This window comes from Methanosarcina sp., assembly GCF_028693135.1.
In the GTDB taxonomy this organism is placed as follows: Archaea; Halobacteriota; Methanosarcinia; order Methanosarcinales; family Methanosarcinaceae; genus Methanosarcina.
Genome location: NZ_JAQUVZ010000018.1, coordinates 1 through 46,439 on the forward strand (window position 1 = coordinate 1; position 46,439 = coordinate 46,439).

General features: G+C 41.0%; 38 protein-coding genes and 1 pseudogene. 23 read left to right on the plus strand and 16 right to left on the minus strand.

Annotated elements, in window-relative coordinates:
- The first annotated feature begins 277 nt into the window (after positions 1-277).
- Together PHF18_RS09955 and engB are read left to right on the plus strand one after the other, a co-directional pair.
- Positions 278-1,261 (plus strand): DHH family phosphoesterase, encoded by a 984-nt coding sequence (locus PHF18_RS09955; protein ID WP_300101958.1) that lies wholly within the window; start codon positions 278-280, stop codon positions 1,259-1,261.
- 1 nt (position 1,262) lies between these two features.
- Positions 1,263-1,892, plus strand: a complete 630-nt coding sequence (gene engB / locus PHF18_RS09960; RefSeq protein WP_300101960.1) for a GTP-binding protein EngB — start codon at positions 1,263-1,265, stop codon at positions 1,890-1,892.
- A 210-nt stretch (positions 1,893-2,102) separates the two neighbouring features.
- Here the strand turns inward: engB and PHF18_RS09965 are convergent, their stop codons facing one another.
- The 4 genes from PHF18_RS09965 to PHF18_RS09980 all read right to left on the minus strand — a co-directional run bounded on the left by PHF18_RS09965 (position 2,103) and on the right by PHF18_RS09980 (position 7,359).
- Complete coding sequence (locus PHF18_RS09965; RefSeq protein WP_300101963.1) at positions 2,103-3,809, minus strand: ATP-dependent DNA ligase; 1,707 nt, start codon at positions 3,807-3,809, stop codon at positions 2,103-2,105.
- Positions 3,810-3,878: 69 nt separating this feature from the next.
- On the minus strand, positions 3,879-4,877 hold the full coding sequence (locus PHF18_RS09970) for a homoserine dehydrogenase (protein ID WP_300101964.1): 999 nt from the start codon (positions 4,875-4,877) through the stop codon (positions 3,879-3,881).
- 23 nt (positions 4,878-4,900) lie between these two features.
- On the minus strand, positions 4,901-5,404 hold the full coding sequence (locus PHF18_RS09975; protein WP_300101967.1) for an amino acid-binding protein: 504 nt from the start codon (positions 5,402-5,404) through the stop codon (positions 4,901-4,903).
- Between the two features lie 848 nt (positions 5,405-6,252).
- Complete coding sequence (locus PHF18_RS09980; RefSeq protein ID WP_300101969.1) at positions 6,253-7,359, minus strand: winged helix-turn-helix transcriptional regulator; 1,107 nt, start codon at positions 7,357-7,359, stop codon at positions 6,253-6,255.
- A gap of 215 nt (positions 7,360-7,574) precedes the next feature.
- Between PHF18_RS09980 and PHF18_RS09985 the strand changes: the two genes are divergently transcribed.
- The 4 genes from PHF18_RS09985 to PHF18_RS10000 all read left to right on the plus strand — a co-directional run bounded on the left by PHF18_RS09985 (position 7,575) and on the right by PHF18_RS10000 (position 11,112).
- Positions 7,575-8,639: a chromosome segregation ATPase gene (locus PHF18_RS09985; protein WP_300101972.1), complete on the plus strand. Its 1,065-nt coding sequence runs from the start codon at positions 7,575-7,577 to the stop codon at positions 8,637-8,639.
- 118 nt (positions 8,640-8,757) lie between these two features.
- A complete protein-coding gene (locus PHF18_RS09990) occupies positions 8,758-9,012 on the plus strand; it encodes a hypothetical protein (protein WP_300101975.1) in 255 nt (84 codons plus the stop codon).
- Positions 9,013-9,828: 816 nt separating this feature from the next.
- Entirely contained in the window at positions 9,829-10,833 is a 1,005-nt protein-coding gene (locus PHF18_RS09995) for a hypothetical protein (protein WP_300101977.1), read from the plus strand.
- 12 nt (positions 10,834-10,845) lie between these two features.
- Positions 10,846-11,112 (plus strand): hypothetical protein, encoded by a 267-nt coding sequence (locus PHF18_RS10000; RefSeq protein WP_300101979.1) that lies wholly within the window; start codon positions 10,846-10,848, stop codon positions 11,110-11,112.
- Positions 11,113-11,321: 209 nt separating this feature from the next.
- Here PHF18_RS10000 and PHF18_RS10005 read toward each other — a convergent pair whose 3' ends face one another.
- A complete protein-coding gene (locus PHF18_RS10005; protein ID WP_300101982.1) occupies positions 11,322-11,648 on the minus strand; it encodes a phasin family protein in 327 nt (108 codons plus the stop codon).
- Positions 11,649-11,837: 189 nt separating this feature from the next.
- On the opposite strand from PHF18_RS10005, the gene PHF18_RS10010 reads away from it, so the two are divergent.
- Both PHF18_RS10010 and PHF18_RS10015 read left to right on the plus strand, forming a co-directional pair.
- On the plus strand, positions 11,838-12,014 hold the full coding sequence (locus PHF18_RS10010) for a hypothetical protein (protein WP_300101984.1): 177 nt from the start codon (positions 11,838-11,840) through the stop codon (positions 12,012-12,014).
- 462 nt (positions 12,015-12,476) lie between these two features.
- Entirely contained in the window at positions 12,477-14,657 is a 2,181-nt protein-coding gene (locus PHF18_RS10015) for a CHASE4 domain-containing protein (protein ID WP_300102103.1), read from the plus strand.
- 256 nt (positions 14,658-14,913) lie between these two features.
- Here PHF18_RS10015 and PHF18_RS10020 read toward each other — a convergent pair whose 3' ends face one another.
- Positions 14,914-15,591, minus strand: coding sequence for a YkgJ family cysteine cluster protein (locus PHF18_RS10020; protein WP_300101987.1), 678 nt, complete (start codon positions 15,589-15,591; stop codon positions 14,914-14,916).
- 1,027 nt (positions 15,592-16,618) lie between these two features.
- Here PHF18_RS10020 and PHF18_RS10025 point away from each other — a divergent pair.
- Positions 16,619-18,754, plus strand: a complete 2,136-nt coding sequence (locus PHF18_RS10025) for a CHASE4 domain-containing protein (protein ID WP_300101989.1) — start codon at positions 16,619-16,621, stop codon at positions 18,752-18,754.
- 412 nt (positions 18,755-19,166) lie between these two features.
- On the opposite strand, the gene PHF18_RS10030 is transcribed toward PHF18_RS10025, so the two are convergent.
- Positions 19,167-20,336, minus strand: coding sequence for an ATP-grasp domain-containing protein (locus PHF18_RS10030; RefSeq protein WP_300101992.1), 1,170 nt, complete (start codon positions 20,334-20,336; stop codon positions 19,167-19,169).
- A 443-nt stretch (positions 20,337-20,779) separates the two neighbouring features.
- Here PHF18_RS10030 and iscB point away from each other — a divergent pair, with 443 nt between their 5' ends.
- The 4 genes from iscB (at position 20,780) to PHF18_RS10050 (ending at position 24,702) form a co-directional block, all read left to right on the plus strand.
- Positions 20,780-22,096: an RNA-guided endonuclease IscB gene (gene iscB / locus PHF18_RS10035; RefSeq protein WP_300101995.1), complete on the plus strand. Its 1,317-nt coding sequence runs from the start codon at positions 20,780-20,782 to the stop codon at positions 22,094-22,096.
- A gap of 205 nt (positions 22,097-22,301) precedes the next feature.
- Positions 22,302-23,066 carry a hypothetical protein gene (locus tag PHF18_RS10040; protein ID WP_300101998.1) on the plus strand — a complete coding sequence of 255 codons (765 nt, stop codon included), beginning with the start codon at positions 22,302-22,304 and terminating at the stop codon, positions 23,064-23,066.
- A 379-nt stretch (positions 23,067-23,445) separates the two neighbouring features.
- Positions 23,446-23,901, plus strand: coding sequence for a rhodanese-like domain-containing protein (locus PHF18_RS10045; RefSeq protein ID WP_300102001.1), 456 nt, complete (start codon positions 23,446-23,448; stop codon positions 23,899-23,901).
- A 141-nt stretch (positions 23,902-24,042) separates the two neighbouring features.
- Positions 24,043-24,702 carry an isoprenylcysteine carboxylmethyltransferase family protein gene (locus PHF18_RS10050; protein ID WP_300102006.1) on the plus strand — a complete coding sequence of 220 codons (660 nt, stop codon included), beginning with the start codon at positions 24,043-24,045 and terminating at the stop codon, positions 24,700-24,702.
- Positions 24,703-24,846: 144 nt separating this feature from the next.
- Here the strand turns inward: PHF18_RS10050 and PHF18_RS10055 are convergent.
- A pseudogene (locus PHF18_RS10055) lies at positions 24,847-25,196 on the minus strand (RNA-guided endonuclease TnpB family protein); the annotation flags it as partial.
- A gap of 588 nt (positions 25,197-25,784) precedes the next feature.
- Between PHF18_RS10055 and PHF18_RS10060 the strand changes: the two are divergent.
- Complete coding sequence (locus PHF18_RS10060) at positions 25,785-29,090, plus strand: PAS domain S-box protein (RefSeq protein WP_300102008.1); 3,306 nt, start codon at positions 25,785-25,787, stop codon at positions 29,088-29,090.
- Positions 29,091-29,585: 495 nt separating this feature from the next.
- On the opposite strand, the gene PHF18_RS10065 is transcribed toward PHF18_RS10060, so the two are convergent.
- Positions 29,586-29,948: a VOC family protein gene (locus tag PHF18_RS10065; protein ID WP_300102011.1), complete on the minus strand. Its 363-nt coding sequence runs from the start codon at positions 29,946-29,948 to the stop codon at positions 29,586-29,588.
- A 240-nt stretch (positions 29,949-30,188) separates the two neighbouring features.
- Here PHF18_RS10065 and PHF18_RS10070 point away from each other — a divergent pair, with 240 nt between their 5' ends.
- A complete protein-coding gene (locus PHF18_RS10070) occupies positions 30,189-32,222 on the plus strand; it encodes a trehalase family glycosidase (RefSeq protein ID WP_300102014.1) in 2,034 nt (677 codons plus the stop codon).
- Positions 32,223-32,312: 90 nt separating this feature from the next.
- Here PHF18_RS10070 and PHF18_RS10075 read toward each other — a convergent pair whose 3' ends face one another.
- The 3 genes from PHF18_RS10075 to PHF18_RS10085 all read right to left on the minus strand — a co-directional run bounded on the left by PHF18_RS10075 (position 32,313) and on the right by PHF18_RS10085 (position 34,155).
- On the minus strand, positions 32,313-32,522 hold the full coding sequence (locus PHF18_RS10075; protein ID WP_300102017.1) for a hypothetical protein: 210 nt from the start codon (positions 32,520-32,522) through the stop codon (positions 32,313-32,315).
- Between the two features lie 695 nt (positions 32,523-33,217).
- The gene (locus tag PHF18_RS10080; RefSeq protein ID WP_300102019.1) at positions 33,218-33,391 is read right to left on the minus strand and encodes a hypothetical protein; all 174 of its coding nucleotides are present in this window, start codon (positions 33,389-33,391) and stop codon (positions 33,218-33,220) included.
- A 368-nt stretch (positions 33,392-33,759) separates the two neighbouring features.
- The gene (locus PHF18_RS10085) at positions 33,760-34,155 is read right to left on the minus strand and encodes a Mov34/MPN/PAD-1 family protein (RefSeq protein WP_300102024.1); all 396 of its coding nucleotides are present in this window, start codon (positions 34,153-34,155) and stop codon (positions 33,760-33,762) included.
- A gap of 337 nt (positions 34,156-34,492) precedes the next feature.
- On the opposite strand from PHF18_RS10085, the gene PHF18_RS10090 reads away from it, so the two are divergent.
- Positions 34,493-35,716 carry an NADP-dependent malic enzyme gene (locus PHF18_RS10090; RefSeq protein ID WP_367279186.1) on the plus strand — a complete coding sequence of 408 codons (1,224 nt, stop codon included), beginning with the start codon at positions 34,493-34,495 and terminating at the stop codon, positions 35,714-35,716.
- A 164-nt stretch (positions 35,717-35,880) separates the two neighbouring features.
- Here PHF18_RS10090 and PHF18_RS10095 read toward each other — a convergent pair whose 3' ends face one another.
- Positions 35,881-36,129 carry a hypothetical protein gene (locus PHF18_RS10095; RefSeq protein WP_300102030.1) on the minus strand — a complete coding sequence of 83 codons (249 nt, stop codon included), beginning with the start codon at positions 36,127-36,129 and terminating at the stop codon, positions 35,881-35,883.
- 193 nt (positions 36,130-36,322) lie between these two features.
- Positions 36,323-37,315, minus strand: coding sequence for a transposase (locus PHF18_RS10100; protein WP_300102033.1), 993 nt, complete (start codon positions 37,313-37,315; stop codon positions 36,323-36,325).
- Between the two features lie 202 nt (positions 37,316-37,517).
- On the opposite strand from PHF18_RS10100, the gene PHF18_RS10105 reads away from it, so the two are divergent.
- From PHF18_RS10105 to PHF18_RS10120, 4 genes are all read left to right on the plus strand, one after another.
- Positions 37,518-38,207, plus strand: a complete 690-nt coding sequence (locus PHF18_RS10105) for a class I SAM-dependent methyltransferase (protein WP_300102035.1) — start codon at positions 37,518-37,520, stop codon at positions 38,205-38,207.
- Between the two features lie 847 nt (positions 38,208-39,054).
- On the plus strand, positions 39,055-39,201 hold the full coding sequence (locus tag PHF18_RS10110; protein ID WP_300102037.1) for a hypothetical protein: 147 nt from the start codon (positions 39,055-39,057) through the stop codon (positions 39,199-39,201).
- Positions 39,202-39,203: 2 nt separating this feature from the next.
- The gene (locus tag PHF18_RS10115) at positions 39,204-39,746 is read left to right on the plus strand and encodes a GNAT family N-acetyltransferase (RefSeq protein WP_300102039.1); all 543 of its coding nucleotides are present in this window, start codon (positions 39,204-39,206) and stop codon (positions 39,744-39,746) included.
- 502 nt (positions 39,747-40,248) lie between these two features.
- A complete protein-coding gene (locus PHF18_RS10120; RefSeq protein WP_300102041.1) occupies positions 40,249-40,413 on the plus strand; it encodes a hypothetical protein in 165 nt (54 codons plus the stop codon).
- 181 nt (positions 40,414-40,594) lie between these two features.
- On the opposite strand, the gene PHF18_RS18075 is transcribed toward PHF18_RS10120, so the two are convergent.
- A complete protein-coding gene (locus tag PHF18_RS18075; RefSeq protein ID WP_367279185.1) occupies positions 40,595-40,765 on the minus strand; it encodes an AN1-type zinc finger domain-containing protein in 171 nt (56 codons plus the stop codon).
- A 511-nt stretch (positions 40,766-41,276) separates the two neighbouring features.
- Between PHF18_RS18075 and iorA the strand changes: the two genes are divergently transcribed.
- Genes iorA through PHF18_RS10135 form a run of 3 tightly spaced genes read left to right on the plus strand, consistent with a single transcriptional unit; the run spans position 41,277 to position 45,161 of the window.
- Complete coding sequence (gene iorA, locus PHF18_RS10125) at positions 41,277-43,172, plus strand: indolepyruvate ferredoxin oxidoreductase subunit alpha (RefSeq protein WP_300102044.1); 1,896 nt, start codon at positions 41,277-41,279, stop codon at positions 43,170-43,172.
- Positions 43,169-43,861 carry an indolepyruvate oxidoreductase subunit beta gene (locus PHF18_RS10130; protein WP_300102047.1) on the plus strand — a complete coding sequence of 231 codons (693 nt, stop codon included), beginning with the start codon at positions 43,169-43,171 and terminating at the stop codon, positions 43,859-43,861. Before iorA ends, PHF18_RS10130 begins: the two co-directional genes overlap by 4 nt.
- A complete protein-coding gene (locus PHF18_RS10135; protein ID WP_300102050.1) occupies positions 43,854-45,161 on the plus strand; it encodes a phenylacetate--CoA ligase family protein in 1,308 nt (435 codons plus the stop codon). The genes PHF18_RS10130 and PHF18_RS10135 overlap by 8 nt, the downstream gene beginning before the upstream one ends.
- A gap of 153 nt (positions 45,162-45,314) precedes the next feature.
- On the opposite strand, the gene PHF18_RS10140 is transcribed toward PHF18_RS10135, so the two are convergent.
- Entirely contained in the window at positions 45,315-46,418 is a 1,104-nt protein-coding gene (locus tag PHF18_RS10140; protein WP_300102106.1) for a mechanosensitive ion channel family protein, read from the minus strand.
- Positions 46,419-46,439 lie beyond the last annotated feature (21 nt).

Consider the following 46,439-nt stretch of genomic DNA (forward strand, 5'->3'; position numbering starts at 1 on the left):
ATTTTTCAATCTCAGATATATTCGGAAACAAAATTTCAGATAGTGTTAATGTTAAGAAAAAATGCAGGAGACTGAGTGCGAGGAGTACAACATTAGTTCAGATGGTACAGATGACGCATTCCTCCCCCACCTGCCATTTCCGGCAAGCCGGAAATGTCGAGGAAGGGGTCTCCTGCTGAGGTAAGATGAAAGGATACCTTTAAACGGAAGATAATGGAATCAAAACGTCAACTACCCGCTAAATCCAAAGATTTAACGGGTTTCCTGCTGAGGATTTATGAAAGAACTCCAGAACCCCCTTAAAGCAAAAACCCTGATCCTGACCCATGGAGATTCTGATGGGATATGTTCGGGAGCAATTGCAAAAAGTGCCTACCCGGAAGCATATGTATACTTTACAAGTCCGGTCAGCCTTCTCGATAAGTTAGATCTCATTGAGGACGTTGAGAATATTATAATCTGTGATATGGCAATCGAGGAAAGGCACTACTCTGAACTCCACTCAACACTTGAGAAATTTGCGGAGGAATGTAACCTTTATTACATAGACCACCATCCTCTTCCGGAAAGGTGGAAAAAAGAAGCCTGGTTTTATCACGATACGGGAGTATGTGCCTCCGAACTGACCTACAGGGTCTTTGAAGACCTCCTGAGTCAAGAAATGCGGAGGGTAGCAATCTATGGGGCTATAGGCGACTTCTGTGACAACACGCCCTGTGTGAAGAGCTGGGTAAGAGACTGGGACAAAAGAAGCCTCTATTTCCAGGCTGGAGCCCTGATCCAGGCAATACTCCAGAAAGGAAAAGAATACGAGTTCAAAAGAACCCTGCTTGAACCCCTATCAAAGGACGTAATCCCTTCAAATATCCCTGGCCTGCTCGAGCTTGCAAGGGAAGCTGCAATTAACGAAGAGAAAATCCGGCTATTTGTTAAAGAACATGTGAAAGTCATGAAAAACAGTGCGTATATTGTAAATACGAATAACTCTATTTCAAAGGCAGCGATCTATGCAGCCTCCTACGGCCAGAGAGATGTGGGAATTGCAGCCGAGTACCGGGAGAGAAAAGGTGTGTATGATCTTAGCATACGTTCCCGCGGAAAGGTGGATATAAATCGTATCCTTCGCTCGGTTGCACCTAAGTTTGGAGGAAGCGGAGGCGGGCACCCTGTTGCAGCAGGAGCGCGCATCCCCGAAGAGTCGCTGGAGGTTTTCCTCCGGGCTTTCGATGCCAGACTCGGGGAAGCAAATGAGGTAAAATAAAATGGAAACCAGCAAGACTGCAGCTGAATGCGGCATAAATATTGAAATTATCTTTGTAGGGCGCTCAAATGTGGGCAAGTCCTCCCTTCTCAGGGAGATCTTCGGAGCAAAAGTAAGGGTTGGAAGACGCCCAGGCGTTACTCTGCGTCCCAGACACGCCCAGGAATCGGACCTTCTTATCACGGATATGCCGGGCTTCGGCTTCATGAGCGGAGTGAAAGACCGGAAGCAGGATATTGTAAAAGACCAGACAATCCGCTATCTCGAAAAGAATGCCGAAAGGATAAAAATCGGGGTCCTTGTAATAGACGGCCCTACTTTTCCGGAGGTAGTCGACCGCTGGGATGCAAGGAACCAGATTCCCATCGACGTTGAAATGTTTGATTTCATGAGGGAACTCGGGATTGACACTATTGTTGCTGCAAACAAGATGGACAAAGTAAAAGCAGACGAGTATGACCCTCTCCTTAACGAGATTTCAGTTCGCCTCGGACTTGAGCCTCCATGGCAGAACTGGAAGCATATCATTGCTCCGATAAGTGTTAAAAAAGATGATTTGAAAGCCTTAAAGGGACTTCTCCGGGACAGGCTGCACGAAATGAAAAGAGACGACCTGTTCAAGTATATTTGATCCATCCGTGAACTACCCCACCTGCCTTCTGATGAAGGCGAGGAAGGGGACTTCCCGCTGTGCCTCTGCGCTCCAGAGTTAAACAGGTAACATCGTTTTTATCCTTTTTACCCTTTTTTACCAGTTCTTTTTTAACTCAACAATTTTTGCTTCTTTAACTCATTTTTAGAAATCTAGTAGAAGTAAACGTTTATGGTGGAAGTAAGCCTCTCAGAGCCTTTTCATCTGCTGGCTGTATACACGCCCGATCCGCTGGATCGTATCCGCTTCTTCGGGGTCTTTGTCGTCCCGGATACGGATGAAGCGAGGGAAACGCAATGCAAAGCCTGAGTTGTAGTTGGAGCTTTTCTGGATTTCCTCAAAGGCAATTTCCAGAACAACCTTCGGCCTTATGGCAAATACCCCTCCGGCTTCCCCTCCTTCCATTAACCCGGAGAGCATTTCAGTAAGTTCTTTTAGCTGCTCATCGGTAAGCCCTGTACCAACCTTGCCGACCTGCATGAAGCGAGATGTCTCTGGATCGTAGCAGGCAACCGAATACGAGCCTATCAGGTTTGCCCTGCGCCCAAAGCCCCATTCTGCCCCCACGACCACAAGGTCAAGGGTTTCCATAAGGGGTTTTTTCTTCAGCCAGTTTTTGCCACGCTTGCCAGGGGAATATAAGGAGTTCGGATTTTTGACCATGACGCCTTCGTGCCCGGCTCTTAAGGCTTCCCTGTAGATCTTTTCCACAATCTCGAGGTCTCCGGTTATCACCTGCTCGTCCACGCAAATGGATTTTGAGTCCTCAACTGAGCTCTCAACGCAGGATTCAAGCTCTTTTCGCCGCTCAACAAGTGGAAGGTCAATCAGGGTTCTGCCGTTCAGGTACATGATGTCAAAGAGGTTGAGCTGGATAGGGATTCCGAGCATTTTTTCTTCAACATCGTACTTGCGCCGGAAACGCTTAAGGATCTCCTGAAAGGCTTTCGGCCTCCCATCTTCGTCTACTGCAACAGCTTCCCCATCAAGGATTGCGGACTCAGCTTTTACATGTTTCCGGACTATTTCTACAAGGTCAGGGAGGGAATTTGTGACGTTTTCAAGCTTTCGTGAAAAAAGAGTTACCGAATTTCCACTCTTGTGAATCTGGACTCTTGCCCCGTCGAATTTCCATTCAATTGCAGCTTCCTTCATATCCCTTATATCGGCATTTATATCAGGGCTGATCTGTGAAAGCATCATCTTTATGGGGCGATTAATTTCGATCCCGAGCGTCTTGAGGGCTTCTATCCCGCCTTGCTTGGCAGTTGCAGCCACTATCCCCAGGTCGTTTGTGACCATTAAGGCATGTTCTACTACATCTACAGGGACGGAAAAAGCTTTTGCAATGGCATCCCTTACAACTCCTTCCCCTACACCTATGCGGAGTTCCTCAAGGGCAAGCCTGGATATGTATTTTGCTTCCCTCGGGGTTGATGAAGTAAATAGAAACTGAAGGTTTCTGACCTTAACTTCCTGTGAGCCTTTTCCGGAAGCTTCGGATGCAGTCTTGAAACGCTGGAAAACCTCAGTTATTGAAAGTTCTGGCTGCTCTTCGAGGAAAGAAGAAAATGTCACCTGGTTTTTTCTTTTTTCTTTCAAAATAAGGAGTGCTGTGTCCCCAATGTCACCCGTAGTCCGGATAAGAGATTCTATACTTTGTATAGCCATGCCTGAGGCTTTGGAAAGAGAGACATAAAGCAGGCTTGTGCCAATCCCGAGCTGCTCCCCACTCCAGGCAGGAAAAACCTCACTCATAATAAAATGAGTTGCAAGAGGTAACTCTTCGACGTCAACCTTTTTGAGAAGGTCAGCAACCTTATTTGTAGTTTCTATAGTGCTCGATATCTTTTCAATCGCCTGGCAGGTTTCTGCAAATTCCCTGAAGCTTGTCATGGTCCACGCAGCTTTTTCGTTTTATATTTTTTTCGGGTTCTGGTCTCCGAAGACCGATATTTCCAGTAATTACCGATTTCCGTAAATTGCAACCAGGTCACTGAGAACTGCGCTTGCTGTTTCGATCGGGCCTGCGCCTTTGCCTGTAACCGTAATTTCTCCTGCAAGCTCAGTGTCTATAGAAGCTACATTGAGGGTACCTCTTACAGCGAGGGGATGGTTGATAGGTACAAGCCTTGGAGCAACATGTATTCTTTCCCTGCTGACCTCGCCTATAAGCTTGATAACATGCCCTCTTTCATAAGCCATTTCCAGGGCTTCAGGCGTGATCTTCGTGATTCCTGTAACATCAACGTCCCTGTATGTTGCATCACACCCGAAAATTGCATTGGCAAGAATTACCAGTTTGCAGGCCGTATCAATTCCTTCGACATCATATGTCGGGTCGGTTTCGGCAATTCCGAGTTCCATGGCCTCGGTAAGAATTTCCTTATAACTTGCCCTTTCCTCGAGCATTCTGGTGAGGATATAGTTACAGGTCCCGTTAAGAATTCCTTTGACGCTTCTTAGCCTATTTCCTGCAAGGACTTCATTTGCCAGGTTAATAATGGGCATGGAGCCACCGACTGCAGCCTCGAACCTGAAGTTTGATCCGGCGGCTTTTGCAGCCTCCATCAGTTCTCTATACTTCAGGGTAAGAGGTCCTTTATTGGAGGTAATAACATCTTTACCGGTCTCGAAAGCTGCAAGCATGTTCTGAAGACCTGCTCCTCCAGTGACAATATTTGTAGGAGTGGTTTCTATTACCAGCTCATGGGCTACGGACCTTATGACCTCAACGCCTGTGAGCTTTTCTATGGCAACCGTGCCAATTTTCCTCTTGCGGGCAAGGCAGTCAGCCAGATCCACTCCTTCAGGGTTAACAGTAGCTCCTTTAGAATCAACAACAGCAACCACAAGAACTTCCAGCCCTATACTTTCCAGATACTCTTTTTTCATAAGGAGTACCTCGGCTACACCCTGTCCAATTGCACCAAATCCTAGAATAGAGCAGCACACTGTTTTCATGTTTTCAAATCTCCTAAGTTTTTTCAGGCCTGGATGTCTATTGGGAGAACCATAAGCAGGTCTTTTCTTACCGAGACTTTTTTAAGGATGCCAAGCGCCTTTTGCAGATCCTCTTTACCCACAGCATCTATTCTGATCAGAGCTGAAGAAAGCAGGTTAATACCTGGCATGGATAGCGAAATATCAACTACCTCCGCAAATCCGGTCTTGTCAATCTCATCAATCGTGTCCTGGATCCCTGTATGGACCACGTGGCCTATAAGGACTACATTTATGCTCTCTCTGAAACGGTGTTCTCCAACCCTTACGACTTTTATCCCGTTTTCCTCAAGCTTTGCTTTTATTGCTCCGATGTTCTCCGGCTTTATTTCAAGTACAAGCTGTACAGGCACTGTTTTTCTGGGGGTCCGCTTCTGATGGTGGTGTAAAACAGTTATCAGGTTAGCCTTAAATTCCGAAAGAGGCTGGAGGGCTAAAAGCATCTGCCCGGGCACATCTTTTAATTCAATGTCCATGGAAACTCGCATACTGTCCCTCATGCAATTTATAATAATTCGATATGAAGTCTAAGTAATAATATATTAATTTAATAAATGTATCAATTTAATTAATGTATTAATTTAATAAATGTATCAATTTAATTAATGTATTAATTTAATAAATGTATCAATTTAATTAATGTATTAATTTAATAAATGTATCAATTTAATTAATGTATTAATTTAATAAATGTATCAATTTAATTTTCAGTAATCTTATTCAGCCAGCTTATTGTCAAGGTTATAATAATATATCAGCATATGGATACCGGCTCAATTTCTACTGTTTAAAACTGATTTCATAAATTTGATTTCATAAATTTGATTTCATAAATTTGATTTCATAAATTTGATTTCATAAATTTGATTTCATAAAACCTCAGCAGGAAACCCCTGAGATTTAGCTCAGGGGGTAGTTGACAACTTTATTATTAACTTGCTGCTGGTGAATCCTGTATTCTGAATTTAATTCCTGTATTATAATTTGATTATTCTTTATTTTTATCCTGTAATTCGTTATTATGATCCGTAAGATCTTTGTCCTGACACAAAATTTCCATCAGCTTTATCTCTGGATATTTACCCTGATTTTTACCATGATAATTCAGTTTTCATTCAATAGCATTTTCTAGGATGTAGAGGGTAATTATATATAAATAAGCAAAAAGGATATCAAGAAATCTCATGTGCCAGATCTTTCAAACTTTTATTAATCTTTCCTGCTGCTTAGTAGATGAATTCATTTATATAGTTTACTATTTACGGTGTTTGCTATTTACGATTTTTCAAAAAATGTAAGGTAAAGTCTCATTTTATTATGAAGTGCCATTTCCTCCTTAGTCCTTCCTGCTCTGGGATCCCGCCTGCTTGATTGCCTCTCCATCGGAAATTCGGATAATGTTTCCTCTACCCCTTTTAAACTTTTCAACCAATCCTCGTTCTTCAAGATCCGAAAGCATAAGGCTTACTTTGGATTCCGAATACGGGGACTTTTTACGGAGTTCTCTCTGAGTAATTCGGTTTCCATTAGCTCGGATAAGATTCAGAATCTCTTTCAGATCGTCAGGGAGGTTTGTTTCAGGGCTTTCCAGATCATCAGGACTCAACGAATCAAACTCTTTTTCAGAGGGACTGATATCTTCAAGCGAGGGATTAACATCTTCAGGCGAGGGAATAACAGATACCTTTAAGTCTTCTGGCAACTTTGCATTTTGCTGCACAGGTATCTCTGTCTCATATATGTTTCCGGTCTGTTCTTCAACGTTAAGAGGTGCAGGATGCTCATCGTCGGTCTCTGAAACTCCAATAGAACCGGCTTTACCGGGTTCTGCGCGTCCCGAGGTCTCTACCTCTATTGTGAAATTTTCAGGTTCTGATTCTTTTAGAGATTCTGTTTTCCCCTGGGAATCGGTTGCCTTTTCAGGTGGTTTTCGTTCTCCCTTTTTTAAGAAATAACCAGCTATTAGCAGGATACAGAGTGCAAGTAAAGCAAAAGCTAAAACAGTATTTTGTGAGCTTACTTGAGATTTGGACTCTGTTTGAGATTGGGGATCTACTTGCTCAAAATTCAGGTCAACATTTTCGAAGTCCCCCTGATCGAGAAGATCTTCCTGGTATGTAGGGAAAAGCAGAAGGTCGTGAACGTAGTCCCCTTCGTCGGTAACTATAACTTCTTTTTTAGCCGTATAAACTAGAATATTCTCTTCAAAATAATTAGCAGTTATCAGGTAGGTTCCTTGAGTAAGGTTAAAAGAGTATTTCGCATCCTTTGCAACAATGGACTGCTCCGGAGTAGAGTTGATCTCAACTAATGAGTTGTTGATGGGTTTGAAACTGTCCCACTCATACACGGTTCCGTGAATCGTCGCCGCAAGTGCGTTCCCCTGAACACACATTAGGAACATGAATACAAAAGCAATCTTGCAGAGCTGTCTAAAATTCACGAAGCCTTAAATGGGTTTTTAGCATAAATCTTTTACTTTTCTTTGCTACAAGTTCGTAGATACTGAAAGCAAATTAAAGTTTTATCAAGAAAATAAAGATCCTATCAAGCTTGGAAGCTCATATATTGTCATAAATTAGTTTTATTCCGAAAAGTATACTTATATGTCCCTATCCCAATATGACAGTATCTTAACTCGCCAAAGGAGGCGGTCAGATGAAAAAATCAAGAATTGTCCGATATCTGGCTTACGTTGCATTCATCTTAATGTTGTTTTGTGTTCTACCGGGAGGATCACTTGCTACCAAAGACTCGTCAGAGCATGGAAATGGGATCCAGTATGCAGGTGAGAGTATTACAGGTTCCGAAAATGATGAAAAAAACAGTATAGAGAGTGCTAACGGCACTGAGAATTCCGATCCTGAAAATATGCAGGATCAAGACAGAGTCCAAACAAAGGATCAAGATAAGATTTCTGCGTATAATCTTGAAAAAAAACAGATGAATGAAGCTCTCCAGCTACAGAAGAATGAATACAGAGGAGCAAAAGAGGATTTCCTGAAGGTAAGAAATCAAATTCAAATCGGAAAGCTTGACCCCAATTCTGAAGAAGCTGTAAATGCCACAAGAATCTATCTTAACTCAAGTATTAATTATATGAGAATCCACCTGGTAAATGTAAAAACCAACATGTATTACTCAAATGTAAATGGAATAGAGGAAAGAATCGTTGCCATAGATGAAAATCTTAAACTGCTTGAAGCTGAACAGGCCAAAGTTGCAAATGCGTCCAGTCAGCAAGAATTTGTAGTTACGGTCAGGTCCTTGCGTGAAGTATGGAATAATGCGCAGAAGATCAGCCTTAAAGGTGCAGGACAGACTGTTAGCCAGAAAATAGGGACATTCCTTGACAAATCAGAAAACCTGTCTGAAAAACTCGAGACTGAAGTTGCGGGTCTTAACGAAACTGGTGTTCACACAGCTAGCCTTGAGACACGGCTTGACAGTTATAATTTATATCTAAAAGCTGCTCAGGGGAAAAAAGAAGCGGCAGATTCTATTTATGAAGATGAGAATGCTACCCTGGAAAACCTGGTAGTGGCAAATAATTACCTGCGTGAAGCTCTTAATAATGTCAATAAGGCAAACCAGATACTCAGAGTAATTTTCGAAGAACTGAAAGAATATAATCTCGAAGAAGTTTACGAAATTGGACTCGAAAATAGCATAGAAACCAAACTTAATAATACCATAAGTATAAACAATACTAATAATAATTAATCTGTATAAATGGCACTTCTGTAAACAGGACAAAGCCTCTCCGGAAGGAGAAAAACAGTAGTTAATGAAGAACCGAAAATTTCTCTGGGATATATTGGAGAATTGAAGGAGGCAGAAAATGGTTAAATTCGCTCACCTGCTTGTACTTTCAGCTTTATTTTTCTGGCTTGCAGGGTCCGGTTGCATCGGAAACAATGCATCTGAAGAGGAAATAGTCCCAAATGTTTCCGAACTAGGGAATGGGACACCAGGCGATCCGGGAATGGAACTTACCCCGGCTGAAGTTCAGGAACTTGACTCTGATATGGTCAAACTCGAGAGCCTTCTGGATAATGCAAGTCCTGAGGAAGAAATATTAATTGAAGAACTGTAAATCTAAAGTGAATAAATGTGAAAGTAGCTGAAAACGGTGAGATGGGAAGAAAACATAATAAAGTAAAATAAGAGTAAGTTCGATTGAGAGATGGCTCTCACCTGAAAAATATCTTATCTCACTCTCGTTTCCTCAAAATATCTTTTCTCACTCTCGTTTCCTCAAAATCATCTATTCAGGGATTAATATCTTTGATCCAGTTTCTTTCATTAAGTTTCGCTCTTTTAGCTTTGTTCCTTTAGTTTCGCTCTTTTAGCTTCGTTTATCCCGTTTTTCGTTGTAAGTTTCATCTGGTTTCACTCATCTTTTACTCGATACTTTTGCTTAGTTCACTGATAATCTTACTTTAATTTTTTTCTGTGTATATCTCATAACCTGCCCCAAAACTTTGTAATTTATTTATAATCTGCTCGGGACTAACCTTTACCGCGTTAATATTAGATGTGGTTAAAGATTCCATAAATTTGTTTCGTATACGAAAGAAAAAAAAGATAAAACAGGCTATCTTAATTAAATTTTTTGCTTATAGCTGATGGGAAACTTTGAGTCTACTATAAAAACTTTGCGCATATTTTTTATAATTAATTGGATATAAAGGATTTTAAAGCCTTATTATACAAATATAAAGCGTATAAAGCTTTAGATCATTATATATATCGATTAATTATCTCTTTTACGAAAAGTATAGTTATATATTCCCTCTTCTTAATAATGTAACAATTAAATAATTTTGATGGAGGCGGTCATATAGGAAAATATGAGAAAGTATTGCGCTATGCGTCTTGTCTTACTGTGATTCTTATGTTATTCAGTCTCATGTCGACAGCAGCTCTTGCAGGGAATGGAGCTGGGGCAAGTAATGATGCTAAGAATGGAAAGACAATTGAAACTCTCCAGAAACAGGAATTGGTCAAGGAAAAAATTCAGGCCAGAAATCAAACCGAGTATGGAACTCTGGAACGAGAACAGCTGCGAGAAAAAGCTCAGGAAAGGACACAGTTGAAAGAACAACTCAAGGTCCAGAAAAGTAACTATCAAAGCTCGAAGAAAAATTTCCTTGCGATCCGAAAACAGCTCAGGTCAGGAGATTACGGTGATAAAGAACTGGGAATCACAAGGGAATATCTGAACTCAAGCATTGACTATATGATAGCTCACCTTGAAAGAGTTCAGTATAACCTTGAACAATCAAACGGTGACGGCACGGAAGCCAAAATTGCTGCTATTGAAGACCGGATAATCCAGCTGCAGGAAGAAAAGAATTCTATTGGAAAAGCCGAAGATCTTGAAGACTTTGCAAATGCAACAGAATCGGTACGTGGCGTCTGGAACAATGTTAAAAATCGCACCGCAGTGGATACCGGACAGACTGCCTGCGAGAGCCTGGATAAATTCGTAAACAAATCCGAAGCTATTTCTCTAAAACTTGAAAATGAAATAGAAAGCCTGAACAAAACCGGTGTTGATACACCTGAACTTGAGGCAAAGCTTGCCAATTACAATGCCCTGATTGACTCCGCCAGGGAAAATAATGAGGCAGCACAAAAGATCTACAATAAAGAAGACGTCACTCAGGAAGAACTGCAAAACGCAGACAACGACCTGCAAAGTGCTCTTAATGAAATAAAAGAGGCAAACAAAATCCTTAAAGAAATCTTCGGTGAGCTGAAACAGTATAGAAGTGAAGAGACAAACAGAATCAGGGCCCGAAATTCGGTGGGAACTGAATTTACTGATACAGAGACCTCTTCTGAAGGGGAAACAAATCGTAGCTCAGGGAACGAATCCGAAAATTCTTCTGAGGACGAATTGGAGAACTAAGGGGGCAAAAAAATGGTAAAATTCACATATGTGCTTGTACTGTCAATTTTAATTTTCTGGCTTGCAGGGTCCGGTTGCGTCGGAAATGATACATCTAAAGCGGAAGAAGCAGGTATAGCCCCAAATATTTCCGGAGCAGAGGAAAGTGCCGAAAATACCTCCGCTGAACAGGAACTTACCGAAGCAGAAATTCAGGAGTTTGAAGAAAATATTACAGAACTTGAGAATCTGCTCAACAATTCAAGCCTTGAGGACGAAATAATTATTGAAGATCTGTAAAGAATAAAGAGCTGTAAAATAGAACTGTAAAATAGAGCTGTAAAATAGAGCTGTAAAATAGAGCTGTAAGAATAACTCCTCCTGCAAAACAGAAAAAAGCAGGAAAAAACAGAAAAAAACAGAAAAAAGCAGGAAAAAGCAGGGGAAAGCAGGAAAAAGCAGGGGAAAGCAGGGGAAATACAGCCAGTATTAACCAGAAAAAGATGCTCTTATTTGAAGAACATCTTTTCTTTATTTTTCATTTTTTGGACTTCCTCCTCCAGCGTCTCTAACCTTGATTCGAGCTCATGCATATCTTTTCTGGTAAAGAAATCTGCCTTTGAGGTAGCATCCTGAATCTTTTCAGATATTTTCTTTTCGAGGTCAACCCTCTGTTTCCTGCTCTCTTCAACAAGGTCCTGAACAACTTTTTTGCCTTCTTCCTTGCTGATATCTCCTGTGTCGACCAGGTCTTTTACAAACTCATTTACTTTTTCTTCGGTCATTGCCCACAGGCCAGCCCCTATGAGGCCAAGTTTTCTAACAGATTCTTTCATGTATAACACTCACCCTGGATTATTAATCTGAAAATAATTAATTTGAAACGATGTATGATGTATTAAAAACTGATAATATATTAAAGGTGATGACGTAGTGAACAGTTAATAGTTGTGGAGAACAGGAATCGTTTTTGGTTCCTTTGCAAACTCAGGCCCGGAAACTACATCTTGTGGTCACATCCTTAATTGGAAGAGGATTTTACAGACCATGGGTGCCCTCTTTACTTTCCGATAGACAAAAAAGAGACAGTTGAAGACTGCATCAGTGCCTCACTAGGGGAATATAAAGCCTATGCCGAAGCAATGCTAGCTTGCAGAGGCAAATGGACTTTTACCTACTCCCATGTGGGCTTCGAGCTTTAAGAAGCCTGAGACTGAGGCAGGGAAAATTGCTGGCAGCAGATACCTGAAGAATCCACACTATTGCCTGGTTACAAAGATATATACTGGGCTTGAATATGACCCGATTTTTCAAAAAACATCAGGGAATTTGCCTGCACCTTTGACATGAGTATTATAAACACAAAGTGAGTGTAGAAGTTGTAGAACAGTCTTATCTTAATGCCAGAAAAAGAGTAATCACAAAATGATTTGGGCGGAGGTAATTTTTTAAGAGAATTTCTTAAACTTTTTTCGAACTTTTCCGTGGTACTCTGGAGATAAATATAAATACTAACCCTAAATTTCTTTTTTAATATATTCACTAACTTTGCTAAATCTTATATAGTTTCTTCTCTGTTTAAGATTTATATATTCTATTTTAAGTTCCTTTTTAATTTAAAGTCTCTAGAGGTGTCCACAATAGATATCAGTAAAAAGGTTCTCATGATAACCCTCTTAATTTTTGCTGTCCTTACGGCTGCCTTCACGTTCACGCACAACATGCAGCTGTCAAACTTTTTAGAGCTTGAGCAGACTGACACAACCGGGAATGTGGAGCGTGTGCAAAACGCTGTTGCCTCCAGACAGGGGTACATTGATTACAGCGTCCGGGACTGGGCCTGCTGGGACGATACCTACCAGTTTATCGAAGACCAGAACCAGGACTATATCGATGTGAACATCCAGAAAGAGACCCTTTCCGTAATTAGAATCAATGTCATGCTTTTTGTTAATGAATCCGGGGGCCTGGTCTATGCAAAATCGGTTAATGTTGAGACTATGGAAGAAGAACCGGTTTCTGAGGGCCTTCGGAAAATGATCGAAGATGGAACTCTCCTCACAAAAGGGGAAAACGACAGGATCAGAGGTATTGTCTTGCTCGACGAAGGCCCGATGTTTATTTCATGCCACCCTATCCTTACGACAAAACAAAAAGGGCCTTCAAAGGGTACTCTCATTTTTGGGAGGTATTTTGACCCCGTTGTCCTCGATACTTTCAAAGACGTCACCTGCTATTCTCTGTCAATGCACAGGGTCGATGAAGAGATGCCCCCTGATTTTCAGGAAGAACTTACACAATTTTCACAAACACCGGATAAGATCCTGGTGGAACCTCTCAGTGAAGAGAATGTAGCAGGTTATTTTCAATTAAAGGACATCTCTGGTGAGCCTGCCCTCATTATCAGAGCCGATTTCCCCAGGGATCTTTATTTGCATGGCAAGAGTACCCTCAACTACATGTATTTCTTCTTACTTTTCACCGGGCTCTTGACTGGTCTCGGGGTCAAGTTTGCTCTTGACCGGCTGTTTATCTCAAGGTTGATAGAAATAGATGATTTCGTTACAAAAGTCCGGTCGGAAAAAGACCTTTCAAAGAGGCTGGAGCTAAAAGACAGTGACGAGCTCTACCGTCTTTCAAAGGAAATAAACGGAATGTTAAACGAAATAGATCTGGCAGAGCAGGAATTAAAAGCCCAGGAACGCGAAAAGAAGGTTCTGCTCGATTCACTCAACGAACTTGTTGTTTTTGTGAGCCATGAAATGAGAATAATATGGGCAAACAAGGCTGCCCTCAAATATATGCAAATGGATCTTGAAGGGGCACAGATGGTCTGCCTTAAAGACACTCTCGGCATCAGCAGCCCCTTATTTGAGTGCCAGCAACTTGAGCATATTTTTGAGACCGGCGATAAAATGTCCGGGGAATTTACTTCAAGGGATGGCAAAGCCTGGTTTCTCCAGGCAATTCCTGTGGCTGATGAAAATGGAAAGATTATAGGGATTCTGGAAACCTGCAGAGACATTACGGAAAGCAAGAAAACCGAGCAGCTTCTCCAGGAGAAACAGGTTGCAGAGGTCGCAAACCGCACGAAGAGCGAATTTCTGGCAAACATGAGCCACGAACTGAGGACCCCGCTTAACTCAATCATAGGCTTCTCCGACCTTCTGTATGAAAATGTTTACGGGGATCTTAATGTAAAACAGACCAAAGCCGTAGGGAATATTTCAAAGAGCGGAAAACACCTTCTGAATCTGATTAACGATATCCTTGATCTTTCTAAAGTGGAAGCCGGAAAGCTTGAACTCGATTATAAAGAGTTTGAGCTTGCCAGTAAACTTAATTCAATAAAAAATCTGCTATCTCCTATTGCAGACAGAAAAAAGATTGAGGTTGAAATCCAGGTGGATAAAAACCTTGACCAAATCCGTGCTGATGAAGCTCGTTTTGCTCAGGTACTGTACAATCTGTTGGATAATGCTATAAAGTTCTCACACGAGAATGGATGTGTGAAGATAGAGGCTAAAAAGAAAGGGGATCTGGTAGAAGTAACGGTTAAGGACAATGGAATAGGGATCAAAGTTGAGGCTCAGAACAAGCTTTTCAAACCTTTCACTCAGGTAGATTCCTTTTACTCGAGATCGTTCCAGGGAACCGGGCTCGGACTTGCACTGGTTAAACAGCTTGTTAACCTGCATGGGGGATATGTCTGGTTCAACAGCAAAATAGGGGAGGGAAGCACCTTTGCCTTTACAATTCCGATAAACGGGGATGAAACAGGCGGGGGCAACGGTGAAGTAGAACCACTTAATAGCACAGAAACGACTGAAAACCCGGACTTTTAAAGGGGAACCCAAAAGAAACTAAGTTAAAATTAAATAAATAAAATTGATAAAATAAAACCTACTTTAATAAAATAAAACCTACTTTAATAAAATAAAACATGATTGAATAAAATAAAACCTACTTTAATAAAATAAAACCTACTTTAATAAAATAAAACATGATTGAATAAAATAAAAATTAGTGAAGAGAGTTTGGTGACTGAAGAACGTTTGTTAATACTGGTTCATCCTTTAACCATAAATTTTTCAGTCTCTGTTAAAAGTTAATCTCATCGATTTCTTGATAGAAATCAATACTTGTACCTGCTTTTTGTATCTTGTACATTTCTACATTATATGTTTTTATCTGATACGCTTCCACCGGATCTCTTTGGAGGCTCAAAAGTTCTTCCAGCGAAAAAACTGCGTACTGATTTTTTCCTTTTCTGCATTTTTTTAACTGGTCATAATCAAAATAAAGGTCATCGTAGCTTATTACATGATTGAACCATTCAACCGGGATGGGAAGACGGGACAAAAGGGGGATTGCAGATTCAAAATAGTTCCTGCAAACTTTTTTTCTTGATAACTGGCACCAGTTATCTATGACAAAATTTACCGTTCCGCTTTCAACCGTAAAAACAACAGGGTAGATTTTACACATTATAGGTTTGAAATCACTGCATTCGCATGCTTCAGTTTCTTTGTTCAAAAAAGGGCATAATTCTCCAAGCTTTAATACATGGATAAGAGTTCCATCATCCATTTTCAAAATATCCAGATACCTTAGTTTGAATTCGGAAACACTGATACCCATTTTTTTTGCCATATATTCTTCTTCTCCAGGTAGCAGAGTTCCTATTTTATTGTACTCGCAGGCTCCTCCGCATTTCTTGCAGATCTCAAAAGTATTATGGTTACTTCCACTAAATATCTTGTGAAAGTTTTCGTACATATTAATGGGTATTTTGTTAAATTTCAATATAAAAACCTCAGCCATGTAAAACAAGTATATTGTTATATTTTTATTAAGTCATATTTACTTCTATGCCTTGAGAAGCTTTTTTTGTCAGGCTTATAAAATAAAATAATAAGTTTAACTTGCAAAGAAAAGTATTAATATATTTGCAGTTTCCAAAATAGAAATTAGGTATAAAAAATTTACCTGGATGACCGAAATTTTTTGTAGTTTAAACGGCAATTAATAAAAAAAGACATATATCGAATACTTGAGGCGGTGGGCCTAGAGCACTATATTGATTATTTTAGATAACTCCAAGGCAGTTTATTATTTTTGTTTTATCTTACATTATAAGCATAGGTGGACAGTTTACGGCTTCAGTATTGTCTCGGAAAAATTATGCACTTACGCATAGGTGGACAGTTTACGGCTTCAGCATTGTCTCGGAAAAATTATGCACTTACGGATCCTGCCCGACCTCATAATATTTTCTCAAAACATTATGAATAATATTAGCATTTTTATATATATCTGAGATTTCGGCAGTTAGGGCGGAGAGTTATATATAATTAATAATTTAATTTAATTTAATTTAATTTAAAAGTGTGGATATCTACATATAAGATCTGCGGGGTCTAAAACACATTTATTCTATTGAAACACAAAAGTGATGTCAATGAACTCATCCCAAAACCAATTTTATTCGCAGATCAGTAAAGTTTCAGAATTAGTTTTCATGATCAAAAACTCAATTGATTTCTCATAATATGAAATTTAGAGACACGATTTTGTGTTTTGTAATCAGCACAATAACTGTACTGGTTCTGAGTATCTACCTGAATTATACAGAAATTTTGGTTCTACTTAACAACCTTTATATAATTTTTCATACTATTTATATAAAGGGTTTCATTTTATTTAGTTAAAATATATCGTGTTTTAGCTTTTTACAGGGGCAAATCTTTATGCTACCCGATTGCAAGTATTTGGTTCCGCTTCTGGCAGCTCTTTGGTGACGTGTATGGATGTAAGTAAAAAAATAGTAATAGTTATTTTCACGATGTTTGCTTTGTTAACTGTGCTTTTAATAGTCGCATCCTATACCATCCTGTTATCGAGTTTCTCTAATCTTGAAGCCGAGGATACCACCAAGAATACGGAGAAAATCGAACAGGCAATTGCCTGGGAGGCTTTGTCTATCGACAGAACTGCAAGGGATTGGGCTTACTGGGACGATACGTATGATTTCGTAAATACATTAAGTCCTGAATACATAGAGTCGAACCTGGAAGAAAATACCCTTTACGACCTGGACCTCAATGTTATGCTTTTTGTAAACAAATCGGGGGTCATGGTCCATTCAATGTCTGTAGATCTGGTAAACGAAACAAATGTTCCGGTTCCGACAGGGCTTCTGGAGCAGATTGACAGTAGGCTTCTCACGAACGGGAAAAATACGGATTATATACAGGGAGTCATACTGCTTGAAAAGGGACCGATGCTTATCGTCGGCCGCCCTATTTTGCCAGGTTTCGAAGACGGCCCTTCTGCGGGAACTCTAATTCTTGGAAAATATATAGACAGTTTTTACATTTCCCTTCTTGAAGAGCGTACCCAATCTTCCCTATCTCTCTATACTTTAAACGAGGAAATGCCCCAGGATTTTCAGGACGCGCTTGATGAGGCTGTCAGCGAAGATCGAAGTAAAAGTCCTGTTGAAATTCTTGAAAATAATAAGGTAGCCGGGTATTTCATAATGAGAGATCCTGCCGGGAACCCTGTAGCTCTCATGAGATCTGAGTATCCCCGTGAACTCTACGCACAGGGTAAAAAGACCCTGATTTATATTTACGGTTTCCTGCTGCTCAGCGGAATAGTTATAGGAACTGCGACCAAGTTCAGCCTGGATCGTCTCCTTGTATCAAGGCTAATTGCTATTGATAGTTTTCTTGAAAAAGTAAAAAGAGAAAATGATACCTCAAAGCAACTTGAAGTGGAGGGAGACGATGAAATTCACAGGCTTTCAAAAGGTATCAATGAAATGCTTTCCAGCATCAGGATTGCCGAGCAGGAGCTTAAATCCAGGGAGTATGAAAAAAAATTTATTCTCGATTCCCTTGAAGAAATAGTGGTGCTCAGGGACCCGAACTTAAATATTCTCTGGGCAAACCAGGCTGCCCTCAAAAACAAGGACTTGCTAACGGTTGAGGCTAAAGAGCCGGCATCTGATAGCCCTTCAGCTGCAGATAAAGGCGTTATCCAGAAATCCCGTTGTCCTCAGTCTTCCAATTGGACGGATCAGGAGTTTACTTCTTCAGAAGGAAAGACCTGGATTATAAGGTCAAAACCCGTTTGTGACGAAAAAGGAGATACCTTTGCAATTCTGGAAACAGGGGTGGAAATAACGGAACGGAAGAACTATGAAATTGAACTCTTCCATGCAAAACAGGATGCAGAAGTCGCAAACCATACCAAGAGCGAGTTCCTTGCAAACATGAGCCACGAACTGAGGACCCCGCTTAACTCAATCATAGGCTTCTCCGACCTTCTGTATGAAAAGGTTTACGGGGAACTTAATGTAAAACAGCTCAAAGCTGTAGGGAATATCTCCAGTAGCGGAAAAAACCTTCTGAACCTGATTAATGAGATCCTTGACCTTTCAAAAGTAGAATCAGGGAGCTTTGAACTTCATTACAGTACTTTCTGGATTGCGGAATTATTTGCTGAAGTTCGGGATATGTTATTTCCATTTGCTTCGAGCAAAGGAATAAAAATGGAATTAGAGATTGAAAATAACCTGCCCAGAGTTTCGGCAGACAGAGAGAGAATCATGCAGGTTCTCAGCAACCTGATGACAAATGCAGTCAAATTTTCAAATGAAAACGGGTGTGTAAGAGTTAAAGCAACACAAAACAACGACTTTATACAGATAGCCGTATCTGATGAAGGAATAGGTATTGCAGCAGCTGACCATGACAAACTCTTCAAGCCTTTTAGCCAGCTAGACTCTTCCTCTTCTAAAAAATATCCGGGAACCGGACTTGGGCTTGCCCTGGTAAAAGAAATTGTACAGCTCCACAATGGAAGCATCTGGTTTGAAAGTGAAGCCGGAAAAGGGAGTACCTTTGTTTTTTCCATCCCTCTCAAACAGGAGTGAATAAATCTGAGCTCTAGTGAAATACCCACTAAATCTAAAGATTTAACGGGCTTCCTGTGTCATCCTTCTGACTATTGTCCACAAGTCAAGCAGGCTCTACCCCGTGCCCGGTAAAAATATGTACTTGAGCTTCCTTTCGGATTCCAGTTTTCGCTGGCACAGTCTCTAACCCTTAGAAAGTGAGTATGATCGTTAAGTTTGCCCTGTTAACCAACTTGCGAGAATTGCATTGTGGTGACAGCAAAATACCTATACCCGTGCCTGGGAATCGTTTTGGGATTTCAGCACAGGGTAATAGACTTCAAAATCGAAATAAGTTTGCAGAATCAATAACAAGAAAACTTAAGGAAGTTGGTGCTTATATTCCATGAATAAAGATTTCATGGGTTTTACGCTTCTTCCTATAAATAACTTAATTCCCTATAATATACTCCTTCAAATCCGATTTCAGAATCCTTTCGATCTCTCCCCAGTTACTGTCCCTGGTTTCCGTAAACATATACCCGAAGAACCCATATTCCTCATGGTTGACTTTCCTGAGTTCCAGGGGGTTTTCAAAGTCCGAAAGCAGTTTTTCGTAATCAAAAGCCTTGACGTCTTTCAAATTCAAATCTACCGGCCTGTTCAGCATAACGAGGCAGAAGTTCTTTCCTTCTCTGCCTTTGAGAAGCCTGTCCCAGTCCGGCTCAAGCTGCTCAAGGAAGTACCTGTAAGTGTTAATCCCATAGGCAAAATGCGCGATATCCGTTGTACACCAGCCGGCAAAGCGCATGGGGTTCACCTCGATGGGCTGGATTCTCCTATCGTTACCTATCCGCAATTCGATATGTAGAGGAAAATTCTTAAGCCCTGCCAGTTTTCCGATTTCCTTCAAAAGGTCTTCAACAGCTTCCCTGCAGGTTTCCATAACGGCTTTTGAGGTAAAGTACACCCGGTCGCTGACATCGTTTTCTGAAGAAAATATATGCTTTAAGATATTGAGGACTACCGGTTTTCCTGCTCTGTTGAAGTAAGCATCAACTGCAAATTCTTCCCCTTCGATATTTTCTTCGATAATGAACTTTCCGGCATCAAGAACCTGCACCGGATAGATTCCCCTGATTTCCTCTAATTCGGTTTTTATGCTCCTCAAAACCGAATCCCATTCCTCATTGGTGGAAACCTTATGCACCCCAAGGCTGAAAAATCCAACCGCAGGCTTTATGATAAAAGGTTTTTTTATCTCCTCAACCCGGATCTCGTCCAGCTTTTCAAACTCAACGCCCTGGAAATAGAAGTCGGGGTAAATCCTTTCCAGCAGTTCTCTGAATTTGATTTTGTTCTTGAAAAGTTCAATTTTCTCAGGCAGCCCTGTAAAACCCAGATTTTCCGAAATCCAGCCAAGGGAATTTTCAGAATTGGAATAAAGGGAGAATTTACCCTTTTCTTTTATTAATTCTATAAACTCGGCTTTCTCAAGGAGCCTGAGCTTTTTTTCCGTGCTTATTTCGGCTGCCATTTCATTTTTTAAAACAGGAATCTGCATCTCTGCAGCAGTATCTATTAAAAATTCAGAGACGTAGGGGTGGTCGAGAATTATCATTTTTCTAACCTTTTTTTGGGCGTTCAGCTTGTAAACCTGAAGTCAGATAATAAAATAGGTTAGTAATATTTGTTGTGGAGCCATTTCAAAGTTTGATGCAACCTGCAACCACTGCCTTGTAATTCAATCATAACGATTCAGATGAGTAATTCTCAGACATGTCAGATAAGTCCGATGAATGTCAACTACCCGCCAATAAATTGGCAGGCATGTAATAGTGCTTCGGTTGACCAGCTTAAGTATTAATTTACTACGTTGGATTTGTCAAAACACCTACAGGTGCTTCCTCAGCTTGTAGCTCTGTTGTATAATATTAAAAGTTCTGTAGGGTAGGAACGGTGTATTATGCTTAACAAGCATTTCCAACATTAGCGAGAGGAGACACGAAAGTGCGTTACCGGAAGCAGGATTCATCTTACTTCTGAGATCGGAGAAATCCAATTATGATCTTCGTATTAAACAAAAACAAACAACCGTTAAGCCCCTGTCATTCAGCAGTTGCCAGAAAATTGCTGAGAACAGGAAAAGCGGTTATCCATAAAAAATATCCATTTACAATACGGCTCAAAGAGTTGAAAAACTCTGAAAACAAAGCTGAATACAGATTAAAAATAGATTATGGAAGCCGACATACAGGTTTAGCTATCTTAAATGGTTCTAAAGTAATTGGGCTTGCTCAAATCCATCACAAAACCAGTATTAAAAGCAATATGGATAGCCGCAGAGAAATGCGGAGAACTCGACGAAATAGAACAACCAGGTATAGAAAACCCAGATTCAACAACAGAAAACGAAAAGAAGGTTTGCTTCCCCCATCTCTGCTAAGCAGGGTAGACAACATCCAAAATTGGGTTAATAGACTGCAAAAACTGTGTCCGTTGACTCATATTTCATATGAAAATGTTAAGTTTGACACTCAGCTAATGCAAAATCCTGAAATTTCAGGGATTGAATATCAGCAAGGAGAACTTCAGGGGTATGAAGTCCGAGAGTATCTCCTTGAAAAATGGAATAGAAAATGTGCATATTGCGGAGCAGAAAATGTTCCGCTTGAAATAGAACACATCATACCAAAAGCAAGACATGGAACGAGCAGAGTTTCCAATTTAACATTAGCTTGCAGAATTTGCAATGAAGCAAAAGGGACTAAGACAGCAGAAGAATTTGGGTATCCTGATATTCAAAAACAAGCAAGAATACCACTGAGGGATGCTACACTTGTTACAGCTACTCGATGGAAAGTCTACAATGTTCTTGAAAAAACAGGACTTGAAGTTGAATGTGGAACAGGTGCGAGAACTAAGATGAATAGAATCAGGTTGAATCTACCCAAAGATCATCATTTTGATGCAATTTGTGTTGGTGCTTCAACACCAGATAAAATAATATTCAAAACAAACCAGGTTCTACACATAAAAGCAAAAGGTAGAGGATCACATTGCAGAACCAATCTTGATAAGTACGGATTTCCTAGAGGGTATCTGAGTAGACAAAAGAGTTTCTTTGGATTCCAGACAGGAGATATTGTTAAAGCGGTTGTTCCGAAAGGAAAATACAAAGGAATTCTTTTTGGTGCTGTAGCTTGTAGAAAAACAGGTTATTTTGATATTAAAAATAAAGAAGGTATTAGGATAGGGCAGGGAATTAATCATAAAGATTGCAATATTTTGAGTAGAGCAGATGGATACGAATATGCCACAGAGAATTTGGAAGTTGACGGAATTCCTACTACCACTAAAGTCATAGGCATCCTTCCTTAATTTATCGTGAAAATGAATACATTTGTCGCACCTGCGGAAAGGCAGTTTCAGGGTTACATGCATATCTTTTTATCACAAAAGCCTGAAAACTCTTAATAAATTTCCAAAAATATAGGAAGACTAATATCAGAGTATACCTATATAAATGATTTAATTCTTAAAACCGGTCTCTTTTAATAGTATTTGACTGGAAAGGGGTTTTAATATGTTCTCAGTGAACGAACAAAAAGCTATTGAACTTGGAGAATCTGGAGAAAAGGCAGTAAGGGAACAGAACGAATACGATGCACTCCAATATATTGAATACCTCCGAGAACTCGGGGAAGAACTTCTCAGAGTAGATCGGCCCGAGGCAGATTTTGAGAAAGATTTAAAGAGAGTTGCGATTTCACTCCGAAATATCGGCAACAAAGCTGTTCAGAAACAGATTCAAACTGTTGCATCCAATGCAGTAGAGGTTATTGGCACTCTTGCGGAACCTTCCATAGAAAAAGACTTCTCTAACGCCCTCTGGTCTTTCTCAAAGGCTGTGCAGGAAATCGGAAAAGGAGCCGCACAGGCGGAGATGCTTGAAACTGGAGGAAGTGCTGTTAAGACCCTCGAAATGATCGGGAAAGGGGCCGTTGCAAAAAAGATGGAGGTTGTAACCCTCTGGACAACCATGTCCCTAGAAGAAATTGGCTACCTTGCAGGCAAAAAACAACTTCTAGATCTGAGCAATGCAGCAAAAACTGCCAGGGAGGGAATTATAAAAGCTTCCGAAGATAATGGGTTCGTTACCAGGGAGCAGATTGTAATATACCCTCAACTTATCTCCCAGACAATAAGCGAATTCTCAGACATGCAGAATCTTCAACCAGCAGGCTATGAGGGCAGCAGACCCAATGAGGAATTCACAGAAGAGGAATTCTTCGAAGAAGAGGCTGAGGAAGAAGAACCTGAAACCGGGACTTCAGGAAAAGAAAAATAATTCATTCAGTCGAATACCCCGCAGCTTGCTGCGGGGATGGATAACTTCCCCGAGAACCGTTGTTAACTATACGAGTTATATTCTTAGCTACCTTTTTGTAAATGAAACAACGGCATGCAAACCAGTGTATCTGTGAACTACTTTTCCCTAAAATCTTTTCCTGATGGTTCAGATTTTTGAGAAAGGGGTTTCCTGCTTCGGGGTATGAAGCAGGAAACAACGATGCCTTAGCTATTGGTAGTTCACAGGAATTAACCTGATAATTAATTGAGTTCTCTCTAATTAACACTAAAACTGGTCGAGTCGCAGTAAAAAATCCCTTACCTGTCCCCGGGAGATCTCAGCTCTGTTTTAACCAATGCAAGAAGGAGGAGCTTGATTGGACAAACATAATTTGAATAATATAGCCATTTTTTTCGTGCTTTTGATAGCATTATTGATTTTTGCATCACAGCTTAATACCCGTCCTTCAGGACCTGATAGTCTGGCTGTTTTTGAGGATGTTACTGTTGAAGAAGCAAAGAAAATGATTGAAGAAGAAGATGTATTCGTGCTTGATGTCCGTACCCCTGGTGAGTTTAACTCTTCACATATAGAAGGGGCAACCCTTATACCTTTTACAAATTCCGCCGGGTCAAATTTGAGTCCTGATCAGCTGCTTGAGGCCCGAATTAACGAAGTCCCCAAAGAACGAAAAATACTTGTTTACTGCAGGACAGGGCGCAGAAGTGCTGTTGCAAGCAAAATTCTGGTAGCTGCCGGATACACTCAGGTCTATAATATGCAGGGCGGGATCACCGCATGGACAGGCGCAGGGTATCCTGTTGTAAGTTAAGCAGTCCGGGAAATTGATAGTTTATCTGCGGCTGTCTTGATGGTTTGTTTTTTGAAATTCAGAAAGATCCTGTGAGTTTCTCTCTGGGTTAATTTCAAATTTAGAAAAGTAGAAAAGGAATTACTTTAATTATAAAAGTAAATGGCAAGACAAAGAAATAGAACGGAAGATTGGATCAGCTGGGTTATAAGCATCTTTATGCTTTTGCCGGCGGCTGCAGTCTGGATGATTACGGACGAGAGGTGGAGCTCTTTAAACCATCTGCCGTTCTATGTTTATGCAGGAATCCTTGTATTCTACCTGCGGGCAGAAAAATTCGCATACAAAGGCACGGGCCTTTCAGGAAGACAGTTTCATAAATGGACTAACCACCTGCTCTTATTCTTCTGGTGGCTACTTTTAATTGTCCCGGCTCTTGAATACAGCCTTTTTTCACGGTACAATTTTGCCGTTATAGTTATAGGAGCAATGCTGACAGTATTTGGAACGGTCCTCCGGGCATGGGGTGTATGGACACTGGGTGAATACTTCTCTGCCCATATAGAGATCAAGGACAACCATAAGCTTATCGAAAACGGTCCATACAAATTCATCAGGCATCCGGCTTATGCGGGAAACATAATACAGGTTGTCGGCATTCCTCTTATTCTCAATGCTTACTATTCCCTCGGCATATCGGTAGTGCTGATCTTCCTGTTCTTATACAGGTTGAAGCTCGAAGAAGACGCCTTAATCCGGGAAGTGAAAGGGTACAGGGATTATGTAAAAAGAACGTACAGGTTGATCCCGAAGGTATGGTAGATTCAAAAAATATGGTGGACTAAAAGATCACATGTGTGAACTACCCCACCTGCCTTCTGCTGAAGGCGAGGAAGGGGCTTCCTGGTTCATCCCTTTCTTTTTTGTGAACAAGTACCCAGGCCTATCCCCTACGTTCCGCAGGTGTCAGATAACTATCAGATTTTGATCTTGAAGTGAGAATTTTTTGAGATTAATAGCGGCATTTATGTCCCTATCATATTTTGTTTTGCAGTCCGGACATTCCCATTCCCTAACATCAAGAGTCAGATTAGAATTGTGATAACCACAAACATTACACAACTTAGAAGAAGGCTCAAATCTTCCGATTCTTAGAAGAGTTTTTCCTAACCATTCCACTTTATATTCCAGTTTGGTTACAAAGCTGCTCATGATGCATCTGAAATCGCTTGAGCTAAACAATGATTCTTTCGCATCCCTTTAACATTCAAAGTTTCCAACGCTATTGCCTGGTTCTTGCTAATCAGTCTAAAGTTAGCAGGCTTAACTTCTCTAACAATAATTTTCTGTAAGTCAAACCTTGATATTGATTTCCCAGTTTGTTCGACTGTTATAATTATTAAGTTATATACTACTGTGCGAAGCTGCGCTTTCACTTCCAACCTGTCGCTTTGCTCCGAGGGAGGGGGACTTCTCGCTGTGCCTCTGCGCTCCCAAAGTTAAAAACATGAGATCCAGAGAAGCAAATTTTGAGTTTTGGAATCGGCTCATTAATATTTTATGAATGAACTGCTATAACTAAATAGGAGTAAACTTACGATTACGTACGTTTTAAAAACAAATAAATGCACCTTGTTCAATGTATAAAATGTTGATTTTTGCTGCGGGATTTAGAACATGCAAAACAGGACTGTTGGAGCGATTCTTGATTAAATCTGAATAACGAGCACACCACGTGTTTGGAAAAAAGTAGAGATATTCTTACGCTTACGGTTTTCAGTAATTAATTCCCCGAACACCAAAATATCCAGGAGTCAAAATTGTGAAAAATAGAGATGTGGATGCCTTATACGTGGGGCAAAGAAATTTTTTCCTTTACATACTCAAGTCGGAGAAGGTGTGAAATGGTAGAAAGCCTGAGAAAATCTGGTATTGATGTTATTGGGGATATACCCTGGGGGACACATTTCTGCCAGTTCTACCAGACAAAAGAAGATTTGATGGACATACTGGTCCCCTATTTCAGAGCCGGGTTGGAAAATAACGAATTTTGTATGTGGGTCGTATCACAACTCTCGGAAGTAGAAGAGGCAAAAGAGGGCCTTAGAGGGGCAATTCCTGATTTATATACTTATCTGGAGAATGGGCAAATAGAATTCATTCCCTTCACGCACTGGTATTTGAAAGAGGATAATTTCGATTCGGAAAGTATCTCAAATGTTCTGGTTGAAAAATTTAACCAGGCACTGGCTAATGGCTACGATGGTATGAGGTTGGGAAATTCTTTCCGGCTGGAAAAAAAGGATCGTGAGGATTTCGTTAATTATGAGATCAGAGTGGATTCTGTAATAGGCAAACACCCCACAATATCTCTATGCACTTATTCCCTCGATATGTGCAGTGCAACCGAAATCATCGACATTGTCGCAGGTCATCAATTTGTTTTGTCCAGGAAAAAAGGAATATGGAAACGAATAGAAAATTCAGGGTGGAAGAATACCGCAGAGTTCAAGCAGGCTGAAAAGGCACTGAGTGAGAGCGAGGAGAAGTATCAAACCCTGTTTAATTCCATTGACGAAGGTTTTTGCATCATCGAGATGATTTTTGATGCAAACGGCAAGCCGGTTGATTATCGATTCTTGGAGACAAATTCAGCGTTCGAAAAGCAAACAGGGTTACATGAAGCTACAGGGAAAACGATGCTGGAGCTTGTTCCGAATCATGAAGAATACTGGTTTGAAACGTATGGCAACATCGTCCTGACTGGTGAGCCAAAGCGCTTTATTAACGAAGCGAAGCCGCTTATGGGCGGCTGGTTCGACGTCTGCGCATTTCAGTTCGGAGGGCGGGAAAGTAACAGAGTCGCCATTCTTTTCAATGACGTCACCGAGCGCAAAAAAGCAGACGTTGCCCTTCAAAAAACATGCGACAATTTAGAAGAAAAAGTTAAAAAACGCACATTTGAACTTGATAAATCTTATAATTCGTTACTGGAAAATGACATAAGACTCAATGAAGCTCAAAAAATAGCCCACATTGGAAATTGGGATTGGAATCTGTTGACTAATCGAGTATTCTGGTCTGACGAATTGTATCGTATTTTTGGACGCGATCCTCGAGAACCAGGCGCATCTTTCGATGAACTTTTAAATTATATACACTCCGACGATCGAGACTATGTGAGTAATGTCGTTAAAGAAGCCTTAAGCGGAAAACCCCTTAACATTGATTCCAGGCTTATCTTAGCTAATGGAGAAAAGTGCATAATCCATTTACAGGGAGAATTTATTTTTAATGAAGAAAATGCCCCTGTTCGGATGAGAGGGACAATCCAGGATATAACCGAGAGTAAAAAAGCAGAAGAGAAAATTCAGAATATGGCGACTGTTGTGGAATCATCAAACGACGCCATAATAACCGAGTCTCTTGATGGCATCATTACCACCTGGAATAAAGGTGCAGAGCAAATTTATGGTTATTCGGCTAAAGAAGTTGTGGGAAAGCCCATATCTATTCTGGAGCCCTCCACATTAACTGAAGAAACAAAAGAATTAGCTGAGCTGATTACACAGGGAGATAGAATCCACCATTATGAGACTTTAAGGTTAAGAAAAAATGGCAAGATAATAAATGTCTCACTAACTATTTCTCCGATTTTTGATGCCTCTGAAAAGCTGATCAGTATCTTAGTTATTGCCAGAGATATAACCCGAAGTAAAATAGCAGAAGAAAATCTTCGGAAAAACGAGGAAAGATACAGGATTGCCACAGAGCAGACAGGACAGGTGATATATGAGTATGATTTGAGAACAGATAAGAGCACCTGGGCAGGCGCCATAGAAGAGGTTACAGGGTATAGTTTTGAAGAAATCCAGAAGCTTGGCAAGGAAATCTGGCTTAAAAATATCCATTTCACAGATATGGATCGTGGGGAGGTAAAATATCAGAGTGTGAGAAAGACCGGAGGCCGATTTAAGGAAGAATTAAGATTGAGAAAAAAAGATGGAACCTGTATTTATATAGAAAACAGGGGGATCTGGCTTACAGATTATGAGGGTAAGCCTTACGGGGCTGTAGGAGTACTGAAAGATATTTCAGAGATAAAATTTGCGATAAAAAATCTGGAAGATGGTGAAAGGAAATACCGCTCTTTCATACATAATTTTTATGGGATTGCTTTCCAGCTGGATGAAAACTTTGTTCCTGTATTTCTACATGGTGCTGTTGAAGAGATCACAGGATATAGCGAAGAGGAATTTATGTCCCGGATTAAGTGGGAAGACATAATCCATCCGGATGACCTGTCTCTCGTTCTTAAAGAAGAGGAAAAGAGTCGAAGTTCTCCAGCCGCCAGTTACAAAGAAATCGAATATCGTATAAAGCACAGGGACGGAAGAATCAGATGGGTCAATGAAATTTACCAGAAAATTCAGAGAGAGGATGGAAAGCCGGAATTCTACCAGGGTACGATTTACGATACGACCGAAAAAAAAGAGACCGAAAATTTCCTTGCAAATATCGAAACTGCCCGTAAAAAAGAAATCCACCACAGGATCAAAAATAACCTGCAGGTAATCTCCTCCCTGCTGGACCTGCAGGCTGAAAAATTTAATAACAGAGAATTTATTAAGGATTCGGAAATCCTTGAAGCCTTCAGGGAAAGTCAGGATAGAGTAATATCCATGGCTCTTATCCATGAGGAACTGTACAAAGGTGAAGGGTTCGATACACTGAACTTTTCGTTGTATGTTGAGAAACTCGTTGAGAACCTTTTCCAGACATACAGGCTTGAAAACACCGATATCAGATTGGATCTGGACCTGGAGGTAAACATTTTCCTTGATATGGATACTGCAGTCCCATTAGGTATAATAATCAACGAACTTGTTTCAAACTCTCTCAAACATGCATTTGTAGATAGAGATAATGGTAAAATTCAAATCAAGCTTTGTAAGGAAAACTCCCTGGAGGAAGACTCCAAGGAAAGCAAAGACAATAGAGCAGGAAGCAATAATGAGGGCTTAAAATACACCAATTATATTATGACAGTATTAGATAATGGGGTAGGTGTGCCTGAAGGTTTTGATCTGGAAAATCCTGACGATCTTGGGATACAACTGGTAACCACTCTTGTAGACCAGTTAGAAGGCAGAATTGAACTAAAAAGAGATAACGGGACAGAATTCATTATAAGGTTTACAGCAGCGTAAAAAAGCAAGGATAATAACCATTTCAAGAGTCGTTCCCGGATGACCTTCTTAAGTTTCAGGTTTTTTTCCACTCTCTTTACAGCGACTTTCAGGATTGGGGTTTTCCTTAACAAAAGGTCAATAGAAAAAGGAAACTAAAGAGAAGTAAATTCTCCCTGCTTCTCAAAGCAACCAAAATTCCTTCATCCGGCAGCCCCCATAAACCGTTTTTAATATCAGTTTCAGGCACCGGCACTCTCACCGGCCGCGAAGCGGACGGCTTTTTCCAAAAACAGAAAAAGAGAAAATTAAACACAAACACAGCACCTTCTTAAATTTAAAATCCAATCATACGAAGGTCATGTTGGTAACTTAAAAAAATATTTGAATAACCTTTGAAGGATACTTCTATGACTAAAAAGAACATTCCCGTGACTAAAAAGAACAGATCGATGACTGAAAAGAACAGATCGATGACTGAAAAGAACAGATCGATGACTGAAAAGATTGTATCATTCACCCTTTTTTTGAGTGTTCCACATATTCTATTACCGACCCGTCCGGATGCCTTACTGTCATATTCCTCCCGGTCGGAACCTTATCCGGCCCCCGGATAATTTCTGCTCCTTTTTCTTCCAGATAAGCCCTGAACTCATCGAGAGAATCAACAAGAAATGTAGCCCGAGTACTTCTGAATGGTTTCATAGCTTCTTCTGAGCCGGCTATTAGCAAAATGTCTCCTATCTGAGCCAGTTCCAGGCCGATTTGCGGGATTTCGAAGCGCATGGCTGCGGGAGTGCCTGAGAGTTCTTCGTAGAATTCGAGGACGGAGTTCAGGTCGGGAATGTAGAGGCGGGAGAGGGTTTGAAGGACTTTCATATTATTGGACTCTTTTTAATCTCATTTGAAATTTTCGAAGTCTTTACGTTCTCTATTCCAAAATAACCTGACATTCTGTGCAGGTTTATTTCAATCCTATCTTATCCTTAAATTAATAATCTTCAATTAAAGGATTTTTTGAATTCTACGTTATAAAGAGAAATATTTAAAACTTAAAGGCGGTGTTTGATTATTTACATTTGGATTTTTATAACTAAGAGATGAAAAGGAAATAAATAAATGAACAATAGGAATAAATTGATTTCAGTGGTCTTAGTTTCAACTGTTCTGGTTTTATTTTTACTCCTTGTATCGTCTACAGCATTGGAAAATAAGGACTCAAGAGAACTGAGCACTCCAAATAAGGGGATCAAACTGGAACCGATTTATGGAGCAGAATACTCGGACATTGAAATCCCGGCAGAACTAACTTCAAGCTCAATGTGTTCTGCAAATCTTACGGTAAAAAACACGGGTACGGACACATGGATTAAAGATGGGAAAGAGCCGGTTTGTATATCTTATCACTGGAATAACACAAATGGAACCGTTATTTATGACGGACTCAGGACATTTCTTCCATATAATGTAAGCCCTGGAGACACAATAAATTCCGAAGTCCTGATAAAAACCCCTGACCAGGAAGGAAATTATACGCTTGTCATAGACCTGGTTAAGGAGGGAGTTACCTGGTTTGAGGTACAGGGTACCAACCCCCTTGAAAAAGAAGTTGAGATCTCAAAACGAGTTCTGGAACAACAGGGGAAACTCGAGTACAGGACAGACTATCCGGAAATTAATAAACTACAGGCTCTTATAGTAAACACAACAAATTCTTCTGCAACTGTTTTTGTAGATAATGGAAAACCGATTCTTGGATTTTATGCAGGTTCAGGTTATCCGCAAATATGGGTCCGTGATAGTGCAACTGTTATTCAAACAGGAAGATATCTTTTCCCGGAGACATTCTTTAGTTCTTGGATCGAAGCATTTTGTGAGAACCAGATGGAAAACGGTTCAATTCCTGATTATATTTCTCCATATGGCAGTGATAAGAATACAGTTGAAACCGATCAGGAAGCGAGTCTTGTTCACTCTGCATATTTATACTATAAAATGACTGGAAATACTTCCTGGCTTGAAAAAACGGTACGAGGGGAAAGAATTATTGATCGGCTGGATGATTCTCTGATGTGGGTATTAACTAACCGGTATAACAATAATTACGGGCTAATAAGCGGGGCTTACACTGCAGACTGGGGGGATGTCCAGTTTGAAGACACTCCCGGAACCCACGTTTCAGAAAAAACACACTGGACATGCGATATTTATGATAATTCGTTCTTTTTTCAGGCATGTAATGAACTTTCTTTAATGCAGACGGATCTTGAAGAGAATGAAAGGGCAATTTTCTGGGCTGATACTGCACATTCAATCAAAGAAAACGTAAACAAATATCTCTGGCAGCAGAAGAAAGGATACTATAAGATGCATGTCCGGATCTCACCAGTTAACTTAGATTTTAATGAGGAAGAGATGTTTCCAATGGGTGGAAACGTGATTGCTATACAGTCCGGTCTTGCAAATCATACTCAGGCAGAGCAAATCTTTGAAATCGCCAGAGAAAGAAAAATACAGGTTAACTCAAGCACAATTGGCTGTGTACTTATCCCTGCTTATCCTTCAAGTTTTTTTGCAAATACTATTATGGACGAGGAGTACGAGTATCAAAATGGTGGCCAATGGGACTGGTTTGCAGGCAGATTGGTTCTTGAAGAATTTATTAATGGTCGTAATGAAGATGCAGTTGTTCACTTAAGAGAAATTGCAAATCAGGATAATAATGTGGGAGGTCTGTACGAATGGTATACCCTGAACGGTACAGGCAAAGGCAGTCCAATGTATTTAGGAAGTGCAGGCGTACTGGGGCAATGTGTGATAGAAGGATATTTCGGTGTTGATCTCTCAAATAATAGTCTGGTAATTACGCCAGGACTCGGGACAGATAACGGTTCTATATCTCTTTACGAACCCACTTCAGATACCCGGTTCTCATACAATTACACCGCGTTTCAGAATAATACAATACTATTTGATTATGAGACAAATTACCCCGGAGAAATCAGATTTAACTTCTTAGTCCCTGAAAATAAAAGAGCTTACATAGACTCGGACATTCTTCCCGAAAGTACTTACAATAAAAATGAAAATGGGAAATATCTTACATTTAGTAGCGAGAGCAACAGATCAGTTTACAAAATTGTTTACTACTAAGCTGTGAGTATACAGTGTCATAAATGCCGGGAAGCTGGGTAAATTTGAAATGGGGTTTTCCTCATTTCTTTTTTATTGAATGTTTTGTAATTATTCAGATCCCAAATCAGGTGAGATTAGGCCCCCGGATGCTTTCTCTACTTTTTCTTCCAGAAAAGCCCTGAACTCATCGAGAGAATCAACAAGAAATGTAGCCTGCATGCTTCGGAATGGTTTCAGAGCTTCATCCGAGCTGGCTATTAGCAAAAGGTCTCCTACCTGAGCCAGTTCCAGGCCGATTTGTGGGATTTCAAAACACATGGCTGCGGAGGTTCCGAAGAGTTCTTCATAGAATTCGAGGGCGGAGTTAAGGTCGGGAATATAGATTCTACCATCTGTATTTCGTTAAAATCTTTGAATCTGCCAGCCCCACGTTATGGCTTTTACATTTGAGATTGAATCGGCAGAGGGTTCCAATAAAAAGCCGCCGGTATCAAAAAACCATTCTTTTGACCAGACCCGGCCTGTGCCTGAAGAGAAATTTTCAGCCTGTCCGGACAGCTTTAATTTTCATCAATTTCATGGTATAGTCCCCCACTTGCAATACCTAACTTATTGCTGGATTCAAATTTATGCAATATCTTTACATTTTATCCACAAGTGAGGAATGGCTTCAGGATAAGTTCAAAAATAAAGTTATATCCTTTTGTCGCATTTGAAGCACTATTCTTGATCTTGGTGAAAAAAACGTTTATTTGCAGCTGCAGAACCGCTTAGCCCTGGCAAATGCAATATCAGCATATAAAGGGGACTTAACTAAAATTCAAACGTAAAGAGAAAAAAGGAGATATAAAAAGAAAATATTGAATATTTAACTCCGGTAAGCAGAAAAAAGATTTTTTGCGCTTTCCGGCGTTTTGTCCAGCTGGAGGCTTGATTAATGTATTTTTACACTTTCAACCTCATTTTCAACCTCATTTAACAGAGTTTTTTCGTTCCCGATCCGCTATTCTTTTTTAATACCTTGTTGCTTCGGTTTTTTTCGAATTGGAACTTTTATTTGGCCTGAAAGCCCGCTCCGGGCATTTCTTGGAATCGGTTTTCCCGCGTACTTCAAATCCGAGGCTGAAACATTCGCCCTTTAAATCATCTATAACCGTATAAAATCTGCAGTCTTGGCATGTAGGCATTAGGATTACTACCTCCAGATACGTGAAGGCTATCTGGTTCTTGAGTTCCAGATACGTTTCCCGGATACAACCTTGAAGCTAAAGCCGCCTCCCTTTAAATGAAGGTACAGGGTGTATCCCATAATAAATAATGTGCATCTGTAAATAAAATGTTTTTGGTAGGGAATAAGGCAGGCAGCAAGCGGGTTCAGGAGCTAAATTGCTGCCCCCTCAAGCTTTATATTGAAAAAAAAGGAAAGGTTGTTCCGGAGAATAACGCAGGGATATTAGTTTGATGTTACCCGGACATATCTCTGAATAATAACTGTATGTTGCAGGGAGATGCATTCATATCATGTTTTTTATCATGCCTTAATTCTGTGATCTTCTCAAAACTCCTCGTCCTCTTCGAATTCTACATCAAGGACAGGAAGTTCCCTGATATTTCCTTCCCTGTCGTAGCAGGTCCAGCTCTCCCTGTCGTATGGGCGGCCCGCTATAATATGGCAGTTTCCGGTTTTTGAAAACATGTGCAGGTCAGCTTTTGAGGGCCTTCGTTTTGGTCCGGGATGGCTGTGGACCGAGCCTGCGGCTTTTACATTTGGCATCATGAAAAGCCTGAGGACTGCATTTGAGTCGCTTGACTCGGTTCCGGGCAGGATAAGCACCTCAGTTATTATTCCATCCTTCTCCTGCAAAAGCCCGGCAAACTCTTCAGGAGCCATTGACCTGCTAGCTTCAAGGATAAAATCAAGAGTATCACGGGCAATTCCTTTAATCTGCATACAGGGTAATTCTCCTGAAATGGTATATCTCTTTCTGGAAAGCGAGATCTAAAAACTGAGGAATCACTGGAAAGAAAAAAAGAAAAAAATCATGGGTCATTTTCTTCCATCGGGTTTATCTATTATTTATACAAATATTTATACAAATAATTAAATAACATAATATATCTTACACGCGGTTTTTCCGGAGGTTAACTATCCGGACACAGGGTTTGGTGTAGCACAGGGGGTTTTCGGAATAAAAGACGTTCATTCGGTTTCAGGTTCGGGAAGAGCTCCGGAAGAAAATATGGAGAAAAAATCTGAAAGAGATTCTCAAAAGGACTCCGGAAAAGGTATGGAAAAGAATAGCGACACTCACGCTTCATTATATCAGGAATCGCTTGCAATGCACAGGAGGCTTGAGGGTGTACTTGAAGTTGCAAGCAAGGTCCGCCTCCGTACAATCCACGACCTCAGCGTTGCCTATACGCCCGGAGTTGCTGAGCCCTGCCGGAAAATAAGTGATAACCACAATCTGGTCTACCTTTACACCCTTAAGAAAAATACAGTTGCTGTCGTAACGGACGGGTCAGCAGTGCTAGGGCTTGGGAACATAGGGCCGTATGCGGCTCTGCCGGTTATGGAAGGAAAAGCAATTATCTTCAAGGAATTTGCCGGCATAGACGCTTTTCCGATCTGCCTTGACACCCAGGATACCGAAGAGGTGATAAAAGCGGTAAAATACCTGGCTCCGGTTTTCGGAGGCATCAACCTTGAAGACATCAGTGCACCCCGCTGTTTTGAAATCGAGACAAGACTCCGGGAAGAGCTTGACCTTCCTGTTATCCATGACGATCAGCACGGGACAGCCATTGTCGTATTTGCCGGGCTTCTGAATGCCCTTAAAATAGTGAAAAAGGAGCTGGGGGAGTTAAAAATAGTTATCTCAGGGCTTGGGGCTGCAGGGGTTGCAATTTTCAGGTTCCTGGTCCGGGCAGGTGCAGATCCTGCAAAAATTCTTGCCTGTGATAGTAAGGGACTTTTGTACGAGGGGCGAGAAGAAGGCATGAACTATATAAAAGAGGAAATTGCAAAGCTTACAAACCCTGAAAAAATAAAAGGTGGTCTCAAAGAAGCTTTCCCATGGGCTGACCTTTTTATAGGGGTTTCAGTCGGAGGGATCGTGACCGAGGATATGGTCCGCTCGATGGCAAAAGACGCTATTGTAATGGCAATGGCAAACCCTGTCCCTGAAATCATTCCCGATGCTGCAAAGCGGGCAGGGGCAAGAATTGTTGCTACCGGCAGGTCGGATTTTCCAAACCAGCTCAATAACTGCCTGAGTTTCCCGGGGCTTTTCAAAGGAGCTCTTGGCACCTGTGCGAGGAGGATAACGCCTGAAATGGAAATGGCAGCAGCCTATGCCCTTGCAAATGTTGTGACTGTGGGCGAGCTCTCGGAAGACTACATAATCCCGGAGCCTCTTGATAAGCACGTTGTGCCTGCCGTTGCAAAAGCTGTTGCCAGTGCGTCACTTGAAAGCTGTGCTGCAAGAAAAAACCTTGAAGACAGTATCTGAAAGACTCAAACAGTATCTGAAAGACTCAAACAGTATCTGAGATTCCAAAATTTCGGCTGAAAAAGCTCTGTTCACATATCAGAATACTATCGAAGTCCCGGAAAAAAACAGTTGAAAATATCAAAGCAGTTCTTAAAACCAAAAAAGAAAGTGTCAATTGGAGTTTATTCGGCTTTGTTTTTTTTAATTTCTTCCAATATTTTCTTCTGTGTCTCTGCGATCTCTTTTAATGTTGCATTGATCTCTGTCAGAATCTCCATCGTGTTTTGTGTAGTGATGGTTTCCTGGATTTCTACCAGGCACGTCTCAGTTTCCTCCATTTCTTCCCTTTGTAGTTCTCGAAGAACATCTCCCAACACGCCAAATTCACGGCTCTTTTCATCGGTTACTGTCTCTTCATCTTCAAGATTCATGCTTCTAACATTGCTGCGAGATATAAATAGATTAGTTTTTTAGTTTTTTAGCTTTAGAGGGAATTTATCAAAATGAGCTTTAAGATATTGAAAACAAATGTAGGATACGGGAAACAGGCCAATAATGAATTAATTAGGAGTTACGCAGTTGGGCCTCAACATATCGTTTTTAACAATCTCACTCCGACCTTAATTAATTTAATGTGTATAGAGGGTCATTTAAGTATGCTGTCACTGCCACTCTTCTAATTTTCATGGCACTTTCAAACCATGAGATTCCACTTTTGACTCTCTGTAATTCCAATCTTAGAAAAGCTCTTAATGAGAACATTATATGTGCTCTTTGCGACTCTTCCTTTCTTGCCTGACATTTTTCGACCCCACAGAATTGCTTAATCCCTCTATGATATTCTTCAATTTTCCATGACTTCTTTGCCAAATCTTCACGTTTTGATTCATCCATATCCTGCACATCTGTAACCCAGTGTTGCGTGTCTCCATCTTTTGAAACTATCCGAAACACCTTTACAAATCCATATGCTTTGAGGTGAACCACAAGTCCTTTTGGAGGAATATCTACTGTTTCAAGTGGCACGTTTCCCTTGTTGTCAGGATTTACCAAACGATTAATCTTTAACCTTGTAAGAAAGTGCCATTCTTTCTTCCTTATGGCTTTAAGGTTTTTCACACTTGCATACCATGTATCAAACAAAACAAATTCTGGATTAAAACTACGTTCTTCGGCTTTGTCAAGCATATCGAGGAAATGGTCATTCTTTGTTTTGTCGTCTTCATCGATGTTATAAATTCTAAAATCGACAGGTATAACGGTTGTACCGTCTGTCCAAACTAAGGTAACCAGACCTATTCCTTTTACAGTACGATGATGTTTTCCACTCCACATACGACGAACAAAAGCCATTTCTTTTGCATATGGTTTATCTAATGTTGAATCGTCAACAATTAGAAAGCCTTCCTTAGGCTTGACATAATTTTTTACCTCCTCCCATAGCGCTTCTGTATCTGGAGTTTGTCTTTGAAGTAAGCGAGTAAAAGAGTCATGAGCAGGAGCATTATCTACGATTGGATAACATCTAGCGGCTTCAGTACAACTAAAAACGTTAGAAGCCGCAATGAGAAAATTAATGTATTCAAAGTCGTTACACTTGGGTGGATTTATGTCCATAACTCCGTACGTTTTTGGGGAATTACTATAATATAATTATATTTTAAATGAAATTAACTTTTCGGCATTTCAAGTGCGTAAGTCCTATTAATTATATGCAGAACAAAGATGTATGCAGTAAAAAGGAAAAATGCAGGACAAGGCATATGCATTAAGAAGGTAAAGAAGCCCCCTTCCTGGGTGCTAAAACCTGGTGGAAAAAATGAGCGAAATTCAACGAAAGTTTGATGCTATTTCAAAAAAGTATGATGAACAGAGAAGAAAGTTTATACCCTGCTTCGATGACTTTTATGGAGCAGCGGTATCCGTGGCGTCAGTAGATTCTGAAAATCCATGTATCCTGGACATAGGTGCCGGAACAGGCCTTTTATCGGCATTTCTGATGAAAAGATATCCAGAAGCATCATTTACGCTTATTGATATCTCAGAAAAGATGCTGGATATGGCAAAAGACAGGTTTGGAAATAAATCAAACGTAAAATACATTGCAGCAGACTATTCAAAATATGATTTCACGGAAAAATACGATCTGGTGGTGTCAGCCGTATCTATCCATCACCTGGAAGACGAAGAAAAAAAGGAGCTTTATAAAAAGAGTTACTCCATACTCAAAGAAAAAGGAGTTTTTATTAACGCCGATCAGGTACATGGGGAAACCCCTTTCATAGAAAACCTGAATAAGACGACCTGGAAACAGCATGTCGAAAGCAGCGGCTTACCCGAAGAAGAAATACTGGCAGGTTATGAAAGAGTTAAGCTTGATAAGGATACATGCCTGGACAAGCAGCTTGATTGGCTTAAAGAAGCAGGTTTTTGTGATGTTAGCTGTATATATAAGTACTACCAGTTTGCAGTGATGTTTGGGAGAAAACCGGATCTAAATTATAGTTAAAGAAGTTAAGGGAATTGGGGGAGTTGAAGACATTGAAGACGTTGAGGGTTCGATAAAACCAAAATATCATATAAAAAGCAAATCTTCTTTTCATTTTCATGAGTGTAATTTAAATACAACTGTTGCATTATATTAGATAGGTGGTGGGAAAATATCGTATTGTAAAGGGATCTCTATGAATTGGATGAACATCTTTCATGATCCCCACCCCCTAAAATTACTTTTCTGGAGTTCTTTCAGATTTTATTAGAAACTTAAAACTTAACGGACAGTTTTCTTTATTCTGGCTTTTTTGAGCATGCGGAGGTGCGGTTCCTGGAGCCCGGACGGTCGCGCCATTATGGCAATCTCACAGACTTGCATGTAATTGATTTTGTATCTATGCTCGGGGGATTTATCCTCGGAAAATATGCTTGAATCAGGCTGTTATAGTTTAATAACAGCTTTAATTACTTTATGTCTTAAACGCTGGTTAAGATGGAGGCTTCAGAAAGAAGCTGGAAATAGACCCGGAAAATACTGATTATTACGCCATCGAGGAGCGATATATAGCAATTCTTGAGCACATGCTCGAATTTAAAAAGAAAAATGTATCGATTAAACAGATTGTGGATTGGGTGAAGGAGAATTCTGTTTTGATTTAATTAAATAACAAGATATGCCAGCTAATTTTGATTTTCGCAATTTTTCTTATTCTTTCAGGAAGGGAAGGTATTATCACTATGTACTCTATGACTTAAATCGAATGATTATAAGCATATTGGTGTGTTGCTCGTGCAGCAAAAATATATAAGCCTGGCATAGAATATACAATTATATAAGTTGCAATCTTATCGAGGGTAATATTATGGCAAAACCCATTGAATTCGGGCTTGTTCTCGAAGGCGAGGACGCAAAAGAATTCTTAGAGAATGATAAAAATCCTGTAGTAACCGATGAAATGATAGAGATGTTCAAGAAGGCTAGAGAAATATATGAAAGAAACAGGTTTTAAACTTGCCTTCGATTATTTCAAATTTTGAACTTATTATCGTTCCTTTGGACGAAAATTACGACATTTCTTCTTTTAGTTGCGCAAATTCGGAATTAAACGATTTTTTGAAAGACGATGCTTTAAATGACCAGACAAACCTGATCAGTAGAACAAGTTTGTGTTTCTGGAAAGGTGAACTGGTTGGGTATGTTACTTTAGCAGTAGATACGATCGGAACTAAAGAAGTATATGTAACAGATGGGCTCGAGTGTTACAGGTACAACAGGTATCCGGGAATTAAAATTGCAAGATTTGCTGTAGATTCCAGATTCGAAAGGAGAGGAATAGGTACCCATTTACTGTTTGCTGCAATAGGTAAAGTGTTATCGATTTGCGATAGTGTGGGATGCAGATACATTCTTGTAGATTCGAAAAAAGAATCAACCGGATTCTATGAAAAATATGGATTCAAAATCGCAGAGAGAAATAAGAAAAGAGATTTCGTTCCAATGTATCTCAATATGCAGCCGATCGTTGCTAAAATGAACCTTAAGAGTATAGACTGAGTGAAGTAAAATCCCTCTTGAATATTTGCTATAAAAGAAGTATTTGCTATAAAAGAAATTTGCTATAAAAGAAATGCTAGGGGTGTGCACAGCACATTTTGACTTTTTTGAAATTTAGAACTTTTTTCTTAATTCTGGCCATTTGATTTGCTGCTTATTCTTCATGCTTGCGAAGTCATTCTCCAGCCGGCTAAAAATTTGAATACCTTTTTTCAATCGGTAACTATTATCCGAAGAATATGTTCATATTTGGTTTAAAAAATAACAAGATGTACCAGTTAATATTGATTTTCGCAATTTTTCTTCTATTTTCAAGCAGGTAAGATTTCATTATTATTGAATCCGAGATCGGTATCAAGTTCTGCAGTGCCCACAGGTTAAAATGGCATCATCAGAACAATATCACAGACTAAATAAAGCTTAAAGTCGATGATTAGAAACTATTAAATATTTTGCACACAGTATAAGTAATAATTCAATTAAATCTGTAGGGGGGATTTGTATGGCAAAGAACACCGGTGAAGGTAGACGGGCTGGTGCCGTTAAGGGTAGATCTCAAGCGTATAACCCAAAAACCGATAAATGGGTTCAATTTGATGAGAATCACAAAATAATGACCAGCACCGACAACCCGCGAAAAGGGGTTAAAGGAAAAGGGAAAAAATAATTTGATATATATAAATATGCAAATGTTAAAGAACGATAGTGCTTTAAAACGGTTTTTATTTCTCTTTTTAGATTTCATCGAGTTTCTGGTGTCTTTATAGAATGAAAATAGAACACGCCTACCCTCTACTCAATATATACTGCTGAGGATAGGCTTTACTAACTGCCTTTAATAAACATTTTTATGTTGTTAACTTCTTTCTATTCACTGCGAAGATTTCCCATTTTTGTACTATCACTACTGAGCAATCATGGATTTCGGGCAACCTGCAATCCACACAAAATAGTTCTCCACAACGTTTGCACTTAAAAGCCATGATTTCAATCTGTTCACCGCAACATTGACATTTCAAAAATTTTCCCCCGCTTTAAATAATACCCTTATTGGCCATATAAGTAACTGTTTTTTGAATTAAAATTATATGTGATTATTAAGTTAGTAATCTTTAGTATCAATGAAAGAAACGGCTCGTAGTAGCTTCAACTGATATTAAAACTGATGTCATCGTTTTTTCTGTTTTGAATGTGTAAATTGTGGGATATGGTATTTTTAACTCTTCTCAAACAAACCGACTCTGTTTACGTGTAAACCAATACCCATCCCGAACCTCATAAAACAAAAACTTTATATTCGAATTTTACGTACTTCTTCCCGCAGTGTTGTACATAGATGTGCGTCGCATTCCAGTAACGTAAAAAAAACGGCGAAATATCCTAAAATATATTTTTTCGAATTCTCAAAAATAATTTTATCAGATTCTTTGGGAATTCAGGTTCGTTTTCAACCTCATTTCATTCTCTTTGAGGCTTGTCAAAATTTATCCAATTCATTAAATTATTACCCGCGATCCGAGATGAGTTTATTTGACTGAAAAAAAACTGTTAATGGGTAATGAAGCCATTGCACTTGGAGCTATAGAAGCCGGAGTCCAGGTAGTTACCGGGTATCCGGGAACCCCTTCGACCGAAGCTCTTGAGACAATTCTCAGGTATGCTGACAGGTGCGGGATTTATACCGAGTGGTCGAGCAACGAAAAGGTTGCACTTGAAACGGCTGTGGGAGCGGCTTATTCCGGGGCAAAGGTGCTTGTTACCATGAAACAGGTAGGGTTAAACGTTGCATCCGACCCCCTTATGAGCCTGACCTACATCGGCGTAAAAGGGGCTCTTGTCCTGCTTGTAGCCGACGATCCGGGCCCTCATTCCTCTCAGACCGAGCAGGATACCAGGGCTTTCGGGCATTTTGCAAATATCCCTGTCCTTGACCCTGCAAACCCGCAGGAAGCGTATGAGCTTACAAAGCTGGCTTTTGAGCTTTCACATGAATTCGAAATTCCGGTCATCCTCAGGACTACCACAAGGGTTTCCCACAGTTGCGGGGATGTTGAGCTCGCAATCGCAGAACCTGCGGCTGTTGAAGCTTCCTGTGAAGGCTTTACAAAGGACAGGCGCTGGACGATATTTCCAAGGCTTACTGCCGAGAGGCACCCCTGGCTTGAAAACGTGCAGGTGCAGCTTTCCGAGCGCTTTTCGGGGTTTCCTTACAATTCCATTTCGGGAAGCGGAAAAATAGGGATAATAGCCTCAGGAGTTTCCGCTCTCTACGTAAAAGAGGCTGTAAAGGGTTTTGAAGAGCTTTTCACCCTCTTTAGGGTCGGGACAGTGTATCCGTTTCCGGAAAAGGCAGCCCTTTCCTTCTTAAAGGGGATCGAAAAACTGATCGTGATCGAGGAACTTGACCCTTACCTCGAAGAACAGGCTCTCCAGCTTACCGGAAGGGCTCACCTGCCTGTTGACATCTATGGGAAAAAGAATGGGTTCTTCCCGGTGAGCGGGGAATATAATGTTGATATTGTTATTGACGGCGTCAACAAAGTGCTTGCGGACCTCGGAGAAACTTCTCGCATTTCCCATGCTTCCCCTGCAATTCTGAGAGGAGAACTTCCGCCCCTGCCGGTCCGGGCTCCTACCCTCTGTGCAGGCTGCATGCACAGGACCGTTTTTTATGCATTTAAGCAGGCTGCAAAACAGCTTAAAAAGGACTCTCAGATTGAGACTATTTTTTCCGGGGATATAGGCTGTTATACCCTTGGAAACGCATACCCTCTCAACATGGTTGACACCTGCCTCTGCATGGGAGCAGGGCTGAGTATTGCCGCCGGGCTTTCCCGCACAAATCCTGAAGTAAAGCAGGTAGCTTTTATCGGGGACTCGACCTTTTTCCATTCCGGCATTCCAGCTGTGGTAAATGCTGTTTACAACGGAGCCGATGTTACCCTTGCCATCCTTGACAACCGCACAACTGCCATGACAGGACACCAGCCCCATCCCGGAATAGGAGTGACTGCCCTTGGAAATCCCTCAAAAGCCATTGACATTGCCAGTGTGGTCCGGAGCTGTGGAGTTGAGTTTGTAAGAACCGTGGAAACAGGCAGCCCGGAAAACAGCCTGGAAAATAGCCTGGAAAATAGCCTGGAAAACTGCATTGAGGCGGCAAAGGAAGCAATGGAATTCAAAGGTCCCTCTGCAATTGTGTTTAAAGGAAAATGTGTAGGGATTACAAAATCAGGGACACGACTTACAATTGATCCTGAAATCTGCACAGGCTGCGGGTTCTGCGTAAAGCAGCTCGGCTGCCCTGCAATATTCCTCCCGCCGGGAGAAGACAAACCTGTCATCCAGGACAGCTGCAGCGGCTGTGGGCTCTGTGCACAGATCTGCCCTTCAGGAGCCATAAGCGAAGGTGGGGTGAAGAAATGAAATCCGAAGGAGCAAAACCTGAAGGAGCAAAACCTGAAGGGACAAAACTTCAGGGAATGAAGTATGACATTCTGATTGCAGGCGTTGGAGGGCAGGGTGTGGTACTTGCTTCCCGCATGCTTGCGCTTGCTGCAATGAAAGCCGGGTTCCGGATGAGCACTGCCGAAACCATAGGCATGTCCCAGAGGGAAGGTTCGGTAAGCAGCCATATAAGGATCGGAGATGAGATCCAGGGTTCCCTTATCCCTGCAGGGCAGGCAGACCTGCTTATAGGGCTTGAACCTGCAGAAACCATAAGAAATCTGCCTTTCCTGAAAAAAGGCGGAAAAATCATAGTGAACTCTCATTCCATCCCTCCTGCATCAAAGCCCCCTGGAAGTCCTGAATACGACCCTGCAGCTTTGCTGACTTTTCTGGAAGCCCACGTTCCGGGTATACTTTGCCTCGATTTTACACAGCTTGCAGAAGAAGCAGGCACATACCGGGCTGCGAATGTTGCAATGCTGGGAGCGGCTGTAGGCACGGATATGCTGCCTTTTTCAAAAGAAATTATTCTGGCAGTACTTGAAACCGAAATCCCTGAAAAACACAGGGCTGTAAACAGGGCTGCGTTTGAAGGTGCAATCGAAAGAATTAAGCTAATCCCCGGGCACCCAGACGGGGAACAGAAGGTGAAATCAAATGTATGAAGCATCCTTGAAGTCTGAGCTCGATCCGGAGGTCCAGCTCTACCACCCCAAACTCTCAGAAGAAGATACCCTTGAAAAACTGAAGGGACTGCTTAAACGTGTGGTTGAAGGAAGCCCATTTTACCAGAAAAAGTTCAAAGAAGCAAACGTAGATATCGAGAAAATCAGGTCACTTGAAGACCTGAAACTCCTGCCTTTCACACACAAAGAGGAACTCAGGGATGCCTATCCCCTCGGGCTGCAGGCAGTGCCTGATTCCTTCGTCGTAAGGATCCATTCTTCCTCCGGAACAACCGGCAAGCCTGTCATTATCCCCTATACCCGTAAGGATGTCGATGTCTGGGCAGAACTGATGATGCGCTGCTACATGCTGGCAGGTCTTACCAACCAGGACAGGATTCAGATAACCCCCGGATACGGGCTCTGGACTGCAGGGATCGGGTTTCAGCTCGGAGCCGAGCGCCTTGGAGCAATGGCAATACCCACAGGCCCTGGAAACACCGAAAAACAGCTTGAGCTGCTTACCGACCTCAAGACCACAGCCCTTGCAAGTACATCTTCATATGCACTTTTGCTTGCCGAAGAGATTGAAAAGCGCGGCTTAAAGGACCAGATCAACCTCCGGGTAGGAGTTATCGGTTCCGAACGCTGGAGCGAGAAGATGCGCAGCAGGATCGAAACCGAACTCGGGATCGAGACCTTCGACATCTACGGACTGACCGAAATCTATGGTCCCGGAATTGCCCTTGACTGTTCCTTCCACGAAGGGATGCACTACTGGTCCGATCACCTGCTTTTTGAGATCATCGACCCTATCACTGGCGAGCAACTTCCTGAAGGCACCCTCGGAGAACTTGTAATTACCACCCTCACAAAGGAAGGAGCACCCCTGATCCGCTACAGGACAAGAGACCTGACGCGTATAATCCCCGGACTCTGTAAATGCGGCTGCCCTTTCCCAAGGATTGACAGGATCCTCGGAAGGTCTGACGACCGCATAAAGTTCAAGGCAGTAAATATCTACCCGGGCCAGATCGAGGATATTGTCCACAGGGTTCCCGGAGTAAGCAGTGAGTATCAGATCCTCCTTACGCGTAAAGACGGCAGAGACAGCATGATTTTCAGAGTTGAAATTGAAGGGGCAGAAGATCCTTTAAAGAAAGAAAAAACTGAAAAGGCCCTGGGAAAAGCGTTCAAGGACTTTATCGGCGTAAGCGTGGATATTGTGGGCGTAAAGCTCGGGGAACTGCCAAGAAGCATGAAAAAGACAAAAAGAGTGATCGATGAAAGGGAACTTTAAAATCCTTTCATCATTTTAGCTCCCTTTCATTAAACATTTGATCGACTTTTAATCGACCTGTTTTATTACCCTGTTTTATTACCCTGTTTTATTACCCAGTCTTATTACCCAGTCTTATTACCCTGTTTTATTGACCTGTCTTATTACCCAGTCTTATTGCTCTGTTTCATCATCTGTTCTATCGTCAATATCAGTTAGCCTGCTCCTTGGAGCATATTTCATTTTACTTTTTTCTGCTGAGGCGGATTTTTCAGGAGACTTTTCCTTCTGAATATCTGTCTTGTACACGATAGTCCTGTAAGGATACGGAATTTCGATACCTTCACTGTCAAAGCGCCTTTTAATTGCTTCCCTTAATTCACACCCTGAACTGTATGCATCGCTCCTGTCCTTAAACCAGACCAGCAGGCGAAGATTTACGGCAAAATCTCCAAGCTCTGTCACGTATACATTAACCTCTCCTCTGTCCCTGAAATCCGGGTCTACATTACGGAGCACGGAAAGGTTCTTGAATCCATTTGCAAAGGTCTCAGGTTTCAGGAAACTGGGCTTTACAATACTGTACTCCATTTTCTGGAGAGGCATGACCAGGGGATGTTTTCTGGCTTCTTCAATCATGATTTTTTTTGCCAGGCTAATATCAGAATCATAGCTAATTCCAACATTTACCGGCCAGATAACCGCAGGGTCTTCTATGGTCCAGTTGATTACTGCCTCATTGCTGATTACTGAGTTAGGGATGATCAGGCGCCTGTTATCCCAGGTTATAATTACCGTATGCCTGAGGTTGAGGTCCGTAACCTTTCCGTATTCATTCATAATATTCAGCCTGTCTCCAACCCTGAAAGGTTGAAAAAGAGCAAGGGAGATGCCTGCAATAATGTTGCTTAGCGTGCTCTGGGCTGCAAAACCGATAACGATACCGGCAAGCCCTGCCCCTGTAAAGAGGGCTACAGAAAGACTACGCAGGTCAGGAATACTGAATATTATAACAATCAGACCTAAAAAATAGATTGATGCAACAATAACATGCCTGAACATCCGGAAAGACGTGGTGTCCATGTGCAGTTTGCCGCTTGCTTTTGTGAAGTAATTCTCCATAAGGTGGTTTACAGTCCTTGCGATAAGGATGGTGCCAATACCTATGAAAATGATGAATAAGAAGGTACCGAAGTTAGCCGAGAACCAGGTGAATGTTTTATCTAATATTTTGTCAAGGTAAGACATATTTACTGCAAAAGAGGAGGGGGTATCCAGGGGCGTATTTGGGGTAGAATT

Excerpts from the sequence above, each read along its gene's own strand:
- PHF18_RS09965 (WP_300101963.1), bottom strand. The coding sequence starts at position 3,809 with ATGACAAGCTTCAGGGAATTTGCAGAAACCTGCCAGGCGATTGAAAAG.
- PHF18_RS10070 (WP_300102014.1), top strand. The coding sequence starts at position 30,189 with ATGAACAATAGGAATAAATTGATTTCAGTGGTCTTAGTTTCAACTGTT.
- PHF18_RS10090 (WP_367279186.1), top strand. The coding sequence starts at position 34,493 with ATGGAAAAGAATAGCGACACTCACGCTTCATTATATCAGGAATCGCTT.
- PHF18_RS10065 (WP_300102011.1), bottom strand. The coding sequence starts at position 29,948 with ATGAAAGTCCTTCAAACCCTCTCCCGCCTCTACATTCCCGACCTGAAC.
- engB (WP_300101960.1), top strand. The coding sequence starts at position 1,263 with ATGGAAACCAGCAAGACTGCAGCTGAATGCGGCATAAATATTGAAATT.
- PHF18_RS10120 (WP_300102041.1), top strand. The coding sequence starts at position 40,249 with ATGGCAAAGAACACCGGTGAAGGTAGACGGGCTGGTGCCGTTAAGGGT.
- PHF18_RS10030 (WP_300101992.1), bottom strand. The coding sequence starts at position 20,336 with ATGATAATTCTCGACCACCCCTACGTCTCTGAATTTTTAATAGATACT.
- PHF18_RS10050 (WP_300102006.1), top strand. The coding sequence starts at position 24,043 with ATGGCAAGACAAAGAAATAGAACGGAAGATTGGATCAGCTGGGTTATA.
- PHF18_RS10060 (WP_300102008.1), top strand. The coding sequence starts at position 25,785 with ATGGTAGAAAGCCTGAGAAAATCTGGTATTGATGTTATTGGGGATATA.
- PHF18_RS10015 (WP_300102103.1), top strand. The coding sequence starts at position 12,477 with ATGATAACCCTCTTAATTTTTGCTGTCCTTACGGCTGCCTTCACGTTC.
- PHF18_RS09985 (WP_300101972.1), top strand. The coding sequence starts at position 7,575 with ATGAAAAAATCAAGAATTGTCCGATATCTGGCTTACGTTGCATTCATC.
- PHF18_RS10105 (WP_300102035.1), top strand. The coding sequence starts at position 37,518 with ATGAGCGAAATTCAACGAAAGTTTGATGCTATTTCAAAAAAGTATGAT.
- PHF18_RS09990 (WP_300101975.1), top strand. The coding sequence starts at position 8,758 with ATGGTTAAATTCGCTCACCTGCTTGTACTTTCAGCTTTATTTTTCTGG.
- PHF18_RS10080 (WP_300102019.1), bottom strand. The coding sequence starts at position 33,391 with ATGCCTACATGCCAAGACTGCAGATTTTATACGGTTATAGATGATTTA.
- PHF18_RS10085 (WP_300102024.1), bottom strand. The coding sequence starts at position 34,155 with ATGCAGATTAAAGGAATTGCCCGTGATACTCTTGATTTTATCCTTGAA.
- PHF18_RS10040 (WP_300101998.1), top strand. The coding sequence starts at position 22,302 with ATGTTCTCAGTGAACGAACAAAAAGCTATTGAACTTGGAGAATCTGGA.
- PHF18_RS09975 (WP_300101967.1), bottom strand. The coding sequence starts at position 5,404 with ATGCGAGTTTCCATGGACATTGAATTAAAAGATGTGCCCGGGCAGATG.
- PHF18_RS09955 (WP_300101958.1), top strand. The coding sequence starts at position 278 with ATGAAAGAACTCCAGAACCCCCTTAAAGCAAAAACCCTGATCCTGACC.
- PHF18_RS10025 (WP_300101989.1), top strand. The coding sequence starts at position 16,619 with ATGGATGTAAGTAAAAAAATAGTAATAGTTATTTTCACGATGTTTGCT.
- PHF18_RS10005 (WP_300101982.1), bottom strand. The coding sequence starts at position 11,648 with ATGAAAGAATCTGTTAGAAAACTTGGCCTCATAGGGGCTGGCCTGTGG.
- PHF18_RS10130 (WP_300102047.1), top strand. The coding sequence starts at position 43,169 with ATGAAATCCGAAGGAGCAAAACCTGAAGGAGCAAAACCTGAAGGGACA.
- PHF18_RS09970 (WP_300101964.1), bottom strand. The coding sequence starts at position 4,877 with ATGAAAACAGTGTGCTGCTCTATTCTAGGATTTGGTGCAATTGGACAG.
- PHF18_RS10000 (WP_300101979.1), top strand. The coding sequence starts at position 10,846 with ATGGTAAAATTCACATATGTGCTTGTACTGTCAATTTTAATTTTCTGG.
- PHF18_RS10135 (WP_300102050.1), top strand. The coding sequence starts at position 43,854 with ATGTATGAAGCATCCTTGAAGTCTGAGCTCGATCCGGAGGTCCAGCTC.
- PHF18_RS10110 (WP_300102037.1), top strand. The coding sequence starts at position 39,055 with ATGGCAAAACCCATTGAATTCGGGCTTGTTCTCGAAGGCGAGGACGCA.
- iscB (WP_300101995.1), top strand. The coding sequence starts at position 20,780 with ATGATCTTCGTATTAAACAAAAACAAACAACCGTTAAGCCCCTGTCAT.
- PHF18_RS10020 (WP_300101987.1), bottom strand. The coding sequence starts at position 15,591 with ATGTACGAAAACTTTCACAAGATATTTAGTGGAAGTAACCATAATACT.
- PHF18_RS09995 (WP_300101977.1), top strand. The coding sequence starts at position 9,829 with ATGTCGACAGCAGCTCTTGCAGGGAATGGAGCTGGGGCAAGTAATGAT.
- PHF18_RS10095 (WP_300102030.1), bottom strand. The coding sequence starts at position 36,129 with ATGAATCTTGAAGATGAAGAGACAGTAACCGATGAAAAGAGCCGTGAA.
- PHF18_RS10075 (WP_300102017.1), bottom strand. The coding sequence starts at position 32,522 with ATGTGTTTTGAAATCCCACAAATCGGCCTGGAACTGGCTCAGGTAGGA.
- PHF18_RS10100 (WP_300102033.1), bottom strand. The coding sequence starts at position 37,315 with ATGGACATAAATCCACCCAAGTGTAACGACTTTGAATACATTAATTTT.